The sequence below is a fragment of the Streptomyces sp. NPDC002054 genome (assembly GCF_040296685.1).
Lineage (GTDB): Bacteria > Actinomycetota > Actinomycetes > Streptomycetales > Streptomycetaceae > Streptomyces.
The window spans coordinates 340,589-396,449 of sequence record NZ_JBEOXT010000001.1; the positions used below are offsets into that span (position 1 = coordinate 340,589).

52 protein-coding genes and 1 pseudogene (2 of these 53 cut by a window edge) are annotated in these 55,861 nt (G+C 72.9%); 30 read left to right on the forward strand and 23 right to left on the reverse strand.

The window, feature by feature from the left end; all coding sequences use genetic code 11:
* Positions 1–661, forward strand: the end of a protein-coding gene (locus ABT123_RS01485; protein ID WP_351308016.1) for a CHAT domain-containing protein. Its footprint begins 2,699 nt before the window's first position; the window shows 661 of its 3,360 coding nt (coding positions 2,700–3,360); its start codon lies beyond the left edge, outside the window; the stop codon is at positions 659–661.
* A 10-nt stretch (positions 662–671) separates the two neighbouring features.
* On the opposite strand, the gene ABT123_RS01490 is transcribed toward ABT123_RS01485, so the two are convergent.
* Positions 672–2,231: a serine/threonine-protein kinase gene (locus tag ABT123_RS01490; protein WP_351308019.1), complete on the reverse strand. Its 1,560-nt coding sequence runs from the start codon at positions 2,229–2,231 to the stop codon at positions 672–674.
* Positions 2,232–2,377: 146 nt separating this feature from the next.
* Between ABT123_RS01490 and ABT123_RS01495 the strand changes: the two genes are divergently transcribed.
* Positions 2,378–4,273, forward strand: a complete 1,896-nt coding sequence (locus ABT123_RS01495; RefSeq protein ID WP_351308022.1) for a helix-turn-helix domain-containing protein — start codon at positions 2,378–2,380, stop codon at positions 4,271–4,273.
* A gap of 227 nt (positions 4,274–4,500) precedes the next feature.
* On the opposite strand, the gene ABT123_RS01500 is transcribed toward ABT123_RS01495, so the two are convergent.
* Together ABT123_RS01500 and ABT123_RS01505 are read right to left on the reverse strand one after the other, a co-directional pair.
* The gene (locus ABT123_RS01500) at positions 4,501–7,518 is read right to left on the reverse strand and encodes a protein kinase domain-containing protein (protein WP_351308025.1); all 3,018 of its coding nucleotides are present in this window, start codon (positions 7,516–7,518) and stop codon (positions 4,501–4,503) included.
* A gap of 102 nt (positions 7,519–7,620) precedes the next feature.
* The gene (locus ABT123_RS01505; protein WP_351308028.1) at positions 7,621–8,784 is read right to left on the reverse strand and encodes a YncE family protein; all 1,164 of its coding nucleotides are present in this window, start codon (positions 8,782–8,784) and stop codon (positions 7,621–7,623) included.
* A gap of 276 nt (positions 8,785–9,060) precedes the next feature.
* On the opposite strand from ABT123_RS01505, the gene ABT123_RS01510 reads away from it, so the two are divergent.
* Entirely contained in the window at positions 9,061–9,996 is a 936-nt protein-coding gene (locus tag ABT123_RS01510) for a TauD/TfdA dioxygenase family protein (RefSeq protein ID WP_351308031.1), read from the forward strand.
* 26 nt (positions 9,997–10,022) lie between these two features.
* On the opposite strand, the gene ABT123_RS01515 is transcribed toward ABT123_RS01510, so the two are convergent.
* Positions 10,023–11,468, reverse strand: coding sequence for a virginiamycin B lyase family protein (locus ABT123_RS01515; RefSeq protein WP_351308034.1), 1,446 nt, complete (start codon positions 11,466–11,468; stop codon positions 10,023–10,025).
* A gap of 297 nt (positions 11,469–11,765) precedes the next feature.
* Between ABT123_RS01515 and ABT123_RS01520 the strand changes: the two genes are divergently transcribed.
* Together ABT123_RS01520 and ABT123_RS01525 are read left to right on the forward strand one after the other, a co-directional pair.
* Positions 11,766–12,725, forward strand: a complete 960-nt coding sequence (locus ABT123_RS01520; RefSeq protein ID WP_351308037.1) for a hypothetical protein — start codon at positions 11,766–11,768, stop codon at positions 12,723–12,725.
* Positions 12,726–12,755: 30 nt separating this feature from the next.
* A complete protein-coding gene (locus tag ABT123_RS01525; protein WP_351308040.1) occupies positions 12,756–13,127 on the forward strand; it encodes a hypothetical protein in 372 nt (123 codons plus the stop codon).
* 75 nt (positions 13,128–13,202) lie between these two features.
* Here the strand turns inward: ABT123_RS01525 and ABT123_RS01530 are convergent, their stop codons facing one another.
* From ABT123_RS01530 to ABT123_RS01550, 5 genes are all read right to left on the reverse strand, one after another.
* The gene (locus ABT123_RS01530) at positions 13,203–14,096 is read right to left on the reverse strand and encodes a 2-oxoglutarate and iron-dependent oxygenase domain-containing protein (RefSeq protein WP_351308043.1); all 894 of its coding nucleotides are present in this window, start codon (positions 14,094–14,096) and stop codon (positions 13,203–13,205) included.
* 88 nt (positions 14,097–14,184) lie between these two features.
* A complete protein-coding gene (locus tag ABT123_RS01535) occupies positions 14,185–15,132 on the reverse strand; it encodes a hypothetical protein (protein ID WP_351308046.1) in 948 nt (315 codons plus the stop codon).
* Positions 15,132–15,674, reverse strand: coding sequence for a SigE family RNA polymerase sigma factor (locus ABT123_RS01540; RefSeq protein WP_351308049.1), 543 nt, complete (start codon positions 15,672–15,674; stop codon positions 15,132–15,134). Before ABT123_RS01540 ends, ABT123_RS01535 begins: the two co-directional genes overlap by 1 nt.
* 141 nt (positions 15,675–15,815) lie before the next feature.
* Positions 15,816–16,736, reverse strand: a complete 921-nt coding sequence (locus ABT123_RS01545) for a glycoside hydrolase family 19 protein (RefSeq protein WP_351308052.1) — start codon at positions 16,734–16,736, stop codon at positions 15,816–15,818.
* Positions 16,737–16,874: 138 nt separating this feature from the next.
* Positions 16,875–17,537 carry an HAD family hydrolase gene (locus tag ABT123_RS01550; protein ID WP_351308055.1) on the reverse strand — a complete coding sequence of 221 codons (663 nt, stop codon included), beginning with the start codon at positions 17,535–17,537 and terminating at the stop codon, positions 16,875–16,877.
* Positions 17,538–17,925: 388 nt separating this feature from the next.
* On the opposite strand from ABT123_RS01550, the gene ABT123_RS01555 reads away from it, so the two are divergent.
* Together ABT123_RS01555 and ABT123_RS01560 are read left to right on the forward strand one after the other, a co-directional pair.
* Positions 17,926–19,083 carry a carboxylate-amine ligase gene (locus tag ABT123_RS01555; protein WP_351308057.1) on the forward strand — a complete coding sequence of 386 codons (1,158 nt, stop codon included), beginning with the start codon at positions 17,926–17,928 and terminating at the stop codon, positions 19,081–19,083.
* A 69-nt stretch (positions 19,084–19,152) separates the two neighbouring features.
* Positions 19,153–19,833 carry a pyridoxine/pyridoxamine 5'-phosphate oxidase gene (locus tag ABT123_RS01560; RefSeq protein ID WP_502970816.1) on the forward strand — a complete coding sequence of 227 codons (681 nt, stop codon included), beginning with the start codon at positions 19,153–19,155 and terminating at the stop codon, positions 19,831–19,833.
* A gap of 16 nt (positions 19,834–19,849) precedes the next feature.
* On the opposite strand, the gene ABT123_RS01565 is transcribed toward ABT123_RS01560, so the two are convergent.
* Positions 19,850–20,566: a hypothetical protein gene (locus ABT123_RS01565; RefSeq protein WP_351308062.1), complete on the reverse strand. Its 717-nt coding sequence runs from the start codon at positions 20,564–20,566 to the stop codon at positions 19,850–19,852.
* A gap of 235 nt (positions 20,567–20,801) precedes the next feature.
* On the opposite strand from ABT123_RS01565, the gene ABT123_RS01570 reads away from it, so the two are divergent.
* Complete coding sequence (locus ABT123_RS01570; RefSeq protein ID WP_502970824.1) at positions 20,802–24,089, forward strand: amidohydrolase family protein; 3,288 nt, start codon at positions 20,802–20,804, stop codon at positions 24,087–24,089.
* 1 nt (position 24,090) lies between these two features.
* Here ABT123_RS01570 and ABT123_RS01575 read toward each other — a convergent pair whose 3' ends face one another.
* Positions 24,091–24,987 (reverse strand): D-hexose-6-phosphate mutarotase, encoded by an 897-nt coding sequence (locus tag ABT123_RS01575; protein ID WP_351308067.1) that lies wholly within the window; start codon positions 24,985–24,987, stop codon positions 24,091–24,093.
* A 133-nt stretch (positions 24,988–25,120) separates the two neighbouring features.
* On the opposite strand from ABT123_RS01575, the gene ABT123_RS01580 reads away from it, so the two are divergent.
* Complete coding sequence (locus ABT123_RS01580; RefSeq protein WP_351308070.1) at positions 25,121–25,630, forward strand: mycothiol transferase; 510 nt, start codon at positions 25,121–25,123, stop codon at positions 25,628–25,630.
* A 32-nt stretch (positions 25,631–25,662) separates the two neighbouring features.
* On the opposite strand, the gene ABT123_RS01585 is transcribed toward ABT123_RS01580, so the two are convergent.
* Together ABT123_RS01585 and ABT123_RS01590 are read right to left on the reverse strand one after the other, a co-directional pair.
* Entirely contained in the window at positions 25,663–26,514 is an 852-nt protein-coding gene (locus tag ABT123_RS01585) for an arylamine N-acetyltransferase family protein (protein ID WP_351308073.1), read from the reverse strand.
* Between the two features lie 80 nt (positions 26,515–26,594).
* Entirely contained in the window at positions 26,595–27,629 is a 1,035-nt protein-coding gene (locus ABT123_RS01590) for an aldo/keto reductase (RefSeq protein ID WP_351308076.1), read from the reverse strand.
* A 100-nt stretch (positions 27,630–27,729) separates the two neighbouring features.
* Between ABT123_RS01590 and ABT123_RS01595 the strand changes: the two genes are divergently transcribed.
* The 4 genes from ABT123_RS01595 to ABT123_RS01610 all read left to right on the forward strand — a co-directional run bounded on the left by ABT123_RS01595 (position 27,730) and on the right by ABT123_RS01610 (position 30,233).
* Positions 27,730–28,368 (forward strand): TetR/AcrR family transcriptional regulator, encoded by a 639-nt coding sequence (locus ABT123_RS01595; RefSeq protein ID WP_351308079.1) that lies wholly within the window; start codon positions 27,730–27,732, stop codon positions 28,366–28,368.
* Between the two features lie 95 nt (positions 28,369–28,463).
* Positions 28,464–29,165, forward strand: a complete 702-nt coding sequence (locus ABT123_RS01600; protein ID WP_502970817.1) for a LamG domain-containing protein — start codon at positions 28,464–28,466, stop codon at positions 29,163–29,165.
* 10 nt (positions 29,166–29,175) lie between these two features.
* Positions 29,176–29,709: a GNAT family N-acetyltransferase gene (locus ABT123_RS01605; protein WP_351308082.1), complete on the forward strand. Its 534-nt coding sequence runs from the start codon at positions 29,176–29,178 to the stop codon at positions 29,707–29,709.
* Positions 29,710–29,963: 254 nt separating this feature from the next.
* Positions 29,964–30,233, forward strand: coding sequence for a DUF6225 family protein (locus ABT123_RS01610; protein ID WP_351308084.1), 270 nt, complete (start codon positions 29,964–29,966; stop codon positions 30,231–30,233).
* A 14-nt stretch (positions 30,234–30,247) separates the two neighbouring features.
* Here the strand turns inward: ABT123_RS01610 and ABT123_RS01615 are convergent, their stop codons facing one another.
* A complete protein-coding gene (locus ABT123_RS01615) occupies positions 30,248–31,573 on the reverse strand; it encodes a PQQ-binding-like beta-propeller repeat protein (RefSeq protein ID WP_351308087.1) in 1,326 nt (441 codons plus the stop codon).
* A 203-nt stretch (positions 31,574–31,776) separates the two neighbouring features.
* On the opposite strand from ABT123_RS01615, the gene ABT123_RS01620 reads away from it, so the two are divergent.
* The 4 genes from ABT123_RS01620 (at position 31,777) to ABT123_RS01635 (ending at position 34,296) form a co-directional block, all read left to right on the forward strand.
* Complete coding sequence (locus ABT123_RS01620) at positions 31,777–32,196, forward strand: DUF3052 domain-containing protein (protein ID WP_351308089.1); 420 nt, start codon at positions 31,777–31,779, stop codon at positions 32,194–32,196.
* A 164-nt stretch (positions 32,197–32,360) separates the two neighbouring features.
* A complete protein-coding gene (locus ABT123_RS01625; RefSeq protein ID WP_351308092.1) occupies positions 32,361–33,275 on the forward strand; it encodes a SigB/SigF/SigG family RNA polymerase sigma factor in 915 nt (304 codons plus the stop codon).
* A 21-nt stretch (positions 33,276–33,296) separates the two neighbouring features.
* Complete coding sequence (locus ABT123_RS01630) at positions 33,297–33,782, forward strand: ATP-binding protein (protein ID WP_351308095.1); 486 nt, start codon at positions 33,297–33,299, stop codon at positions 33,780–33,782.
* A gap of 139 nt (positions 33,783–33,921) precedes the next feature.
* Positions 33,922–34,296 (forward strand): hypothetical protein, encoded by a 375-nt coding sequence (locus ABT123_RS01635; protein WP_351308098.1) that lies wholly within the window; start codon positions 33,922–33,924, stop codon positions 34,294–34,296.
* A 70-nt stretch (positions 34,297–34,366) separates the two neighbouring features.
* Here ABT123_RS01635 and ABT123_RS01640 read toward each other — a convergent pair whose 3' ends face one another.
* From ABT123_RS01640 to ABT123_RS01650, 3 genes are all read right to left on the reverse strand, one after another.
* Entirely contained in the window at positions 34,367–34,642 is a 276-nt protein-coding gene (locus tag ABT123_RS01640) for an isoamylase early set domain-containing protein (RefSeq protein WP_351308099.1), read from the reverse strand.
* 192 nt (positions 34,643–34,834) lie between these two features.
* Positions 34,835–36,733: a serine/threonine-protein kinase gene (locus ABT123_RS01645; protein ID WP_351308102.1), complete on the reverse strand. Its 1,899-nt coding sequence runs from the start codon at positions 36,731–36,733 to the stop codon at positions 34,835–34,837.
* A gap of 74 nt (positions 36,734–36,807) precedes the next feature.
* The gene (locus ABT123_RS01650; protein WP_351308106.1) at positions 36,808–37,638 is read right to left on the reverse strand and encodes a dienelactone hydrolase family protein; all 831 of its coding nucleotides are present in this window, start codon (positions 37,636–37,638) and stop codon (positions 36,808–36,810) included.
* 289 nt (positions 37,639–37,927) lie between these two features.
* On the opposite strand from ABT123_RS01650, the gene ABT123_RS01655 reads away from it, so the two are divergent.
* The 4 genes from ABT123_RS01655 to ABT123_RS01670 all read left to right on the forward strand — a co-directional run bounded on the left by ABT123_RS01655 (position 37,928) and on the right by ABT123_RS01670 (position 41,364).
* Complete coding sequence (locus ABT123_RS01655) at positions 37,928–39,265, forward strand: serine hydrolase domain-containing protein (RefSeq protein WP_351308109.1); 1,338 nt, start codon at positions 37,928–37,930, stop codon at positions 39,263–39,265.
* 246 nt (positions 39,266–39,511) lie between these two features.
* Complete coding sequence (locus tag ABT123_RS01660; RefSeq protein WP_351308112.1) at positions 39,512–39,691, forward strand: hypothetical protein; 180 nt, start codon at positions 39,512–39,514, stop codon at positions 39,689–39,691.
* 78 nt (positions 39,692–39,769) lie between these two features.
* Positions 39,770–40,873, forward strand: a complete 1,104-nt coding sequence (locus tag ABT123_RS01665; protein ID WP_351308114.1) for a PP2C family protein-serine/threonine phosphatase — start codon at positions 39,770–39,772, stop codon at positions 40,871–40,873.
* A 56-nt stretch (positions 40,874–40,929) separates the two neighbouring features.
* A complete protein-coding gene (locus tag ABT123_RS01670; RefSeq protein ID WP_351308116.1) occupies positions 40,930–41,364 on the forward strand; it encodes a pyridoxamine 5'-phosphate oxidase family protein in 435 nt (144 codons plus the stop codon).
* 6 nt (positions 41,365–41,370) lie between these two features.
* On the opposite strand, the gene ABT123_RS01675 is transcribed toward ABT123_RS01670, so the two are convergent.
* The 3 genes from ABT123_RS01675 to ABT123_RS01685 form a co-directional block, all read right to left on the reverse strand.
* Positions 41,371–41,961 carry an isochorismatase family protein gene (locus ABT123_RS01675; RefSeq protein WP_502970825.1) on the reverse strand — a complete coding sequence of 197 codons (591 nt, stop codon included), beginning with the start codon at positions 41,959–41,961 and terminating at the stop codon, positions 41,371–41,373.
* A 69-nt stretch (positions 41,962–42,030) separates the two neighbouring features.
* Positions 42,031–43,020, reverse strand: a complete 990-nt coding sequence (locus ABT123_RS01680) for a GlxA family transcriptional regulator (protein WP_351308122.1) — start codon at positions 43,018–43,020, stop codon at positions 42,031–42,033.
* Between the two features lie 41 nt (positions 43,021–43,061).
* Entirely contained in the window at positions 43,062–43,457 is a 396-nt protein-coding gene (locus tag ABT123_RS01685) for a hypothetical protein (protein ID WP_351308125.1), read from the reverse strand.
* A 73-nt stretch (positions 43,458–43,530) separates the two neighbouring features.
* Here ABT123_RS01685 and ABT123_RS01690 point away from each other — a divergent pair, with 73 nt between their 5' ends.
* Both ABT123_RS01690 and ABT123_RS01695 read left to right on the forward strand, forming a co-directional pair.
* The gene (locus ABT123_RS01690) at positions 43,531–43,944 is read left to right on the forward strand and encodes a cytidine deaminase family protein (protein ID WP_351308128.1); all 414 of its coding nucleotides are present in this window, start codon (positions 43,531–43,533) and stop codon (positions 43,942–43,944) included.
* An 82-nt stretch (positions 43,945–44,026) separates the two neighbouring features.
* Positions 44,027–44,167: pseudogene (locus ABT123_RS01695) on the forward strand (transposase); the annotation flags it as partial.
* 187 nt (positions 44,168–44,354) lie between these two features.
* Here the strand turns inward: ABT123_RS01695 and ABT123_RS01700 are convergent.
* On the reverse strand, positions 44,355–46,625 hold the full coding sequence (locus ABT123_RS01700) for an MMPL family transporter (RefSeq protein WP_351308131.1): 2,271 nt from the start codon (positions 46,623–46,625) through the stop codon (positions 44,355–44,357).
* Between the two features lie 175 nt (positions 46,626–46,800).
* Between ABT123_RS01700 and ABT123_RS01705 the strand changes: the two genes are divergently transcribed.
* Entirely contained in the window at positions 46,801–47,973 is a 1,173-nt protein-coding gene (locus ABT123_RS01705) for a sensor histidine kinase (protein ID WP_351308134.1), read from the forward strand.
* Entirely contained in the window at positions 47,948–48,610 is a 663-nt protein-coding gene (locus ABT123_RS01710) for a response regulator (RefSeq protein WP_190104669.1), read from the forward strand. Before ABT123_RS01705 ends, ABT123_RS01710 begins: the two co-directional genes overlap by 26 nt.
* 55 nt (positions 48,611–48,665) lie before the next feature.
* On the opposite strand, the gene ABT123_RS01715 is transcribed toward ABT123_RS01710, so the two are convergent.
* Positions 48,666–49,199: a MarR family winged helix-turn-helix transcriptional regulator gene (locus ABT123_RS01715; protein ID WP_351308137.1), complete on the reverse strand. Its 534-nt coding sequence runs from the start codon at positions 49,197–49,199 to the stop codon at positions 48,666–48,668.
* 215 nt (positions 49,200–49,414) lie between these two features.
* On the opposite strand from ABT123_RS01715, the gene ABT123_RS01720 reads away from it, so the two are divergent.
* The 4 genes from ABT123_RS01720 to ABT123_RS01735 all read left to right on the forward strand — a co-directional run bounded on the left by ABT123_RS01720 (position 49,415) and on the right by ABT123_RS01735 (position 53,854).
* Positions 49,415–50,485 carry an alkene reductase gene (locus ABT123_RS01720; RefSeq protein WP_351308140.1) on the forward strand — a complete coding sequence of 357 codons (1,071 nt, stop codon included), beginning with the start codon at positions 49,415–49,417 and terminating at the stop codon, positions 50,483–50,485.
* Between the two features lie 14 nt (positions 50,486–50,499).
* The gene (locus ABT123_RS01725; RefSeq protein ID WP_351308143.1) at positions 50,500–51,405 is read left to right on the forward strand and encodes an NADP-dependent oxidoreductase; all 906 of its coding nucleotides are present in this window, start codon (positions 50,500–50,502) and stop codon (positions 51,403–51,405) included.
* A 121-nt stretch (positions 51,406–51,526) separates the two neighbouring features.
* Complete coding sequence (locus ABT123_RS01730; protein ID WP_351308145.1) at positions 51,527–52,321, forward strand: alpha/beta fold hydrolase; 795 nt, start codon at positions 51,527–51,529, stop codon at positions 52,319–52,321.
* Positions 52,322–52,537: 216 nt separating this feature from the next.
* Positions 52,538–53,854 carry a phytase gene (locus ABT123_RS01735; RefSeq protein WP_351308148.1) on the forward strand — a complete coding sequence of 439 codons (1,317 nt, stop codon included), beginning with the start codon at positions 52,538–52,540 and terminating at the stop codon, positions 53,852–53,854.
* A 7-nt stretch (positions 53,855–53,861) separates the two neighbouring features.
* Here the strand turns inward: ABT123_RS01735 and ABT123_RS01740 are convergent, their stop codons facing one another.
* A complete protein-coding gene (locus ABT123_RS01740) occupies positions 53,862–55,229 on the reverse strand; it encodes a M64 family metallopeptidase (protein WP_351308151.1) in 1,368 nt (455 codons plus the stop codon).
* Positions 55,230–55,378: 149 nt separating this feature from the next.
* Between ABT123_RS01740 and ABT123_RS01745 the strand changes: the two genes are divergently transcribed.
* Positions 55,379–55,861 carry the start of a helix-turn-helix domain-containing protein gene (locus tag ABT123_RS01745; RefSeq protein WP_351308154.1) on the forward strand. The gene runs 846 nt beyond the window's last position, so the window shows 483 of its 1,329 coding nt (coding positions 1–483); its start codon is at positions 55,379–55,381; its stop codon lies off the right edge, out of view.

The following is a 55,861-nucleotide window of genomic DNA, read 5'->3' on the forward strand; positions in this document are numbered from 1 at the left end:
CACCGACCCCGACGGCTCGCTCCCCGGCAGCCGCAGCGAACTCGCCGAGATCCGTACGCTGTTCGAGCCGCCCGGCGAGGCCGACTGCGCGGTGGGGTCCGAAGCAACCGTGGGCTGGCTGCTCGACCACCTCGCACAGGCCTCGTACCTCCACATCAGCTGCCACGGCAGCGGTGGATTCGACAGCCGGGGCGGCTCATTGGCACTCGCCGACGGCCGCCTGGACATGGACACCCTGGTCCGCCATCAACTCCCCGCCTGCCGGATCGCGGTGGCCAGCGCCTGCCAATCGGGCCACTACGCGATGGTCGAGACCCCCGACGAGTTCCGCGGACTTCCGGCCGGCTTCCTCCAGGCCGGGGCGGCCTGCGCGGTGACCAGCCTGTGGCAGGTGGACGACATGGTGACCGCGCTGCTGATGACACGCTTCTACGAGCTGCTCTCCCCGGGCGACCGGGTAGGTGGCGTGCCGCCGGTGCCGGCCCTGCGCCGGTCGCGCAGGTGGCTGCGCCGCCTCACCCGGGAAGAGCTCGCGCAGTACACCGCCGCTCACCGGCACCTGGAAGTCCTGACCCAGCGTTACACCGCTCGCGCGGCGACGGACGAGCGGCCCTTCGCCTCGCCTGTCCATTGGGCCGCGTTCAGCGCATGGGGGGTGTAACGGCCCCCGGTCAGCTCCGCCGCGTCGGCCCGTTCGAGTCGAGGGTGAAACGGCTGACGGGGGAGAGGGGTGATCGCGGGGCCCTGATCTGCATGACCGTGTAACGCCCTCCGGTCAGACCCGTGAGGGTCACCGTGGCCGGGGAGCGGACCTCGGTGCCGTTCGCGCAGTTGGGCTGGCAGACCACCTCGTACAGTTGCCCGCTGGCGTGGGCGGTGGACAGTCCCCAGTCCGACCATGTCAGGCCCTTGAGCGTGGCCTTCCCGTCTCCACAGGCGAGCAGCAGCGAGGCGGGCTCGGCCAGGTGCTCCCCGAAGCAGCTGGCAATCGCGGCCGGCCGCCTGCTCGGCCGGGTATTGGCCGTCGTCGGCGCCTTTGCGCTCGGCTCCGGGACGGTGGAGGGCTCGGGAGCGAACGTGGTCGGGGCGGGGGTCGGTTGCCGGGGCGCCGAGGTGGTCGGATCGTCGCTCGGAAGCCGGGACGCCGTGACGGTCGGCCGGGGTTCGGCAATGGTCCCCGGGCCGGGGCCGGGGCCCGGGTCGGAACCGGTGCCGTACCCGGGTACCAGGGCGATGGCGACGGAGGCGACCGCGATGCCGGCTGCGATGCCCACGGCGATGGCGAACCCACGCCGGTTCGGTGCGGGCGGGGACACCGGCTTGGCAGGCCGCTTCCGGAGCTCGTCCTGGAGCCGCCCGATCTCCGCCTGCTGCTTCTCGATCAACTCGTACACCGCGGACGGCCAGGGGCGCTCCGAGGGCGTGATCCGGCCGATGGCTTCCAGCAGTTGGGCCGCGCTCGGCCGGTCGGCGGGGTCCTTGGCCAGACAGCCGGCGACGATCGGGCGGATCCTCACCGGCACCCCGCTCAGATCCGGGTCGGTGTGGACGATGTTGTACAAGGTCTGCGGCATGGCGGGGCCGATGAACGGGCACGCGCCGGTGCACGCCATGACCAGCACCGTCCCGAGGGAGAAGATGTCGCTGGCCGAGTCCAACGGCACTCCCCGGGCCTGCTCCGGGGACATGAAACCGGGTGAGCCGACCAACCAGCCCGTGTGGGTCAGCTCGCTGCCGCCTTCGCTGTCGGCCGCCCGGGCGATGCCGAAGTCGATCACTCGGGGCCCGTCCTCGGCGAGGAGCACATTGGACGGTTTCAGATCCCGGTGCACCAGGCCGGCCCGGTGGATGTCGACCAGGGCGGCGGCCAGTCCCGCGGCCATGCGCAGTATCGCCTCCTCCGGCAGTGCGCCCACGGCCGCCACAGCTTGCTGCAGCGACGGTCCGGGAACGAACTCCGAGGTCAGCCATGGTTCGGGCGCGTCCGCGTCCGCGTCGATGATCGTGGACGTGTACGCCCCGGAGACCTTGCGGGAGGCTTCCACCTCACGCCGGAACCGGGCCCGGAAACCGTCGTCCTCCACGAACTGGGTACGCACCTGCTTGACCGCGACCAGCTTCCCGTCCGGGGCGCTGCTCAGCAGGACCCGGCCCATCCCGCCCCGGCCGAGCTCCGCGATCGTCCGGTACTTGCCGACTGCCACCGGATCGGTGACCGCTAATCGTTTCACTGTGTCCCCCCGCATCGGAACCGTCGAGGACCGAGTCTCGGCGCCCCGGGCGCCCCGGACAAGACGTCGGCACCGCCCGCCCGCCCCGCGGCTTCCGGCCGAACGCGTTGGCGACCGCTGCTGCCGCCCGGAGCGGCCCCCGCCGTATGCTCCCCTCCGTGACAGCCCCCGGCAGCCCCCACCCCGTGCCCGAGCCCGACCCCCGCGCCCGGCCCGGCCTGCGGCAGCTGCTCGACCTGCTGGCCCAGGGCGCCTCCGCCGAGGCACTCGCCCGCCCCGCCGCCGAAGCCAAGGCCGCCGGAGCCGACCCCGAGGAACTGGCCGCCCTCGCCGAGGCCACCGAGGTGGCCCTGCGGATCCGCCGCACCCTCAGCCAGCACCGCCGCCGCGAGGCCCAGCTCACCGCCCTCTTCGACACCGCCAGCGACCTGGCCGCACTCCGCGACCTGGACGCCGTACTCCGCGCCATCGTCCACCGGGCCAAACTCCTCCTCGGCACCGACGTCACCTACCTCTCCCTCAACGACGACGAGGCCGGCGACACCTATATGCGGGTCACCGACGGCGCGGTGGCCCCCGCCTTCCAGCAGGTCCGCCTCGGCATGGGCGAAGGACTCGGCGGCCTCGTCGCCCAGACCGCCCGCCCCTACGCCACCGGCGACTACCAGGCCGACACCCGCTTCCACCACACCACCACCATCGACGGCGCCGTCCGCGACGAAGGACTGCGGGCCATCCTGGGCGTGCCCCTGCGCGTGGGCACCCAGGTCATCGGCGTCCTGTACGCCGCCGACCGCACCCCGCGCGCCTTCATCCCCGACGAGGTCGCCCTGCTCTCCTCGCTCGCCGACCACGCCGCCATCGCCATCGACGGCGCCCGGCTGCTGGAGGAGACGCGGGCGCAGAGCGAGGCCATGCGCCGCGCCGAACAGGCCCACGACCAGCTCACCGACCTCGTGCTGCGCGGCGGCGACGCCACCGGCGTGGCCGCGCAGATCGCCGACATCCTGGACGCCGGCATCCTCATCCACGACGCCGACGGCGCCGAACTCGCCCGTACGGGCACCGACCCCACCGAACCACTGCCCCCGCCCGCCCGGGCCGTGGCCGCCTCCCGGGCCAGCGGCCGGGCCGTCCGGCTCGACGGCACCTGGGTGTGCGCCGTGCTGGCCGGGCCCGAACTCCTCGGCAGCATCGCCCTCACCGGCCGCCCCGACCTCGCCGATGCGGACCGGCTGCTGTTCGAACGCGCCGGCGTGGTCACCGCCCTGCTTCTGCTGCTGCGCCGCTCGGTGGCCGAAACCGAGGACCGGATACGCGGCGAACTCCTCAACGACCTGCTGTCCACCACCGGCGACCCCGGCAGCCTGGCGGCCCGCGCCCACCGGCTGGGCATAGGCCTGGACCACCCACACGGCGTGTTCGTCACCCACGGCGAGACCGCCCCCCGGCACCGGCTGCTGGCCGCGGCAACCCGCAGCGCCCACGCCCACGACGGCCTGGCCGGAACCCACCGGGAACAGGTGGTCCTCCTCGTCCCCACCGGCGAACCCGGCGCCACCGCCCGGGCCCTAGCCGAGGAACTCGGCCAGGCTCTGGCCGCCCCGGTCACCGTCGGCGCGGCCGGCCCCACCACCGGCCCGGCGGGCCTGCCCGCAGCCCATGCCGAGGCACAGCGCTGCGTGGCCGCGCTGCGCGCCCTCGGCCAGACCGGCCGCGGCGGCGCCCTCGCCGACCTCGGCTTCGTCGGCCTGCTGCTCGGCGACCCGGCGGGCGTGTCCGGGTACGTACGGAACACCCTCGGCCCGCTGCTCGGCTATGACGCCGAGCGCGGCACCGACCTGACCGGCACCCTGGACGCATACTTCGAGCAGAGCGGCAGCCTCACCCGGACCAAGGACGTCCTGCACGTGCACGTGAACACGGTGGTCCAGCGCCTCGACCGGATCGGCCGGCTGCTGGGCGCCGACTGGAACGCCCCCGCCCGGGCGCTGGAACTCCAACTGGCGCTACGGCTGCACCGGCTGGCCCGGACCGGCTGAGACCGCTTAGGCCCTGTCCGGGCGATCTCCGCGGGCCCGCGCCGCTCCCCCAGCTACCGCTGGGAGGTGCCCCCAGGCACGGCACCTCGTCCCCCAGCTACCGCTGGGAGGTGCCCCCAGCGTTGTCGCATCGCGCAAGTACGTCCAGTACGAGTCGCGAAGCTCCGCCTTGCGATGTACCGCACCAGACGACGCGGGCTCATCCACGGAGATCGCCCGGACAGGACCTAACGCCAGGCGGGATGCCCCTCGGAGCCGCCGCCGACCCTCCGCTCGCCCGATCCGTCCGCGCGGACGGCCCAGATCGCCGGCTCCTCGTACGGGCCCCGGACGAAGGCCAGCCAATTGCCGTCCGGAGACCAGCTCGGATCCATCTCGTGGCGGTCGGTGACCACCAGGCCCCGGTCGTTCTTGCCGTCGGCGCCCACGAGGCGGATGTCGCCCTGGGTGGCCTTGCCGTAGGTTCCGGCGGTGTACGCGAAGGTGCGGCCGTCCGGGGACCAGACGGGGTCGAGCGCGGGGTGGGGCAGCCGGGTCACCTGCTCGGGAGCGGATCCCGGAGCCTCCGGATCGACCAGGTGGATCTGCCAGTTGTCCCGTCCGGCCTGGAGGGACACGGCGATCCGCTTGCCGTCCGGTGACCACGCCGGATCCTCGACCGGGGTGGTGCCGGTGGTGAGCTGCCGGGCTGAACCGGTGGCGAGCGTGATCACGAACAGCTGTTGTACGCCGCCCTTTTCGCGCAGCACGGCCAGCCGCTTGCCGTTCGGGGACCAGGACACCCGTCCGCCGGCGATGGCCGCGATCCGGTACTCCTCGGAGCCGTCGGCCTTCGCGGCCCAAACGGAAGCGCCCTGGGGCGTGACCCGGGTGAAGGCGAACGACCGGCGGTCGGGGGCCCACTGGGGCAGCATGTCGCAGCTGCTCCCGCTGACCAACGGCTTGGACGCGGCCGTGCTGCCGCCCTTCCCGCCCTCGCGGCGGGCGATCCGGCCGTGGCAGTTCTGCGGCCAGCCCTTGGCGGTGTCCGTGCGGACCAGCATCGCGGCGGTGGGGTACGGCGCGGGGCCGGCGGGCGGCGCGGAGGAGGCCGGGGGAGTGGCCGGCCCGCCGGCGCCGTTCGAGTTGTCCTCGGCGCCGCCGTCCCACGGCTGCCACCGCAACACCCCGATGGCGCTCAGCGCCAGCAGCCCAACCGCCACCCCGACCACCGCCGCCCGGCGCCGCCGCTTCGGCGGGCGCTGCGGCGGCACGGCCCCACCCGCACCAGGAGCAATCCACGCCCCGTAGCCGTCCGCGGCCACACCGGCCCCCGGCCCGGCGCCCTGGCCCACCGCTCCGGCTGCGCCGGCTGCCCCGGCTGGGCCGGGCCCCGGCCCGAGGCCCGCACCGCCGCCCGGCCCCGCGCCCGCGGCGCCGGGGCCCGGCCGTGCGCCCGGAGCCGCGCCCGTACGGGCCGATCCGGCCGATCCGGCCGTGCCGGGACCGGGCGGGAAGCCCGCACCGCCGCCCGGATCCGCAGCCGGACCGTGCCCGGAGCCCGCATCGGCACCCGCGCCCTGCACCGGGCCGACGGTGCCATGGCCCGGCCGTGTGTCTGCACCGCTGCCCGCAGCCGCGCCCGCACTCGCCACCGGCCCGGCCGGGCCGGCGGCCTCGGCCGGAGCCGCGGTGGCGCCCGGCCCCGCGCCCCCAGTTGCACCCGGGCTCGCGCCCGGCAGTGCGCCCGGAGCCGCGCCTGCGGCGGCAGCGCCCGCGCTCGCCGCCTGCCCGGCCGGGCCGGTGGCCTCGGCCGGAGCCGCCGCCGCAGCCGCGGTGGCGCCCGGCCCCGCTCCCGCAGCGCTGGGGCCCGGCTGTGCGCCCGCACCGGCGCCCGGAGCCGCGCCCGCGGCGGCAGCACCCGCGCCCGCGCTCGCCGCCGCACCGGCCGGGCCGGCGGCTTCGGCCGTAGCCGCGGTAGCGCCCGGGCTCGCGCCCGCAGCGCCGGGGCCCGGCCGTGCACCCGCGCCGGCGCCGGGAGCCGCGCTTGCGGCGGCAGCAGCCGTGTCCGCGCTCGCCGTCGGACCGGCCGGGCCGCTGCCCTCGGCGGGAGCCGCAGCCGCGGTGGCGCCCGGGCTCGTGCCCGCAGTTGCACCCGGGCTCGCGCCCGCAGCGCCGGGGCCCGGCTGTGCGCCCGCACCGCCGCCCGGAGCCGCAGCCGCACCCGGCACGGCGCCCGGGCTCGTGCCCGCAGCGGTGGCTCCCCGGACCCGGGCGGGTGGCCCGGTGGCGGTCACCGTGTCCGCAGCCCCGGGCCCGGCGCTGCCCCCGCCGGCCACAGGCATGGCGTCCGGTGCGGTCAGCGGGTGGTGCTCCGGCGCAGCTGCGCCGACCGCGTCGGCCGGGTCCTGCCGTGGCAGGAGTCGGGTCGCTTCGTCCGGGAGCCAGCCCTCGCCCGCCGGGTGGCGGACCGTCAGGCGGTCGAGGAAGGCCCCCGGGGTGGGCCGTCCCGCCGGGTTCTTGGACAGGCAGGCCGCGATGAGCTCGAGCAGTTCATCGGGGACCGCCCCGAGGTCCGGCTCCTCGTGCACCACCTTGTAGTGCCGCGCAGCCGCCGGCCCGTCGCCGAACGGCGAGCCGCCCGCCGCCTGGGTCAGCACCACCCCCAGCGCGAACATGTCCACCGCGGGAGTCACCGTGCCGCCGGTCAACTGCTCGGGTGCGAGGAACCCCGGCGTGCCCACCTGCAGTCCGGTCTGGGTCAGCGCGGTCCCGTCCAGCGCCCGCGCGATGCCGAAGTCGATGACCCGCGGCCCGTCCTCCGCGACGATGATGTTCGCGGGCTTCAGATCGCGGTGGATGACCCCCGCCCGGTGGATCGCCTCCAGCGCCTCCGCGAGCCCGGCCGCCAGCACCGTCAGCGTGTCCACGGGCAGCGCCCCGACCCGGCCGATCACCGCCGCCAGCGTGGGCCCGGGCACGAAGGCCGTCACCAGCCAGGCCGGGTCCGCCTCGGGGTCGGCGTCGACCACCGGAGCGGTGTGGAAGCCGCCCACCCGCCGCGCCGCCGCCACCTCGTCGGCGAACCGCCGCCGGAACCCGGGTTCGGTGCTGAGTTCGGGGCGTACCACCTTGACGGCCACCGCCCGTCCGGACTGGGAACGGCCCAGGTAGACCACGCCCATGCCCCCCTGGCCGAGCCGTCCCGTCAGCCGGTACCGGCCCTCGCCGACCGAAGTGGGATCGCCCGGTTCGAGCGGCTTCATATGCACCCCCGTTTCGCACCACGTGCGGTGCCAGCATCTCCCTACCGGCCAGCGCGCCCGCACGTCAAGCGCGGCTGCCCAGCTGCGCGGCTGCCCGGCTCCTCAGAGCACCGCGATGCCCAGCGGCCGGGCGCCCGCGCCGAGTCGGCGCATCGCCCCGGATGCCAGATCGACCACCGTGATGCCGTCCCAGAAACCGTCCCGGGTGTACCCGCCCGTGACATACGCCGTGCGGCCGTCCCGGGAGACGGCCACGTCCTCGTGCGGCCCCCGGAGCGGCAGCACCCGCTCGGTGCCGTCCGGCGCGCGGACGGTCAGTGACGGGCCGCGGCCGTCGCCGTCCACCGCCCCGGTGCCGACCACCAGCAGCCGCCCGTCCGGGGTCAGGGCCGCGCCGTGCTGGTGGGTGTCCGCCGTCATCGCCTCCACGCTGGTCCGGCCGGACCGCGGGTCCACCACCGCGAGCCGTTCGCCCTCGAAGGGCAGCAGAAGCATCCCGTCGGCCGGGCGTACGACGGCATAGTGCGGCTTCAGCCAGGAACCGAGGCCGCCCTCGGTGCCGTACGGGGCCACCTCGATCCGCCGCGGACGCAGGGTGCCGGCCGGTACGACGGTCACGTCGAAGGAATCGTGACCGGTGACGTATACCTCCGAGCCGTCGCGCGAGACATCCACGTCGAACGGGCGCCGGCCGACCGGCACAGTGGCGGTGACCTCCCACGTGCCGGTGTCCACGACCTCCAGCACCCCGTTGCCGCCGGGCACGTTCACCCCGACGTACGCCCGCTTCCCGTCGGGGGACAGGGCGATGCCCATGCCGCCGCCCCGGTACTCGCCGCGGTCCACCGGACCGCTGCCGGTCCGGTACGGGATCCGGGCCAGCCGGACCCGGGTCCGCGTGTCCACCACGGCGATGCCCTCCGCGGTGGCCACCCACGCCCGGCCGTCGCCGCCGACGGCGAGCGCGTACGGCGCCGTGCCCACCTGTACGGAGGCCAGCGCGCCGCGCGCCGGATGGACGAAGGTCACGGTGTCGGCACCGAAGTCCGCGACGAGCAGCGTGCCTTCGGGGGTCACGGCCGACGCGGGCAGCGGCGAAGCCGGCGCCGGCGCGGTGGCCGTCGGCCGGTCGGCCGCGGCGTCCCCCGCGGCGCCGCCGCCGCCGCTGCCCTCGGCGCCGCCGGGCCCGCTGCACCCCGCGAGCAGTAGCACGGCGAGCAGCGCGGCGGGCAGCGCACGCGGGAAGGATCGGTCGTGCGGTGCCATGGAACATCCCTCTGCCGTCGCCGGTCCGGGCGGCGCACCTCCGCTCCGCCCGCTTCCTCGGCCCAGCATCCCCCGAGACCTCCGCCACCCCGGTCGCCCCGCGGACCGACCCCCGGGTCATCCGATCGGCCGACCCGACCCCGAGGTCCGGATGCTAGACGTATTGACCCAAGCGGAATCGGTCATCGAGGCAGCGTATTTCAGGCCATTCGATCACCGGGTGAGCAGCCTGGAGCACACTGAACCCCTGGCGGAGCCACGACCAACGGAGCATGCATGAAACTCGAGGTACACCCGGTCGCCGGGCATATCGGAGCCGAGATCACCGGCGTCGACCTGGCCCACGACCTGGGCGAGGACGCGGTGGTCGCGGAGATCCGGGCGGCGGTGCAGCGCTGGAAGGTGGTCTTCTTCCGCGACCAGCGCCTCGACCACGCCGCGCACATCGCCTGCGCCCGCCGCTTCGGCACCCCTATCACGCTCGGATCCCGCGGCAGCGCCTCACCCGAGGACCACCCCCAGGTCGAAACCACCGCCGACCGGCTGGAACTGGGCGGTCGCTACGGCATGGACCACGCCGAATGGCTGGAGCGGCGCCGCCATTCGCTGCTGCGCGGCTGGCACTGCGACCACGGAGCCCGGATCGATCCGCCGGCCGCGACCATCCTGCGCGCCGAAACCGTGCCGGCGTACGGCGGGGACACGACCTGGTCCAATCTGGCGGCTGCCTACGCCGGACTGTCCGCCCCGGTCCGCGCCTTCGTGGACGGCCTGCGTGCCGAGCACCGGCTCGGCGTCGGCTATCAGCCGCGGGCCGGCGAGGACGCGTACGCCCGTCACCTGCTGGAGCATCAGACCGCCTCGGTGCACCCGCTGGTGCGGGTGCACCCGGAGACGGGCGAACGGCTGCTGTCCGTCAACGGCTACTACATCGAGCGGATCACGGAGCTGTCGCGGACGGAGAGCGGCCCGCTGCTGCAGATGCTGCTGGAGCAGGCGACCCGCCCCGAGTACACGGTGCGGTTCCGCTGGGAGCCGGGCAGCGTGGCCTTCTGGGACAACCGCGCCACCATCCATCTCGCGCCGGGCGACACGGCCCACCTCCGTCAGCCCCGGATCATGCACCGGGTGATGCTCGCCGGAGAGATCCCGGTCGGCGTGGACGGCCGGCCCTCGGAGCCCGTGACCGGGCCTGCCCCGGGGCACTGGTAGGCCCGGGGGCAGGAGGGAAGCGGCCGTCAGAAGGCGGTCACCCGGGTGGTGGCGACGGAGGTGTTGTTGCCGGGGGCCGGGTCGAAGGTCGAGGACGCCACCTTCGCGGTCGCCGTGTTCCGCCCCGGCACGGTGGCCCGGACGGTGACCTGGAAGGTCCGTTGCTGTCCGGCCGCCAGCGTGCCGAGGTTCCAGGTCAGGCGGGTCGGATCGGTCCGGTTGGCCCGTGGCGAGGACCCGGTGACGGGCAGGGTGACGGGCTTGTTCAGGGTGAGGACCACGTTCGAGGCGGCGGACAGCCCGTGGTTGGCGACCGTGAGGGTGTACGTGTACGGGCGGCCCGAGCGCCCCGTGTCCGGGGCGGCGAGGGAGACCGCCACGTCCGCGGCGGCCCCGCCGACCTCCACCCGGCCGATGACGTTGGCGCCGTTGTCGGTGTACCACATGTTCCCGTCGGGGCCCGCGGCGATGTGGAACGGGATGTCCGACGTGCTGGGGGTCGGCACCGGGTAGTCGGTGATCACACCCGCGGGAGTGATCCGTCCGATCTTGTTGATGTTGGACTCGGTGAACCACAGGTTGCCGTCCGGTCCGGCCGCGATGCCGATCGGTCCGCTGTTGGTGGCGGCCAGCGGGAAGTGTTCGATCACCCCGGAGGAGGGGGTGATCCGGCCGATCGCGTTGAAGCCCGGCTCCGAGAACCACACTTTCCCGTCCGGACCCGTGGTGATGCTGTCCGGAGCACTGTCCGGGTTCGGCAGCGTGAACTCCCTGATGTTTCCGGACGGGGTGATCCGCCCGATCCGGTTGGCGAAGAGCTCGGTGAACCACAGGTTGCCGTCGGGGCCGGCCGTGATCCGGTACGGGACGCTGTCCTCCTGGGGCAGCGTGAAGTCGGTGACGACCCCGGCCGGGGTGATCCGCCCCACCCGGTTGGCCCCGAGCTCGGCGAACCAGAGATTGCCGTCAGGTCCCGCCGTGATGCCCCACGGGAAGCTGTCCGCCTGGGGGAGCGGGAACTCCACGACCGTACCCGTCGGGGTGATCCGGCCGATCCGGTTGGTGTTGGGCGAGGTGAACCACAGGTTCCCGTCCGATCCCGTCACGATGTCGAACGGGAAGCTGCCCGGGGTCAGCACCGGGAACTCCGCGTCGACGACACCCGCCGGGGTGATCCGCCCGATCTTGTCGGAGCCGTTCTCGGTGAACCACACCTTGCCGTCCGGGCCCGCGGTGATTCCGGCCGGGAAGCCGATCGGGTTGGGCACGTTGAACTCGGTGATGTCGCCGACGGCCGCGGCCACCGCCTTGGCGGCAGGCTCCGGCTTCGGCGTTGCAAGGGCCGGGGCGGTGAGCCCGCACAGGCCGAGCAGACTGCCGACGAGCAGCAGGGCGGCCGACCGGCGGCCTCGGCGGCGCCGATGCCGGTGCCGGCGCTGCGGGGCCGGCGGTGGCGGGGCGGTTTCGGGCATGACAGCAGGAACCTTTCGGCCGGGGGAGTCAGCGGCCCGTCGGCGGCTCCCCGGCCGGCTGCCGGGCCCCTTTCGGTGCCGTACGCGGCTCAGCGTAGGAGCGCCGATCATGACCGGCGAGCGGACTGTGGGCCGTCTGATGGGCAGTCAAACGGGTACTCCCCGCGTCATCCTGCGGCACCGCCCGCCACTCTCCCGGGCGAGGAACCAACGTTTCCGCACGGGTGTCCCGTGTCCCGCCCGACGATCTCGGGGCAGCCTGTGGGCGTCCCGGCCGGGTTCCGAAGGGGAGGGAACATGCCACCACCACCGACTCGACGAGGGCGACCCGCCGGCCTGTCCGTGCTGGTCACCCTCCTGATGGCCGTGCTGCTCACGGCCACCGGCTGCACTGCCGATACGGCCGGCACCGCTGATTCCGCCCGTACGGCCGACCCGGTCGGGCCCGCCCTGACCCCCGCCGAGCTGCGCACCCTGGAGCGCGCCGAACAGGTACTCATCGGCCGCTGTCTGCGCGCGCAGCAGTTCGCCTACGTGGAGCCGGAGCCCGAGGCCGGTGCCGAGACCGACGCCCGCAGGTTCCCGTACGTCGTGGACGACATCGCGTGGGCCCGGTCGCACGGCTACGGCCTGGAACAGGACCGCAGGATCGCCGCCCGGAAGGAAGCCGACCCCAACGCCCGCTACTTTCGCAGCCTGTCCCCCGAGCGCCGGAAAGCCGCACTCGCCGCCCTGAACGGCCCGCGCCCCGTCGGCCTGTCGGTCGGCATGCCGGGCGGCGGAGTCGCGTCCGCCAGCGACAGCGGCTGCACCGCGGGCGCCCAGCGCAGCCTCTACGGCGACCTGCGGAGCTGGTTCGCCGCCCGCCTCGTCGTGGCCAACCTGGCACCGCTGTACGTACCGAAGGTGCGGGAGGACCGGCGGTTCCGGCAGGCCGAGGCCGCCTGGGCCCGCTGCATGGCCGGGCAGGGCCATCGGCTGGCCGGCCCGCACGAGTCCCGGCAGGCCCTGTCCGGTCTGGTCCGGGGCCTGCCACCCGCCCGGGCCAGGGTGGCGGAGATCCGCCTGGCGGTCGCCGAGGCCGAATGCGCCCGCGACTCGGGCCTGGCGAAGACCGCGGCGGCCCTCGACGCGCAGTACGGAGCCGAGGTGCGCCTCCGCTACGGCGAACAGATCACCACCCGGCTGCGACTGCAGCGCTCTGCCCTCCCCAGGGCCCACCGGATCCTCGCCGGGGCAGTCCTGCCCTCGGCGTGACATGAAAGGAATCACCACACTATGTTCCGAATGAAGAAGACCCTTGCCGCGGCGACGCTCGCCGTCTCCGCCGTACTCGCCGCCACCCTGCCGGCCGCCGTCGCGGTCGCCGCCGACGGCAACCTCTACGTGTGGGAGCACACCGGCGCCGGTGGCGCCGGCTGCACATGGGGCGGGGACGATAGCGACTACCGTTACAACACCGGCTGCGGCGACATGAACGACAAGGTGTCCTCCGCCAAGAACGACGGCTACTCGGGCGGTTTCGAGGACGTCCTCTTCTACGAGAACATCAGCCGTCGCGGCTCCTTTGTCTGCCTGCCCAACGGCGTCTACTGGAGCAGCATGCCGTCCGGCTGGAACGACCGTGCCTCCTCGCACAGTTGGGCCGACGCCTGCTGACAGCGGCACCACCACCAGCGGGCAGGCCCGGCCTGCCCGCTTCCCCTCTTCTCCGGCTGTCCGCGCATCGGGCGGTCACCTCAGCAGGCCGATCCGGCCCTCCGCGGTGATCCTGCGCGTGGTGGCCCGATCCGGATAGCACCGCATGAACATCTGCGTGAAGTGCCGCCCGTAATGCAGCTCCCCGTCTTCCCTGCCCTGTCCGTCTGCCGGAACCAGCGGCCGGATCCTGGCGTCGAAGTGCGGTTCGTGGAAGTACGCCAGGGTGAACCGCTCCCGGTCCGCGAGCCGGACCTTGTGCGGGGTGGACAGGATCACCCCGCCGGTCAGGAACTGCAGGATGTCGCCCGGAAACACCGTCAGCACTCCCGGGACGGGAGTCACGTACCGCCAGCCCGGTACCTCCTCGGCCAGGCCCGCCGAGCTCTCGCCCGCCCGCCAGTTCCGCGGACGCTGCTCCCCGGGCAGCGGCGGCCGTACGTACAACCCGCCCACCTCGTCCTGCGCGGCGATCACCAGCAGTCCGTAGTCGGTGTGCTCGCCGAGCCCGCCGACCCCGCCCAGGTACGCCTCCATAGCCGCCCGGAACGCCTCGCAGGGCCAGGGCACCGGCCCGTGGCAGGGCAGCCCGCCGCGCACCCGGGGATGGGAGGGCGCGAAATCGCGGGTGATGGTGAAGATCTCCGGGTGGTCCCGCAAACCCGCCGTCAGCTCCTCCCCGGAGGCGATGTACCCGCTGTACGACAGGTCGTTGACGCAGGCCGCCTTCTCGGCGGGCGGCAGCCGGAAGAACTCCCGCGCCGCCCCCATCGCCGCCGCGGTCCGCTCCTCCAGCCCCGCATCCCGCACCACCTGGAAGATCCCGTCCTCCTGCCAGGCGCGGATCATCCGCTGCCCCAGCCTCCGGTCCGCGGCCGACCCCGCCACCCGCTCCGGCACCCGGAACGTCGAGAACGCAGCCATCGCCATCCCCATCCCCTCTTCCGCACGGCCTCCTTACCGACTGCACGGCTCGCGCGCGGGACGGTTCGACAGAGGGGATCAGGCGATCAGGGAATCAGGGGATCAGCTTGTCGTAGCTCTTGTCCCGGTCCGAGTCGTAGATCTCCTTGCCCTGGGCGTCGAACCCCTTGATCCGCGGGGATGCGGTCACCCTGCGCTCCAGGATCCCGGTGGCGGCGAACCAGCCGTGGTCCAGGGCCGCCTCGACGGTGGTGCCGCCGTAGGTGACGGTCACCTTCGCGACCCGGGCGTCGACGGTGCCGATGCTGCCCCAGCGGTAGGGCAGTTTCCAGGGGCCTTCGGAGCTCAGCCGCTGCAGGAACAGCTTCCCGCCGTTCATATCGGGAACCACGGCCCCGCTGTCGGGCTGCCGGTCCCCGCCGATGGAGGAGTTGATCCCGACCGTCCCGTCCTTCTTGACGGTGCAGATCAGCCGGGTTTCCTTCGGAGCGTCCTTGACCGCGACGAAGTACCGCCCGTCACCCGGGGTGTTGTCGTTGCCGGTGGCCCGGTGCGCGAGGATGATCCGGTAGTCCTCCGGCTTGCCGAGGTCCGGGGCACTGCTGCCCATCGGGTTGCTCCGGTTGTAGGCCAGGCACTTCTCCAGTCCCTCGGCCGCGTCTTTCATGGTGATCCCGTCGGCCAGCTGGCCGGGGGTCGCGGGCCCGGCGGGGCCGGTCGGCGGGAGCGGGGCGGGGGAGTTGACCGGCACGGTGGGCCGGTCCCCGCCGTTGGGTCGGGTCGGGCCCGCCACCGAGGAGCCCTCCGCCGCGTCGCCGCTGCCGGAGAACGCGAACGCCCCGGCCGGTACGACGACCAGCACGGCCAGCGCCGCGCCCGCGACCGCCAGCCGGCGGCGCCGCTCCAGCCGTGCCTGCTTCACGATCGCCGGGTACGGAGCGCCTCCGGGCCGTACCGCGTGTGCGTCCTCGGCCATCAGGGCCCGCAGGCCCGCCTCGAAGTCGTATGCGTGGTCGTGGTCGTGTTCGTTGTATCCCGTCATCAGGCTGCTCCCTGCCGTGTCGTCGTCGTACGGACCGGTCCCTCCGCCACCTGCGCCAGCCCGGGATGGGCGCGCAGTTTCGCTAGTGCCTTGGAGGCCTGGCTCTTGACCGTGCCCGGGGAACACCCCAGGGCGTCGGCGACCTCGGCCTCCGAGAGGTCCTCCCAGTACCGCAGGACCACCACGGCCCGCTGCCTGGCCGGCAGCCCGGCCAGCGCGGTCATCAGCGCGTTCCGTTCGTCGGCCCAGGCAACGCCGGAGTCGGGTACGGACGTGTCCGGCGGGGTGGCCGTCAGCCGCTCGGGGACCCGCCGCTTGCGGAACCGGTCGCTATTGCAGGTGACCAGCATCCGGCGGACGTACGCCTCCGGGTTGTCGCTGCGCGACACCCGGCGCCATGACCGATAGGCCTTCGCCAGTGCGGTCTGGGTCAGGTCCTCCGCATCGTGCGGATTGCCCGTCAGCAGGTACGCCGTACGTACCAGATGAGTCCATCGTGCGCTGACGAAGGACTGGAATTGAGCTTCTTGCTCGGCTTGCATCACACACCCCCTCGCCCCCTTGACCACCACATTCTCGGATTCGGTTGCCCGGGTCCGGAAAACCGGAGGGGCCGGTGCACACCGACGGGGGTGTGCACCGGCCCCGGGGCGCGGCGGTGATGCGGTGAGGCGGTGACGTGGTCAGCAGGTCAGGTTGTTGCCCGGTGTGACCCCCAGCAGCTGGGTGAACTGCTGGTACTTGGTGACCCGGCTCTGCACCTGGGCGGGGTTGCCGCCATTGCACTCCAGGGCGCCGTTGATGGAACGGATGGTCTCGCCGAAGCCGGCGCCGTTGACCATGGCCGCGTGCGCGGTCATGGTGCCCGGCCCGTTCTGGGTGTTCCAGTACCACAGGGCCGTCTTCATGGCGATGGCCGGATCCTGCTCCACCAGGTACGGGTTGCCGAGCAGGTTGATGCCGAGTGCGTCCCCGGCCGCCTTGTAGTTGAAGTTCCAGCTGAGCTGGATGGGGCCGCGGCCGTAGTACGCGGCCTGGCCGGCCGGGCAGCCGTAGGGCTGGGTGGCATCGCAGTAGTGGGGGTAGTTGGCGGTGTTCTGCTCGACGATGTGGACCAGGCCGCCCGTCTCGTGGGAGACGTTGGCGAGGAAGGCCGCGGCCTCCCGGCGCTTGGTGGTGTCGTCGCCGGTCTTGGCGAAGCCGGGGTAGGCCGAGAGCGCCGAGACCAGGCCGTTGTAGGTGTAGAAGGGGTTCCGGTTCGGGAACATCTGGTTGAACTGGGCCTCGCTGACCACGAATCCGGACGGGTTCCCGTTGCCGGGGTCCGGGTCCGTCCCGCCGCCGCTGCCGCAGCTGCCCTGGTCGGCCCAGACACCCCACTCGCCGGTGGTCCCCGGGGTCTCGCCCTGGGTCCACCACTTGGCCTGCCAGTTGTGGCCGTTGTGCGAGGCGGTCATGCCGCCGGTGTACACGGAGGTCGAGGACCAGGCGGCCGTACAGGCTGCGGCTGCGGCGGAGTTCGCCGGGAGGACGACGGACAGGCCGGCGACCGCTGCGCCGGTGGCGGCCAGGGCGAGGGCGCGGCGGCGTAGTGCGCGTATCACGTAACTGCTCCTTGGGTGGGGGGAGTTGCCGTGGGGGGCGGCAACTTCCCCCACTCAAGCGAGAATGGTCTGGACCTGTCAAGGTCCAGACCATTCTTGGTTCATCTATCGGCTAAGGCTGTTTGCTACGGCTGTTTGCTACGACGCGCCGAACGGGCTCCCGTGGAGACGGCGGAGCAGCTCGGCCGGGTCCCGGTACACCGCCCCGGCTCCGGCCGCTTCGAGGTCGGCCCGTGGGATGCCGCCGCTGAGCAGGCCCACGCAGGCGACCCCGGCTCGGGTGCCCGCCTTCATGTCCCACACCGTGTCCCCGACGAACACGGCCCCGTCCGAAGGCGCATCGGCCAGCTCGAGGGCGTGCAGCACCGGCTCCGGCGCCGGTTTCCCCTCGCTCACGTCGTCGGCGCTCGCCGTCGCGGTGATGGCCTCGTCGGCGCCTATGGCCTTCCGCAGGGCCGTCAGCTCCGCCTCACCCGCGGAGGTGACGAGCACGACCCGCCAGCCCCGCCGGTCCAGTTCGCGGAGCAGTGCGCCGGCCGAGTCCAGGGCCGGCAGCCGGTCGAAGAAGGTGCCGTAGAGGACGTCGTGCGCGACGCTCAGCCGGTCGTCGCCGTCGCTGTCCCGGTCGTCGCCGAGCAGATGGGCGAGCAGGTCCTCCGCGGGCAGGCCGATCGCCCGGTGGATGTCGTGCATCGCGACCTCGTGTCCGGCCTGACGGAACGCTTCCCACCAGCACGTGACGTGGAGGTGATTGGTGTCGGTGAGGGTCCCGTCGACATCGAAGAGCGCGGCCCGGTTCATGTCCGCCTCCCGCCTGGTCCCGGCGCCCGGGCCACTGCTGCGCACCCCGGGCCGAGCCCCGCGGCGCGCCTACCCGTTCCCCTCCGCCGCACACCCCGCGCTGTCGTCGGATCCTCCGAAGCAACGGCTGGGACGGGTGAGGCGTCCAGGGCGGGGTATCCGCCTCGTGCCCCCCGACGCGCGCTCCGGCCGGGCCGTTCCGGCCGGGGGCGCCGGATCCCGGCGACCGTGTTCCTCGACGACCGTGTTGCCGCGCACCTCCGCGCGGCCTGGCAGCAGGGCCCGCACCGCCCTGCGCATCCCCCTGAGTCCTGCTGACCCGCACGCGGCCCGTACGCGAGTCTCCCCCGAGCCTCGCCCGAGCCTCATGCGACCGAGAGGAACCCGGATGGCCCTGACCGTTCCCCTGCGGGGAGCCGTGGAGCAGGCCCTCACCCGGCCCGCCACCCCACAGCTCACCATGGGTGTGGAGGAAGAATTCCTGTTGGTGGACCGCCGTAGCCGCGCTCCGGCCGGCCGTGCACCCCGCGTCATCGACGCCGCCCAGCCGCTGCTCGGCATGCAGGTGCAGAAGGAGTTCTTCACCGTCCAGGTGGAGGCCTGCACCGCCCCGACCGCCAGCCTCGCCGCGATGCGGGAGGAGCTGGCCCGCAACCGGGCCGTGCTCCGCGCCGCCGCGGCCGGCGAGGACTGTCTCCTCGTCGCCTCCGGAACGGCCGTGATCCCGCCGGAACGCCCGCTGACCGTGACCGAGGACGCCCGCTACCAGCGCATGAGCACCCGCTACGCCCCCCTCCTCGGCGCCCGCGACCGGGTGGTGTGCGGCTGCCACATCCACATCGGCGTCACCGGCCGCGCCCAGGCCCTGGCCCTCGCCAACCACCTGCAGCCCTGGCTGCCCGTCCTCCAGTCCATCGCCGCCAACTCGCCGTACAGCCACGGCAGGGACACCGGGTACGCGAGCCGGCGCGCCGTCGACCACACCCGCTGGCCCACCGTGCGGCCGGCCCCCATCCTGGACGAGGCCTCCTACGAACGCCTCGCGAGGGCCCTCCTCCGGTCCGGAGCGCTGCTCGACCGGGCGATGATCTACTGGTACGCCCGGCCCTCCGAGCACGTGCCCACGGTGGAGATCCGGGTCGCCGACACCAACGCCGACATCGATGTGATCGTATTGCTGGCCGCCCTCGTCCGGGGCCTCGCCACGGCCCTGCTCCCGGAGACCGACCGGGGCTGCCCGCCACCGGCTCCCCCGTACGGGCTGCTGTGGGCGGCCCACCGGCAGGCGGCCCGCCACGGACTGGAAGGCGCCGGCCTGGACCTGGCCACCGGCCTGCACGTGCCCGCCTGGCACCTGGTCGACCGGCTCCTCGCCCGGGCGGCACCCGGCCTGGAGGCGGCCGGCGACCTGACCCGCGTCGCCGGGCTTCTCGACCGGCTCCGCACCACCGGCACCGGCGCGGCCCGCCAGCGCGAGGCGTTCCTGCGCCACGGCCGGCTGTACGCCGTGGTGGACGGCCTCGCGAGGACCACGGCGGCTGCCTGACGCCGGGCCGGCCGCCGACCGGAGCGGGGCACGCACCACCCCGGTGCCCCGCCCGGCCCATGGTGTTCCATGACCCCCATGAGCACCGATGGCATCCGCGACTTCCACGAGACCCTGCACTCCCTGCGCGTGTGGGACACCGAGCTTCCCGCCTTCGACGCCACAGCGGCCCCCGCCGAGCCGCTGCCGCTGTTCCGGGAGTGGTTCGTCCACGCCGCCCGGGCCGGACAGACCGAGCCGCACACCATGGGCCTGGCCACCGCGGATGCCGAGGGGCGGCCCGACGTACGCATCCTGATGCTGCACGACGCCGACGAGCGCGGCTGGCACTTCGCCTCGCACTCCACCAGCACCAAGGGGCGCCAGCTCGCGGACCGGCCCGATGCCGCGCTCCTCTTCTACTGGCCCACCGTCGGCCGGCAGGTCCGCATCCGGGGGCAGGTGTCCGCCGCCGGCCCCGAGGAGAGCCGGGCCGACCTGGCCGTCCGCACCCGGGGGGCGCTCGCGGCAGCCCTCACCGGTCGTCAGAGCGAGGTGCTGGGCTCCACCGAGGAGCTGGAGCGGGCCTCGGCCGCCGCGTGGGAGCGGGCCGGGGCGGAGCCGGACGCCCCGGCGCCCACCTGGACGCGGTACGTCCTCCGGGCCGCCGAGGCGGAGTTCTTCCAGGGCGCCGCCACCCGCCGCCACATCCGCCTCCGCTACCGCCGCACCCCCGCCGGCACCTGGACCCGCGAGCTGCTGTGGCCGTGACCCGTCCGGAGAGCGGCTAGCCCCGCGTGGTGGTCGCCGGCAGGGAGAGGGAGCCGACGCGGCTGTCGGTGTCGGTGTCGACCAGGGTCACCATCAGCGGAGTACTGCCCGTGGCGCCGGCCTTGAGCGCGCGCAGCCGGAACCGTTCGGTGCGTACGGCGTCCCGGGCGAGCGGGGTGCCGCCCTGGAGCAGCGTGGCCGGCAGGGCGTCGTTGGCGATGCGGAGGGGGGCCGCACGCCAGGCACCGGTGGCGGGGTCCCGGCGCTCCAGGACGAACGCATCACCCGAGGCGGGCACGTCGCCCTCCCGGTGCAGCAGGATCTCCATCTGGAAGGCGAGCACCAGGTGCCCGTACGCCCGGGTGTTGCCGTTGCGCAGCGTGATGCCGAACTCCTGGGCGGCGCCGCCGCGGACCAGGGAGAGCCGGCCGCCCGGAGCCGAAACCGACAGGGCGAGCCGGGTCGCGGGCGCGGGCACCGCCGTGGGCGTCGGCCGGCTCGCGGACGGGGCCGCCGGCTTCGGCTGCGCTGCCGCGGGCGACGGCGGCGGCGCGGACGAGGGCACCGCCGTGGGGGTGGCCGAGGGCGTGGCCGCGGGGGAGCCCGACAGCGCGGCGGCGGAGGGGGCGGACGAGCTCGGGGAGCCGCCCGACTGCGGGGCACAGCCGGCGAGCGCGGCGGCGGCCAGGAGGGCTGCGAGGGCGGGGATGGCGGGAACTCGTCTGGCGGGCATGGCGCAGAACCGTACTCGCAGCAGGGCCGCAGGACAGGCCCGGAACGATAACGCTTCGGCCCCGATGCCGTACGCGGCGGAGCCCGGTCGCGCGGTGGCCCCGCGTACGGGCCCGGCCCGGTTCCCGCAGCCCCGGCAGGCGCCGCGGCGGGCTCCGTCCGTGACCGCGGCCGTGACCGACGCATGGCGTGATCGTTTGGGTGGCTGGCGGGAGATCGTCCACACACGAAAGCGAGTGGTCGGGGTGCGGGTTGCGCGCAGGACGGTTCTGCAGGCGGCTTCGGCCGGTGCCCTGACGGCCCTGCTCGGCCGTCCCCCGGCGGCGGCCGACGCACCCGGCTCGCCCGGCTCGACCGCCCCGGCGGCGGCCGACGGGCGGCCCGGGCCGCAGCCCGGCGAAGACCTGGTCAGGCTGCGCTTCACCCGGGCCACCAATGGCACCGCGACCGCCACCGCCACCGGGGAGCGGTTCGTCGCCGAGGTCCAGAACGTCCTCTGGTCGCTGCCCCCGGACGGTTCGCCCGCCACCCCGCTCACCCCGCCTGACCTGGAGCCCGGCCGCCCGGTGTTCTCCCCGGACGGCAGCCGGATCGCGATGTCCGCCTACCGCGGCGGTGCCTTCCACATCTGGGTCATGGACGCGGACGGCTCCGGTCTGCGCAGGCTCACCGACGGCCCCTTCGACCACCGCGCCCCCGCCTGGTCGCCCGACGGCCGCCGGCTCGCCTTCTGCTCCGAACGCGGCGGCGACCCGGTGGCGGGCAGCCCATACCGGATCTGGACCGTCCCCCTCAACGGCGGGCCCCCGCGCCGGCTGACCGGCCTGCCCGGCCAGGACGGCCCCGGCCAGGGCGGCGAGTGGGAGGACTACGACCCGGTCTGGTTCCCGGACGGTTCCCGGGTGATGTTCGTCCGCGCCATCTTCACCCCGGGCCCGGACACCCTCACCGCCCGCACCCTGGCCTCCGTCCCCGCCGACGCCACCGGGCCCGCACGCACCGTACGCACCGAACACACCGTCACCGACGGCCGGCTGCTGTCCCCGGCGCTCTCCCCGGCCGGCCGCACCGCCTGGCTGTCCGCCGCCCCCGGTCCCCGCAAGGCCGAGACCCTGAGCCTGTTCGTCGACGGCCGCCCGGTCGCCCTCGGCGGGGACCTCGCGCCCGCACCCCCGCGCTGGATCGGCGACGACCGTCTGCTGATCACCCTGGACGGCCGGTTCACGGTGATCCACCCGCACCGGGACACCACCGGCCGCGAGATCCCCCTCGACGCCACCCTGACCGTGCCCCGCCCCCGCTACCGGGCCAAGGAGTACGTCCTCGAAGCGGAACAGAGCCGCCCCGTCCGCGGCATCCACCAGCCCGCCCTCTCGCCCGACGGCCGCGGCATCGCCTTCGCCGCGCTCAACGCCCTCTGGATCGTCCCCGTCACCGGGGGAGCGCCCCGGAAGATCGTCCAGGCGCCGGCCACGGCCTACCTCCAGGGACCGGTGTGGACCCCGGACGGCCGGGCCCTCCTCTACACCGACGACCGCGACGGGCTGAACACCGTACGCCGCAAGGACATCGCGGGCACCGGCACCGGCAGCGGCATCATCACCGGCAGCGGCCGGGAGACCGCCCTCGCCCCGGGCGGTCGCGTCTACGGGGTCCTCTCACCCGATGGCACCCGCCTCGCCGCCCTCGACCTCGCCGGCCGGCTGATGGTCCGCGACCTCGCCACCGATACGGAGACACCCCTGGTCGCGGCCCTAGGCGGCGGCGGCCTGCCCGGCCCGCCCAGCTGGTCCCCCGACGGCCGCCACCTCGCTCTCTGCGACCGCAACCGGTTCAGCCGCCGCTTCCGCGAAGGCCACAACCTCATCCGGATCGTCGACACCGCCACCGGCACCGCCCGCCTCCACGCCCTGGCCCCGCACACCTCCCTCTCCGACCGCTACGCCTCCGGCCCCGTCTGGTCCCCCGACGGCCGCTTCCTCGCCTGCATCGCCGAATCGGCCCTCTGGCTGCTCCCGGTCACCCCCGACGGCACGCCGGCCGGCCCGGCCCGCCGCCTCACCGACGAGCCCGCCGACCACCCCTCCTGGTCCGGCGATTCGCGCACCCTCCTCTACCAGTCCTGCGCCCGGCTGCGCCTGCTCACCCTCGACCCCTCCGGGACACCGGCCGCAGCCCCCCGCACCGTCCCGGTCTCGCTGACCTACCGCCGCCCCGCGCCCGTCGACACGGTTGTGCACGCCGGACTGCTGTGGGACGCCACCGGCTCCCCGCCCCGCGCCGATGTCGACATCCTGATCAGCGGCGGCCGGATCACCGCCGTGGAATCCCACCGCCCGCGCCGCCGCACCGCCCGTACCGTCGACGCCTCCACCGGCACGGTCCTGCCCGGCCTGTGGGACTCCCACATCCACCCGTACGCGAACACCTACGGAGCCCGCCAGGGCGCCCTGCACCTCGCGTACGGCGTCACCACCGCGGTCTCCCTCGGCGGTTCCGCCTACGAACAGGCCCGGCTGCGCGAGGACATCCGCTCCGGCCGGCTCACCGGCCCCCGCCTGCTGGCCGGCGGCGAGCTCCTCGACGGCTCCCGCGTCGCCTACAGCATGGGACGCGCCCACCGCACCCGGGAGGGCTTCGCCCGCTCGCTGGCCCGGGCCGCCGCACTGGACTGGGACTTCGTCAAGACGTACGTCCGCGCCCCCTACGCAGACATGGCCGAGGCCGCCCGCTTCGCCCACGACCGGCTGGGCGTCCCGGCCGGCTCTCACCTGTGCTCCCACGGCATCCAGGCAGGCCAGGACCTGACCACCCACCTGGTGGCCACCGAGCGCGCCGAGTCCGGCCACGGAGCCACCCCGCTCGGCCACACGTACCAGGACACCGTCGAGGTGTACACGCGCGGCCGGTTCGACCTGATCGCCACCCCCTTCACGGCCCTGCCGCTGATCGGCGCCGATCCGGCAGCCGCCGCCGACCCCCGGGTCACGGCCCTGATGCCGCCCTGGGACGTGGCGGCCGTACGGACCGCGGCCGGCCGCCCGCCGACCCCCGAACAGGAAGCCGCCCTCGAACGGGAGGTCGCCGTCTACCGGCGCGTCCTCGCCGACGGCGGACGCCTCGCGCTCGGCACCGACGCCCCGATCACCCCGGCCGGCCTCCACCTCCACCTGTCCCTGCGCGCCCTGCACCGGTACGGGATGACACCGGCCGAGGCCCTCACCACCGCCACCCGGACCCCGGCCCGCGTCTTCGGCGTGGCGGACCGGCTCGGCACGGTCGAGCCGGGCAGGATCGCCGACCTCACCCTCGTCGACGGCGACCCCTTCACCGATTTCGCCGACCTGATCCGGGTACGGGCGGCCATCCGCGGCGGAGTCCTGACCGAACGCCCCGCCCTGGAACGCGCCTACGCCGCACCCCCCGCGCCCCCCGAACCCCCCGCATCCGACGACGGCTGGGGCCGGGTCCTGCACCAAATGCTCCGCGAAGGCTGCTGCACCGCCCACCCGGACGGTCTCTGAGCTACTGCGTGCGGCCCAGGCTCAGGACCGTCTCCAGCCGCGCAGGCCGGTCCGCGGTGGCGACCAGCGGTTCCGCGATCCGGGCCGTCTCCACACAGAGGAACTCCCGGTACCCGCTGTCCGGAACGTCCGCCATGGACCGGGACAGTTCCGGACCGGGGTTCCACACCACCACATCGCTGTGGTGCCCGTGCCGCATCTCGACGGTCCGCCCGAACGCGCGGTCCGTGATCCGGCTGACCTCGTCCGCCTGCGGATAGATCCGCTCGGTGTGCCCGGTGGGCGTGAACGCGCCCTCCTCACGGCCCTGTCCGGCCTCCGTCCCGTCGTGCAGCCGGTCCGTGTACGCCCCGCCCAGGCCGGAGACCTCGGCCGCACCGAGCGCGCCGATCCGGAGATAGGTGTGCAGGGCCGCGGTGGTCCGGTGGTTCCCGTACGCCTCCAGTTCGACCGAGCACTGCCGGCCGCCCAGCCGGATGCGCGAGATCAGGGTGAACTCGTGCGGCCAGTATCCGCGGGTCCGCTCGTCGGCGCGGAGCGTCAGGACCAGCCCGACCCCCTCCGCGTCCTCCTCGTGGCCGGTGAGCTCCCAGGGAAGGATCCGGGCGAACCCGTGGGCGGGCTCGCCGACCGTCCCGAACCACGGCCAGCAGACGGGCACCCCACCGCGGATCGCCGTCCCCGGCTTGTAGCGCGCCTCATCGCTGAGCCACAGTACGGGCTGTTCGCCGGCCGGCTGCCACTCCAGGAGCTGCCCGCCCTGGAGGCTGACGGCGCCCCGCACCGCGGGGTGCTCGACGACGAGGACGGTGAGGCCGCCCAGCAGGCGCGTACTGACCGACGCACTCAGCTGTTCGACGACGGGCAGCTCGAGGAGGTTCCTGTGCTGGCTGTTCACGGTGTTCACGCTGTTCCATATCGGTGAAGTGGAGCGGACGGAGGCCACCGGTCCGGGGTGCCGGTGCCCCGCCGTCCGGCGCCCGGGACATCATGGGCCCGAGGGTACGCGCGGACGGAACGGGGAACGCGGAATGAAGGCGACCGAGGTACTGGCCGACGCGTTCGGGCGCATCCGGGAGGCGGTCCACGACGTGGTCGAGAACCTGTCCGCCGAGGAACTCCACGCCCGCGTCGGCCCGGAGGCCAATTCGATCGCCTGGCTGGTGTGGCACCTGACCCGGATCCAGGACGACCACATCGCCGATGCCGCCGGCGAGGAGCAGCTGTGGCAGGCCGCGGGCTGGCGGGAACGCTTCGGCCTGCCCTTCCCCGCGGCTGCCACGGGGTACGGACACACCCCGCAGGAGGTCGCCGAAGTCCGGGTGGACGACGGCGACCTCCTGCTGGGCTACCTGGACGCGGTGCACGACCGTACGACGGCCTTCGTCCGCGGGCTCGCCGCCGCGGACCTGGACCGGGTGGTCGACGAGCGCTGGGACCCCCCGGTCACCCTGGGGGTCCGGCTGGTCAGCGTGCTGGCCGACGACCTGCAGCACGCCGGGCAGGCGGCCTTCGTCCGGGGCGTGCTCCGGAACGGCTGAAGCAGGCGCACCGCTGGGCGCGCGGTCACGCGTCAGTCGGAGTCTGTTCCGCTCGGCAGCCGCGCGATCAGCTCGGCGTCCAGCTCGATGCCGAACTCCTCCCTCAGCACCCGCTGGAGGTCCGCCACTTCGATCTTCTGCTCGCTGCGGGTGCCGTCCGGCAGGACCTGGATCCAGGTCAGCCCGTCGATCAGCTGGTGCCGGGCGGCACTGAAGTGCTGGGCGAACAGGCGCTTGACGAAGGGGGAGCGCGGGTGCGAGCCCACGAAGTGGCTGCCGACCACGTAGTCGATGGGGTACTGCGGAATCAGGGTGAACGTGTGCCGGTCGAGCCAGCCGTCCGCCCCGTACTGGTACAGCCACCACTCGTCGACACCGAGGACGCCCTCCCGCCGCTCCATCCGGAACCGCCACCCCTCGAACTCCGCCTCGGCGCCGTCGGCGAGCTCGATCGGCCCCAGCGGACCACCGCCGAAGCCGACGTCGCACAGCCAGGTCCGCTCGTCGTCGGACGGCGCCACGGCCAGCAGTGCATGAGTGGCCGGCAGGATCTTGTCATTGCCGAGGGTGACCCGCCCGATCAGCGCGGTGAACTTGAAGCCCAGCCTCTCCAGGGCCGCGGCGAACAGGGTGACATGCTCGTAGCAGTACCCCCCTCGCGGCGCCCGCACCAGCTTGTCCTGGACGGACTCGAGGTCCAGGGGGAGCGGGATCCCGAGGACGGCACTGACGTTCTCGAACGGAATCGAGGTCACGTGCGCCCGGTGCAGGGCCCGCAGCACCTCCAGCGTCGGCACCCGCTCCCCGGTGTACCCCAGGCGTTTCACGTAGGCATCGAGGTCCAGCGAATCGCCGTTCCAGTGTCCCCCGTGGTCAGTCTGCATCTGCCTTATCCCTCACTGTGATGGTTCGTCACCTTCCGTCGACGATAAGTGACCGCGCCCCGGAGCGGGTGTTGTATTGATCACGTCAGCGGCGGGTTGAGGCGGGCGAAGCCCTCCTGGCGCTCGTACGGAAAGTACGGGTACGGGGCCGGGCGGTGGCTCGCGGCGTCGAGCCGGGCGACCTGCTCGGCGGTCAGCGACCATCCGATGGCGCCGATGTTCTGGCGCAGCTGCTCCTCGTTGCGCGCGCCGATGATCACGGAGGACACCGTCGGCCGCTGCAACAGCCAGTTGAGGGCGACCTGCGGGACGGTCCGGCCCGTCTCCTCGGCCATCTCGACGAGCGCGTCGACCACGTCGTAGAGGTACCCGTCCTCCACCGGCGGCCCGTAGTCCGCGGTCTGGTGCAGCCGGCTCCCGGGCGGCAGCGGGCGGTCGCGGCGGACCTTGCCGGTCAGCCGCCCCCAGCCGAGGGGGCTCCAGACCAGGGCGCCGACGCCCTGGTCGTGCCCGAGCGGCATCAGCTCCCACTCGTAGTCCCGCCCGATGAGGGAGTAGTACACCTGGTGGGCCACATAGCGCGGGTAACCGTGCCGGTCGGCTGCGGAGAGGGACTTCATCAGCTGCCAGCCGGCGAAGTTGGAGACCCCGACGTGGCGGATCTTGCCGTCCCGTACGAGCCGGTCGAGGGCGGCCAGCACCTCCTCGACCGGGGTGGCCGCGTCGAAGGCGTGCAGCTGGAAGAGGTCGATGCGGTCGGTGCCGAGCCGGCGCAGGGCGTCCTCGGTCGCCCGGACCAGCCGGGCCCCGGAGGTGCCCGCGTCGTCCGGCCCGTCGCCCATCGGCAGCCCGGCCTTGGTCGACAGCAGCACCCGGTCGCGCCGCCCCTTCACCGCCTCGCCGAGAACGGTCTCGGAGGCGCCCGCGGAGTACACGTCGGCGGTGTCGAACAGGGTGATGCCGGCATCCAGGCTGATGTCCACCAGCCGGCGGGCCTCCTTGGTGTCGGTGTCGCCCCAGGCGCCGAAGAGCGGTCCACTGCCGCCGAAGGTGCCGGCCCCGAAGCTGAGGGCGGGAACCATGAGACCGGACGTGCCGAGCTGCCTGTACTCCATGACGAACCTCCGAAAGCGTGATCTGTTAACGGAACTTTCGACCCCTTAAGCTGCCCCCAAGGTAGCAGCGATGCGCGATTAATGGAACTGGAGACCCGTTATGGCGGCTGGAGAGGCAGAACCCGGGACCGTACGGCCCGGCGGACGGACGGCGCGGGTCCGGGCGGCGGTCCTGGAGGCGGCCGGCGACCTGCTCGCCGAATCCGGCTTCGACCGGCTCGACCTCGCCGAGGTCGCCCGCCGCGCCGACGTGGGCAAGACGACCGTCTACCGCCGCTGGGGGACACCGGCCGGCCTGGTCGCCGACCTGCTGGCGGACATGGCCGAACAATCCCTGCCGCGCGCCGAGACGGGCTCCCTCGACGGGGACCTCCGGGCCAACGCCGACCTGGTGTGTCGCACCCTCGCGGACCCCCGTCAAGGCGCGCTGTTCGCGGCGGTGATCGCCGCGGCCACGGCCGACCCCGGAACGGCCGAGGCCCTGCACCGCTTCTACGCGATCCGCGTTGCGGAGTGGGCGCCCTGCGTCCGGCAGGCCGTGGACCGGGGTGAACTCCCGGCGGACACCGACCCGGAGGAGGTGATCCGCGCGGTCTCCGCCCCCCTCTACTACCGGCTGCTGACCACCGCTGCGCCACTGGACGAGGCCGCCGCGGCGCAGGCGGCGCGGGCGACCGCGGCAGCCGCCCGCGCCGGCGCATTCACCCGCGCCCCCCTCGGAATTGATTGCTCCATGTGACGATTTGACAACATTCAGTCACTGTCAGGGGCGAGCGGCACATGCGCTGGGCAGAACCGGATGGGGGAGACACCCCTGGTGGAGGGAGGGCTCACGTGCTCACCGACGTACTCGCCTGGATCACCCGCCGGCCGAAAGCCGCAACCGCGCCCGTGGCGTTCACCGCAGACTTCGGCTCGACCACCCAGTGGGTGGCCGGCCGGTCCTGGGCCTATCCGAACGGCGGCCCCGTCAACCCCGGAGACAACAAACTCGACCACCTCGTGGCGGACCCCGCGTACAGCCGCAGCGGCGTCTTCCGCGCCACCCGCCGTACCGACGGCAACTGGAACGCCGGCCTCCTCACCACCGAGGGCAGCGACGAGGGATTCATGATGCAGGCCGGCGACCTGCTGGAGACCCGGGTGCGGCTGCCCGTGGAGATGGGTGCCTGGCCCGCCATCTGGACCTGGCGCGACGGCGACCAGGAGATCGACGTCTTCGAATACCACCCGGACAACCCCGACCTGCTGGAACTCTCCAACCACGTCCGCGGCGGATCCCACTACTACCGCAACGCCGCCACCATCCGGCCCGGCGGCTGGGTGGACCTGGCGGTGGAGTGCGGCTCCCGCTCGGTGGTGTGGTGGGTGAACGGCACGAAGGTCTTCACGGACCGGCGCGGGGTCGGCCGGCGCTGGCGGGCCGCCCTCATCGTCAACCTCTCGGTCTGCGCCGGCCGCTACCACCCGGCCCCGCCCCCGGAGATCACGAAGATGTCCTACGAGGTGGCCTACCTGAGGGTGCGCCGGCCCTGACAATGGCGGCATGCGCATTCGAGCCGTACGCGGGGACGAGCTGGCCGTGCTCCAGGACATCGAGCGGGCGGCCGGGCGGTGCTTCCGGGACATCGGCATGCCCGAGATCGCCGACGACGAGCCGCTCCCGCTCGAGGAACTCGCCCGCTACCGGCGGGCCGGACTGGCCTGGGTCGCCACCGACGCCGAGGCCGAGGCCGACGCTGAGGCCGACGTCCCGGTCGCGTACCTGATCGCCGACCGCGTCGACGGCAACCTCCACGTCGAACAGGTCTCGGTCCACCCGGACCGGGCACGCCGCGGCATCGGCCGGTCCCTGCTGGACCACCTGGCGGCCCGGGCCGGGACCGAGCGGGTGCCCGCCCTGACCCTGACCACCTTCACCGCGGTCCCGTGGAACGCCCCCTACTACGCGCGCCTCGGCTTCCGCCCCCTGGACGACGGCACCCTCACCCCCGACCTGCGGAGGATCCGCGAGCAGGAAGCGGCCCACGGCCTGGACCGATGGCCGCGGACCTGCATGCGCCGGGACCTCGGCCGGTAGCGGAGCTTGGGCCCTCCCGGTGGGGAGGCCGGGAGGGAGCGTGGATACGGCAGACCCCGCCCGGCAGGGGGTGCTCGGGCGGGGCCGTGGGGCTTCGCCGCGGGGGTCGGAGAAGCCCGCCGTGCGCGCACAGCATTGCACTGGTTTCAGCCACGCAACAAGGTTCTGGCTGGAATCGGTTGGTCGTGCGTTCGGGAAGCGGCTATCCGGCGCGGCGCACCCGGTGAGCAGGCCCGGGGCTCTACTGTCGGCGCATGGCAGACACGTTCGACCACGATCCCCAGGTGTGGACCGCCGCCAGGCTCCGCGCCGCCCTCGCCGACCTGCCGGACGAGACGCCGATCCATGTCGGCGTCGCGGACGGCCCCGGTGACTTCGAGGGCTACGGCGAGTACGTCCTGGTGGACGCCGAGCCGATCGAAACGGACCTCGACGACGAGGCCCCCGGCGACACCGGCCCGCACATCCAGTTCACCCTCTTCGCCGACGCCAAGGCCGGCGTGTACCACCTCGACACGGACTGACAGCGCCGCCCGGGTCAGCTCTTCCGGGGGTGGACGACCAGGCCGCCGCCCGCCTGCAGCGGTACCTCGAAGACCCCGATGCCCGCGAAGTCGGCGGTCGGAGTGATCGCTCCGCTCTCCAGGGGCTGGGGGGTGCCCGTGCTCAGCGACAGCTGGACGGGCGCCTCCGCGCCGGAGGCGGTGCCGTTCCGGGTGACCGAGACGCCGTACGCCGTCCCCTCGTCGGTGACCGTACGGAAGGTGAGCGGCTTGGCGGTGTCACTCTCCACGAAGCAGTGGCCCTTCTTCCCCTCGAGGTCGAAGGCGAGGTGCTTGGAGACCAGGAAGCGGCCGTTCGGCGACACCGCGGAGTCCGGGTCCGTGCCCGATGGTATGAACGGCTTTTCACACGTCACCGATGCCTGTACCTGGCCGCTCTCGGCGTCCAGCACGGCCCACAGGTTGCGCATGGGGTTGCCCTTCTCGTCCCAGCGCGCCAGCAGGCGCCCGCCGGCCACCGGCCAGACCGATCCGCCGCTCGGCTCGGCCCCGGCCGGTGCGATGGTCGTGGCGTCCCACCCGGCCGGGGACCAGAACCTGGCCGTGGAGTTGGTGCTGTTGGTCAACACCGGGCCCTTGGCCGTCACGGCCTTGACCTGATCGCCCCGGCAGGCGGAGGAGCAGCCCGCGGGCGGCGTGAGCGACTTGGGCTCGATGGTCTGCAGTGCCCCGGTGGCGGGATCGACGGCCGTGACCCGCGAGGTCGTCGAGTCCAGCAGCAGCCTGGTGCCCCCGTCCAGCACCTCATGCCGCCCGCCATCGGGCATCGGGACGTCGAGATGCCGCGGCGCCACCTCGCTGCCGGAGCCGTCGGCCGCGAAGATGTCGATGGAGTACACCTTCTGGGCCTTCGTCAGTGCATCGCCGGCCGATTCGCCCGTCGACCACACCACGAGGTGTTCCGCGCCGCCGGAGCCGGTCACGAAGAGCTGAGGGGCCGGGGACTGCTGGAGTTTCTTGAACGGCCTGCTCTCCCACCGGACCCGCCCCGTGGCGGCCTCGTACGCGGTCACCCGGTACGTCCCCTCCTTGCCGGTCAGCGCCATCACCAGCCCGGCCTTGGGCAGCACGCCGAACTGCGGAGCCTGCTCCGCCTTCAGCTGCCAGCCCTTGGAGGCGTCGTACGCCGCCGGCACCTTCAGCCCGGCCTGGGGCGGCGCGGCCTGCTCAGCCCCGGTCGCGGTCGGCCCGCCGGCGGCGGTGGGCGTCGCCTTCTGCGCCGCATCGGGCGTCCCGCCGCCCGAACACGCCGCGAGCGTACCGGCCGCCACGAGTGCGATCGCCCCCCTGATGATCTTCACGTACGGATTCCTTCCAAGTTGATCAAGCCGAATTCGAACGTCGTACGATACAACGCTGCGGCGCTGAACCGTTTCTGACGTGCAGTCGGAATCCGGGCTCGAACGAAGCCGATGCCCGAAGCAGCCTCACGGACACGGTGCGTATCTGATTGGCTACGGGCCACGGGTGCGGCTGGCGTGCCCGAGGACGTAAGGGAGCGGCAATGAGCACAGCGCAGGACAAGCAGACCAACCCGGCCGCCCGGCTGGGCTTCCAGCCCGGCCAGGTCGTCCAGGAGCTGGGCTACGACGACGACACGGACCAGGCTCTGCGCGAGGAGATCGAGGCCCTGATCGGTCAGGACCTGGTCGACGAGGAGTACGACGACGTGGTCGACGCCGTGATCGTCTGGTTCCGGGACGAGGACGGTGACCTCGCCGACATCCTGGTCGACGCCACGACCCTGATCGAGGACGGCGCTCTGATCTGGCTCTTCACGCCGAAGAGCGGGCGTGATGGGTATGCCGAGCCTTCGGACATCCAGGAGGCTGCCGTGACCGCCGGACTCCAGCAGGTCGGCTCCGCCGGGGTCGGCCAGGACTGGAACGGCCTCCGTCTGGCCACCCCGAAGGCCAAGAGGTAGCCGAAGAAGCAGAAGACTCCGAGCCCCCGCTCCCCGGCCGGACGCCTTCGGCCCGGCGGAGCGGGGCACACCTTCCGTCGCCCCGTCGCCGCCGAAACGTGTAGCGGTCCGGAACGGGGGCAGGCGCGACGTCAGTCATCTGCCGTCGGGAGGAAAGGTTTCCCATGTCTCGCCGCTCCGCCGCAGTCGCCGACCTCGTCCACCGGATCGACACGGAGAAGACCGTGTCGGCTGTGGGCCCGGCCGGTGAGCCGTCCGGGGCGCTGCCGCACATCACCGATGCCCGAGAGGTGGCCCCCGCCGACGCGCGGGTGCTCTCCCGGCTCTTCCTGGTGCGGCTGCGCTCTCTGGAAGAGGGGACACGCGAGTACCAGTACGCCCGCAACACGCTGATCGAGATGAACGTCTCCCTGGTGCGCTTCGCCGCCAAGCGCTTCCAGGCCCGCGCCGGCGGAGGCAGGACCGAGACGGACGACATCGTCCAGGTCGGCATCATCGGTCTCATCAAGGCGATCGACCGGTTCGACCCCGACCGCGAGGTCGAGTTCGCCACCCTCGCCCTCCCCTTCATCACCGGCGAGATAAAGCGGTACTTCCGCGACACCACGTGGGCGGTGCACGTGCCGCGGCGCCTGCAGGAGCTCCGGACCGACCTGGCCAAGAGCCAGGAGGTCCTGACGGACGTGCTGGGCCGGGCGCCGACCGTGGCGGAGCTCGCCGCGGACCTCGAACTCGACGAGGAGCAGGTCATCGAGGGTCTGGTCGCCGCCAACGGCTACACCAGCGACTCCCTGGACGCCGCCACGGACTCCGAGGACTCCTCGTCCGCCGCCCGCAGGACGCGATCCCTGGCCGACACCATGGGCGAGGTCGACCCGGCCATCGAACTCTTCGAGGAGTTCCACACCCTCGCCCCGCTGCTGGCCCGGCTCGGCGGACGGGACCGCCGCATTCTGCGGATGCGGTTCGGGGAGGAGAAGACCCAGGCGGAGATCGGCGCCGTACTCGGCATCTCCCAGATGCAGGTCTCCCGCCTCCTCGCCCGGACCCTGGCCCGGCTGCGGGCCGGGATGCTGTGAGTCTGAGTCGAACGCAGGGCCATGAGACCGGACACCGGTGATCGCACACCGTCCCGCCGTTCCGCCGTCGGTCAACGCCAACGCCGACGTCGCCGGCTTGCCCTGCGCGGCAGCCGCCGGCAGGTCGCCGGCAGCCGTGAGTTCGCCCGCCAGGCCCTGCGGGACTGGGGCTGGGACGGGAACGAGGCGGGTGAGGACGCCCTCGTCCTCGTCTCCGAGCTGGTGACCAACGCGTGCCTGTATGCGGGCGGCTGTCACGAGGTGGTCCTCACCTCCGGAGACGCCTTCCGGGTCGAGGTGTTCGACGGGGACACCACGCTGCCCCGTCCGCCGGCCGTCACGCGACGCGGCACCCCCGGCGGACACGGCCTGCACATCGTGCAGCGGCTCGCCGACCGCTGGGGAACCGCCGCCCACGGCGGCGGCAAGGTCGTCTGGGCCGAAATCGACGCCACCCGCCTCACGGCCGGCCCCGCCCGGGCTGCCGGCGCTGCCCCGCACGGGTAGCCGCGGCAACCGGGGGAGAGTGCAGGCCCGGCGTCATCCGGTTGGGCCCGCCGCGGCATGGGCTGCGGCGACACGCGGACGGAGCTCCGTACGATGGCGCCCGGCCGCGTGCCCACAAACGGTGGAAGGAACCCAGCAGATGACCGTCGAGGAAAGCGCCCACCAGGTCAGCGTCCATCTCTCGGACTGCGCACACGAGACCGCCGACACCGTCCTCGACGTGCTGCGCGCGGCCTTCTCCGAGGTCGTGGCCGCCGAGCGGACCGGACAGGGAAGCACGGCTGCGACCCCGGCCACGGTGTGGTCGATGGCCGTGGACGCCAGGTCCCGCAGGGAGGAACACGGCCCGGCCCCGGCTCACCTGGGCTCCCCGGTGACGGCGGAGCTCTACGGTTCCGCAGACCCCATCCGCCTGGTCCGCCAGGAGCTCCAGAAGGCCTTCGTCGTGGAGCACCTGGGCACGGTTCCCGGCGAACACGAGATGGAATCCCGACTCCGCCTGACGAACCGATAACGCCCGGTCGGACATCCGGCGGCACGGAGCGGCGCCCGGGAGCCGGGCGCCGACCGTCGCCGTACGTCCGTCAGGTGTGGAGTCGGCTGTTGGCGCCGTCCAGGTCGACGACGCTGTCGTCGTTGAACCAGTGGTCGTCGGCGGCGAGGTAGCGGAAGGAATGGCTGCTCGCGCTCGGCAGTTCGACCGTCACCGCACGCATGCCGTCCTTGCGCGGACGCAGGGTGTGGGTGCCGGGCTGCCAGCCGTTGAAGTCGCCCACGACACTCACGGGTCCGGGCGGTGTGTCGGCAGGCAGGACGAAGGTGACTTCGGTGCGGTTCTTGCGCAGCTTGCGTTCCAGCATGGGCAGGCTCCTGAGGGGGCTGGACGGGAGTTGGCCGGAAGCCATCCTCGGCCCGTCCGGACCGCCGCGCACTCCGGCGGATCCGTCCGACGCGGGAACACCACCCTCCTGCCACGTGCAGTACTCAAGATGGTGCAGTGTGCGTGCCTTTGTTCGACGGCGGCCTCCCGGTCCCACCGGGCCGGGGACCGGCTACGAACGGCGCTTCCAGAGCGTCACTTCGGCGCGGTAGGTCGGGACGGTGTACAGCTTGTTGGTGGACGGTTCGATGGCGACGATCTTGACCAGGGCGAGGTTGCCTTTCGAGGTCACGGTGCACAGCAGGTCGCCCTTGACGATCGCTCTGTCCGCGCCGGAGAGGTCCCCCTCCCGCAGCCGGTCCGGGATCGGGTCGGTCGCCGCGCCGGTTGCGCACTGCTCGGAGGTGGTACCCCGGCTCTTGCCGAACGGCGTGCGGAACTCGACGTCCTCGTAGCCCATCTGCAGTTCGCGGTCGCCGCTGTTGATCTCTCCGAACGGGGCCACCCTGGGGAAGTCGAGGTCCACGTCGTTGATCTTGCCGAACTCCCTGGTGGCCAGGAGCTTCAGCGGCTTGTCCTGGTACACCACGGTGTAGGCGTCGCCGGAGGCGGAGCCCTGGGGCGCGGGTGTCGCGCCCTCTCCCGGCGTCGCCGAGGGGGTGGTGCTCTTCGGCTGGTCCGCCGCCTTGCTCTTGTCCGGGGCTGCGGCCTGCCCCGTGGCCTTGCTCTTCCCGCCGCTGCCTCCGCCGCTGTCCTCACCGCGCGTGAAGTACCAGGTGCCGCCGACGGCCAGAGCGACCGCCAGCACCCCCGCCCCGAGCACCAACGGCACGCGGCTGCGGCCGGCGGACGCCGGAGCCGCCGGAGCTGCCGGAACGGCGGTGGCAGCGTGGCCAACGGCGGCGGACGGGGGGCCGTAGGCGGAGGGCCGGGGGTCGTGCGCCGGCCCCTGGGTCGGCGCGTACGCCGGGTGGACCGGCCCGGAAGCCTGCGTGGGCGAGTACGCCGGCGGGACCGGACCGGGAGCCTGGGTCGGCGAGTACGCCGGCGGGACCGGACCGGGAGCCTGGGTCGGCGTGTACGCGGGCCGGGGCGGGTTCTGCTGCGGCGGCGGGGCGGCCTGCGGCGGCGGGGCCTGTGCCGCCGTCTCGCGCCGCGCGATCTCCGCGCCGAGCGGTACGGGGAGCCAGTTCGCGAAGTCGCGCAGGTCCCGCCCCGCCTCCGCCCGGCACCACTCGGCGAGCTCGGCCGGCCGGGGCCGCCCGGCGGGATCGGCGGCCAGGCAGCGCTCCAGCATCGGCCGCAGCGCGTCCGGATAGCCGCTGAGGTCCGGCGCCTGCTGCGGGGTGTTGGCTATCAAGGCGGCGATCGAGATTCCCGAGCCGTCGCCGTACGGGTGCCGCCCGGTGGCGACGACGGCGGCGATGAGCCCGAGCGCGAACACATCGGTGGCCGGGGTGACCGCCCGGCCCAGCGCGTGCTCGGGGGACATGTACTGCGGCGTTCCGATGAACCCGCCGCTCCGCGTCAGCTGGGTCGTGTCGGTGGCCCGCGCGATCCCGAAGTCGATCACCCAGGGGCCGCCCGAGCCGAGCAGGATGTTGCTCGGCTTGAGGTCGCGGTGGATGACCGAGGCCGCGTGGACGGACTGCAGCGCCTGGGCGGTGCAGCCGATCAGCTGGAACACGGCGGGCAGCGGCAGCGGGCCGTGGGCGGCGAGCGCGTCGTCGAGCGCCAGCCCGGGCACATAGGCAGTGGCGAGCCAGGGCTGCTCACCGCTCGTGTCGTGGTCGAGCACCGGCACGATGTGATAGCCCTGCACCCGACGGGCCGCCTGTACCTCCTGCTCGAAGCGGGCCCGGAAGTCCTGCTCCTGGGCGAACTCGCGGCGGATGACCTTGAGCGCGACCGGCTGGTTCCCCCGGGTCCGGGAGAGGTAGACGGCCCCCATGCCGCCCTCGCCGATCTTGGCGAGCAGCCGGTAGCCGGCGATCTCCTGTGGATCACCGGGCCCGAGCGGGCGAAGTATGGCGTGGTCGGCGTTCGGCATCCGTTCCCCCTTGACGATCATGAAGGTGCGATCCTAGGGGACGGCCCGTGCCCTGTTGCCCGCGGAGCCCCATGCGACCTTTCTGTGGGGCGAGTTCAGGAACCGGATGTCCCGAGCAGCCGCTTGCGGAACAGGTCCAGGACCTGGTCCAGCGCCGCCCGGGTGGGCTCCCCGGGGGCGTCGACCAGATGCTCGGTCAGCACGGAGTGCGGAGGGAGCACAGCCTCGGGGTTCGCCGTACTGTCGTCCAGCTCGACGGCGACGAAGGCCTCGCCGAGCTCGCGCCGCAGGAAGGCGAACCGGTCCCCGGGCACGAGCCGGTCGCCCTTGAACCGCAGCCCCATGACCTGCAGCCCCTCCCGCTCACAACGCCCCCGTACGAGGTCCAGGTCCCCGGCACCGATGTCGATCGTCCGCGAACGGCCCCCCGACACCGCCACCGGCAGCGACGGCTGGGACAACACCGGGGCCACCACCCGTGCGTCGGTGGCCATGGCCAGGGCGAAGCCCCCGGTCAGACACATGCCGACGGCTCCGACCCCCGGACCGCCGCACCGCTCGTGCTCGTGGGCGGCCAGGGCGCGCAGCCAGGTCACCACCCGGGAACTGCGGCCCGTGGCCAGCAGGGTGAACTCCCGGCTCACACACACCTTCAGGATCGACGAAGCCGCGTACCGCCCGGCACTCAGCGCGCCGTGCGCCTCGGGACGGGGGTCCCGGCCCGGCTCGCCGAACAGCACCGGGAGCACGGCCGTACAGCCGATCCCCGCCACGCGGTCCGCGAACTCCAGCACCTTCGGCGTGATACCCGGGATCTCGGCCATCACGATCACGGCCGGCCCGGCGCCGCGCCGGAGGATGCGGCGTCCGGTCCCCTCGTGCGTGAACGTGCTCTTCTCGTACCCGGCCAGGTCGTGGTCCGCCATGACTCTCCTCAACCCCTCCACGCACAGCATCCCGCCGCCGAGAAAGACCCCGCCGGCCGAGGCGAGTCTGACACGAGCCCAACCGCGCCTGGCACGGGGCCCGTTCGCTGTGTCCGCCCTATGCATGACGAATGTCATGACAGTCAATGACACGTCTGGTACTGGGGTTTGACGTTCCGTACGTCCCGGATCGTCCGTGGAGACGACGATCCGAGGGACGGCGGGCGAAAGGATCGAGGGGTCCACAGCGATCCGACGCCCGATGGGCCACAGCCCCCAGGAGTAACTCGTGCAGCTCGTGCCCTCTACGCACGCCACCACCCGCAACGACGGCCGAAAGCACCGGACGTTGCGGCGGCGCAGGACGGCTCCGGCCGCCGCCGTGGCCGTGTTCGCCCTGCTGGCCGCCGCGGCCCCCGCGGCAACGGCCGCCCCCGGCCCCGCAGTCGGCGACCGGCTCGATCGACAGGCACTCGCGGCCGAGCTCCGCGCCGTTCACGAGGCCGGCGTGTTCGGCGTCTACTCCGCCGTGCGCAACGGCCACTCCCAGTGGAAGGGCGCAGCAGGCCTCGCCGACATCGACACCCACCGGCCCACCCGCCCCGACCTGCGGCACCGCGTCGGCAGCGTCACCAAGTCCTTCACCGCCGTCGCCGTCCTCCAGCAGGTGGCCGACGGCCGCATACGCCTCGACCAGCCGATCGGCGACCATCTGCCCGAGCTCGTACCGGGCGAGCGGGGTCGCAAGGTCACCGTCCGGATGCTGCTGAACCACACCAGCGGCATCGCCGACTACGTGGCCGAGGCCTTCCCCTCCCTCAAGGAGCTCGACCCCCGCAGCCTGGACGAGCACCGCCACCGCACCATCGCCCCCACCGAGCTCGTACGGCTCGGCGTCGGCCTCCCGCAGACCTTCGAACCCGGCACCGACTGGGGATACTCCAACACCAACTACATCCTGCTCGGCGAACTCCTGCGCAAGGTCACCGGCCAGGACCCGGAACGGGTCATCACCCGGGACGTGATCCGCAAGGCCGGGCTGCGCGACACCTGGTTCCCCGGCACGCAGCCGGCCGTCAAGGGCCCCCATGCGCGGATGTACGAAAACCTGCACGGCCTGATCGACCCGCCGCGCGACTACAGCACCTACAACATGACCTGGGCCGGAACCGCCGGAGCGCTGATCTCCACCCAGCAGGACCTGAACACCTTCTACCGCCGCCTGCTCGCCGGCGAACTGCTGCCCGCCGCCCAGCTGCGCGAGATGCTCACGACCTGGCCGGTCAAGGCCCCGGACGGCAGTGTGGGCATGCGCTACGGCCTCGGCATCTACTCCATGGACACGTCCTGCGGCCCGGTCTGGGGCCACGACGGAGGTGTCTTCGGAGCCGGCACCTGGGCGCTGTCCAGCCCCGAGGGGAAGCGGCAGTTCGCCGTGGGCTGGAACCTGACGAAGTATCAGCGCTTCGACGAGGCCGGCAACGGCATCCCCCACCCGGCCGACCAGGCCATGGGGCGGCTCATGGAACGTGCTCTGTGCGGGGGCGCCCCGGCCGCCCCGGCATCCGGCGGAAAGCCGACGGCTCCCAAGGGCGCTCCGCTCCAGCAGGTCCCGCTCAACCGCTGACCAACCGCTGACCGTACAGCCGGAAGAGGCTCAGCCCCCGGGAATGAGCAATCCCGGGGGCTGAGTGCCATGGCCTTCGCTGACCACCCCGTTCAACGACCGACCGGCCGCGCCGTTATGCCCGGCGCACATCGAGTTGCCGGAAAATGGAAACGGAAATCCGTTCCCGCTGGCCGGAAATGCATCTGCGACACGGGTGGACCCGGTGGAGCTGCCCGGGAGCGGCGTCGATGGTCGGATCGGTCCATGAAGGATCCATTCGCCTGCGAAGAGCAGGCTCTGCTCGCACCGTCCGCCCCCGCCGACCGGGCGGCTGCCCGCCGGACGGTCGCCGCCCGTGCGGTCGACCACTCCGAGCTGCTGCTGCTCCTCGACATGCTGGGCCTGCACCCCGATCACGATCGCCCCGACGAGCCGGACCCCTGAACCCCCGGCCGACCGCCGCCGCGGCGGCAGGCTTTGGGCGGCTTGGCGGTGTATGCAGGGGGGATGGATTTCCGTCGGATGCGTGTGGGCCGCCAGCGGTCGGGGGATTTCGGTAACGCGCTGCTGGCGGTTCCGCTCGCTTTGATCGCCTTCGTCACCGTGGTCGACATCCTGGCCCCGCCGGAGGTCCATCTCGGCCCGTTCCTGGTGGCCGCCCCCGCCGTCACCGCATCGTTCGCCGGCCCTCGCGCCACCGCCTTCATCGGCGCGATCGCGGTCCTGGCCCAGGTCGTGGTCTCGGTGGTGCGCACCAGCCTCACCGACCTGAACCACACCTTCCAGATCACCGCGCTCATTCTGATCTCCGTGATCGTCACCTTCTTCGCGTATCTCCGCGAAGTACACGAGAGGGAGCTGGTGCAGTTGCGCACGGTCGCGGAGACCGCCCAGCAGGTGGTGCTGCGTCCGCTCCCCGAGCGGCTCGGTCCCCTGCGGATCGCCTGTCTGTACCTAGCCGCCGAGGCGGAGGCGCAGATCGGCGGTGACCTGTACGCCGCCGCCCGTACGGCCCGCGGGACCCGGCTGATCATCGGTGACGTACGGGGGAAGGGCATGGACGCCGTCGGCGATGCCGCCCTCGTGCTCGGCGCCTTCCGCGCGGCTGCCCACCAGGAGGGCGACCTGTCGGGTCTCGTGGCCTATCTGGAGCGCGCGGCCACACCGGACTGGGACCACACCGACGTCCTGAGCACCGGTACGACGATCCCGGGGGAGAGCTTCGTGACCGCGGCCGTACTCGACGTCCCCGACGACGAGCCGTCCCTGCAACTGGTCAGCTGCGGCCACCCGCCGCCGCTGCTCCTGCGGGGCAGCCGGGTCCTGACCCTGGCCGTGGCCCATCCGGCGCCGCCCCTGGGCCTGGCCGGCCTCGTGGAGTCGCAGGTCACGGCCGAGGACTTCACCTTCGAGCCCGGTGACCTCGTACTCCTCTGCACCGACGGCGTCCTCGAGGCACGCGACGAGGCCGGCCGGTTCTACCCGCTGGTCGATCGCCTCGCCGACTGGGCCGGCGCCGGCCCGCAGGACCTGCTGGACCGGCTGCGCAGCGATCTGTTCGCCCATGCGGCGGGCGGATTCCTCGGGGACGACGCCGCCATGGTGGCGATCCAGCGTCTGCCCTGAGCCCTGAGAACACACCGCACACCACCCCCCACCCTGAGGAAATTGGAGACGTCATCATGGCCCTGTCGATCGAGGAGCGCGAGGCCTTCCTCGCCGAACCCCACATCGGATCCCTGGCCGTCGCCCGCCCGGAAAAGGACCGGGCCCCGCTGGTCGTGCCGATCTGGTACGTCTACCAGCCCGGCGGCGACCTGTGGGTGGTGACCGGTGTGGATTCCGTCAAGGCGCGGCTGATGGCCGAGGCCGGACACTTCTCCCTGCTGGCCGAACGCGTCACTCCGACCGTCCGCTACGTCTCCGTCGAGGGACGGATCGTCTCCACCACACCCACCACCGACGACGAGATGAGAACAGTCGCGGCACACTATCTGCCCCCGGGATCCGTCGAGGCCTACCTGGAGCTCTCGGCGAACGAACTCGGCCCCCAGCAGACCGTCCGGATGCGCCCGGAACACTGGCTCTCCGCCGACCTGGGCATGGGCGGCGGCTGACCGGGGTCAGCCGGTGAGGTGTCCGACCGTGGGGGCCACGGTGCCGAAGAGGTCGGCGATGGTGGTGAGGGCTGCGGTCTGGAGGGTGGCGGCCGGTACGGTGCTGCCGTCGGGGGCGGTCAGGGAGCGGGTGGCGGTCGCTTCGGCGACGACGGTGGGCCGGTAGCCCAGGTTGAAGGCCTCCTGGGCGGTGAAGGTGATGCACATGTGGGTCATAAACCCGGCCAGCACCAGATCGGGTCCGGCGCCCAGGCCGCGCAGGGTCTTCTCCAGGTCGGTGGCGTGGAAGGCGTTGGGGAACTGCTTGACGACGACCGGCTCGCCGGCGACCGGCGCCACCTCGGGGCTGATGGCCCCGATCTCCGCGCGGATGTCGTACGGGGTTCCCTCGCCTCCGTCGTTGACGACGTGGACGACCGGTGTGCCGGCCGAGCGGGCGGCGGCGAGCAGCCGGGCCCCGGCGGCCAGGGCGGGCTCGGCGCCGTCGAGGGTCATGACGCCGCTGCGGTAGGTGTTCTGGAAATCGATCATGATCAGGGTGGCGTCGGCGAGGCGGGGCAGCGTGTTGTCCAGGCCGGCGAGGTCGCGCAGGGTCATGGAGGTATTCACGAAGGAACGTTCCTTTCGACGTGGAATCGGGTGGAATCGGGTGGAATTGGGGTGGAATCAGGGTCGGGAAGTGGTGCGGAAGCGGCGTCGGTAGGAGGCCGGGGTGGTGTTGATCTGTTTCCGGAAGGCGCGGTGCAGTGTTTCCACCGAACCCATCCCGGTGGCTGCCGCGATCTGCTCCAGCGACCGGTCGGTGGTCTCCAGCAGGCGGCGGGCCGCCTCGACCCGGGCCGCCTCCACATAGGCGGCCGGACTGGTGCCGGTCTCCTGCCGGAACACCCGGGCGAAATGGCGCTCGCTCAGGCACAGGCGACCGGCCAGCACGGGCGCGGACAGATCCTCGTCGAGGTGCTCCGTGATGAACACGCGCAGCTGGTCGATGTCCCGGCGGGCCGCCGCGGGCCGGCTCAGCGGCACGCTGAACTGGCTCTGGCCGCCCTGCCGCCGGAGATAGACCACCAGCTGCCGGGCCACGCTCAGCGCCAGCTCCTCGCCGTGGTCCTCGGCCACCAGCGCGAGCGCCAGGTCCAGACAGGTGCTGATGCCCGCGCCGGTCCACACCCGTCCGGAACGGACGAAGATCGGGTCGGCGTCGACCCTCACCCGGGGGTGATCGGCCGCGAGTTGTGCCGCGGTCGACCAGTGCGTGGTCGCCCGCCGCCCGTCGAGCAGCCCGGCCGCCGCGAGCAGGTGCGCGCCCACGCACACCGAGGCGATCCGCCGCGCGTGCGGCGCGGTCTCCCGCACCCACTCCACCACGGCTTCGTCGACCCGGGCCACCGGGCCGTCCGGGTGCAGGTCCACCGCGCCGGGCACCAGCAGGGTGTCCACGGCGGCGCCCACGTCGTCGAAGGCCAGGTCGGCCAGGAGCCGTACGCCGGCCGAGGTGACGACCGGCCCGGCCTCGGGCCCGGCCAGCCGGACCTCGTAGCCCGCCCGGCCCCCGGTCTCCCGGTTGGCCAGGGCGAACACCTCGGCAGGGCCGGTGACATCGAGCAGGTCGACATCCGCGAAGACCGCGATGACGACACGGTGGGGAGTGGGCATGCACCCATCGTCACCGCAGCACCTGATGGCTGCAATGACAGCTATCTGTCACATCCGGCCACCGGTGACCGGCCACCGGCGGACACCACGCGATTCGCCGCGCGCAGCGCGACCTCCGGGGGCGCGAGACGGCGGCCCGGCCAGAGCAGATCGACGGAGGCGACACCCGCCAAGAACGCAGCCGCCTCACAGGTCTCCATGGGTTCCAGGGAGTTGGCGATCTCCCGGGCGGTAAGCGGCGTGACACCTCTCAGGAACCGCTCCCAGGCGGCGTCGCCGAAGACCGCGCCGACGAGCAGCGCCCGGATCCCGTCCGCCAGTTCGGGCAGGTCGGCCTCGGACTCGCTGAAACGCCCGGAGACCACGTACACGCGCATCGGGGTGGACAGCTCTGCCATGCACAGCTCCAGTTCGCGCAACAGCTCGGCGGTGTCCATGGACCCATATTCGCTTGCGCGGCCCTCGTCGCCCGGGCCAACGTCGCCTGACACCTCAAGAAGGCGGAGAGAGATGACCACCCAGAACCACCACGTCGACCACGAACTCATCCAGGCCGCGGCCCATGTCGCTCGTACGCGCTGCCAGGGCGACAACCACACCATGGCAGCCGCGGCCCGCGCCCGGGACGGCCGGATCATCACCGCGGTGAATGCCTACCACTTCACCGGAGGCCCCTGCGCCGAGCTGGTCCTCATCGGCACGGCAGCCGCCCAGGGCGCCTACGAGCTGGACACGATCGTCGCCGTGGGCGACCGCGACCGGGGGGTTGTTCCTCCGTGCGGCCGGTGCCGGCAGGTCCTTCTCGACTACTTCCCCGCCCTCAAGGTCATCGTCGGCGAAGGCGACCGCATCCGAACCGTCCTGATCACCGACCTGCTGCCCGAGAGCTACGTCTGGGCCGACCACCAGCTCGACGCCGAGTAAGGCTTCTAGGGCGCGTATCGAGTCGTGATCAATTTGCGGGATGTGCTTTCGTGGCACGGTCCGGTCCGATAGACGGTCTTACGTGACGCGAGTGCAACTGACCGATCCGGATTGGGAGTTCATCGAGCCGTACCTGCCGATTGGCGAGTACGGCCCGTACCCCGAGCGACTGCGGCAGCAGTTCGAGGGCGTGATCTGGCGGTTCAAGACGGGCGGGCAGTGGCCATGAGCGACACCATCCAAGCCGTCGCCGGACTGCTCTCACACCAGCAGACCGCCACCTGCGGGCCCGGTCAGCCATAGTGACCACCGGGCCGACCTGCACCTTTCGGCGTCGCACCGCCAACCATGCACGAGCTCGTTAGGTGACGCGCTGAGGTGCCGGACGCCAAGGGCGGGCAGGAGTTGAGTCAACGGTCAGCCAGCCGTGGACGCGGGGCCTCACCCGTGGATTCCGCCTCGGTGTCGTCGGTGCCGACCGGGCCGCGGGGAAGCATCCAGTCCAGCCACTTCGGCAGCCACCAGTTGGTCCGGCCGAGGAGTGTCATGGTCGCCGGTACCAGCACCATGCGTACGACCGTGGCGTCGATGAAGATCGCGGTGGCCAGGCCGAGCCCGAACATTTTGGTGGAGGGGTCCTCGGCGACGGCGAAGGACAGGAAGACCGCCACCATGATGAGGGCGGCCGAGGTGATGATCCGGGCGGTGCGCGAGATGCCCTCGACGATCGCCGTGCCGTTGTCGCCGGTGCGCAGGTACTCCTCGCGTACGCGGGAGAGGAGGAACACCTCGTAGTCCATCGACAGGCCGAACAGGATGGCGAAGAGGAACATCGGGATGAACGACACGATCGGAACCGTCGCTTCCAGCCCGATGAGTGCGCCTCCCCAGCCCCACTGGAAGACCGCGACCATGATGCCGTAGGCCGCGCCGATGCTCAGCAGGTTCAGCAGTACCGCCTTGAGCGGTACGAGTATCGAGCGGAAGACCAGCATCAGCAGCAGGAACGACATCGCCAGCACGGCGGCGACGAACACCGGCAGGCGTTGGCTGGTGCGTTGGCCCACGTCGGACAGGCTTGCGGCGGCCCCGCCGACGTGCGCCCTGGCCGGGCCGTGCCCGATCGCCGTGGGCAGCACGTCGGTGCGCAGCCGGGCGATGGTGTCGGCCGTGGCCTTGTCCTGAGGGCTGGTGGTCGGGAACACCACGAGGGTCGCGATGCCGGTGGCCCGGTCGATGTGCGTCGGCGCGACGGATGCGATGCCCGGATCCGCCGCGACCGCCCCGACGAGTCGGTCCAGCACTCCCGGATCACCGGTGGGGTCCGCGGCGATGACGAGGGGACCGTTGGTGCCCGGGCCGAACCCCTCGGCGACGAGGTCGTAGGCCCGGCGCTCGGTACGGCTGTGGGGCAGTGAGCCGTCGTCGGGCAGGCCGACGCGCAGGCCGAGCACGGGCAGCGTCGCGGTCAGCAGCAGCCCCGCCGCGGCGACCGCGTACAGCACCGGGTGCCGGCTGACGTGCCCGATCCAGCGACGCCACCCGGCGGCGGGAGCGGCGCCTGCCGCCGGGTCCCGCCGCCGTGCGAGTCGGCCCGGCTTCCCGGTCTGCAGAGCCCGGCCGATCCGGCCGGCCCGGGCCAGGCGTGGGCCGGCGGCGCCGAGGAAGGCCGGCAGAAGCGTCACCGACGCGACCACCATGGTCAGAACGACGATCGAGACGGCGAGCCCGCCCACCGTCATGAACGGCACGTTCGCGACCGCCAGGCCGAGGATCGACACGACGACGACGCCGCCGGCGAAGACCACCGGCCGCCCCGCCGTGGCCACCGCTCGCCCCGCCGCCTCGCGGGGATCGAGCCCGCACGCGAGGTACTCCCGGTGCCTGGCGAGCACGAACAGCGCGTAGTCGATGCCCACTCCGAGCCCGACCATGCTGCCCAGGACCGGTGCGAAGGTGGGGACCTCTGTCACCCCCGCCAGTACCGTCATCGTGGCGACCCCGACGGTCAGCCCGAAGACCGCCATGCCGATCGGCAGCGCGGCGGCGACGAGCGAACCGAACGCCAGGAACAGGATCGCGGCCGCGGCGAGGAGGCCGATCAGCTCGCTCGCGCCGCCGTCGGGTTCGGAGAAGGCGTAGAAGAGGTTCCCGCCCATCTCGATGCGCAGCGGCAGCTCGGCGCGCAGCCGGTCGCCGAGATCGACGAGAGCGTCGAGGTCTTCGGCCGACAGCCGGCTCTGGTCGGGGTACTGCACCCGGACGACCGCGATCCGCCCGTCGGCCGAAACGAGGCCGCCGCGCACGGCGGTGTCCCCGTCCGCGTCGAGCGCCCCCGCCGGGTCGCTCGTGCCGAGCACGTGCGGCAGCCGCTGCACCTCGGCCCGCAGCCGCGTGAGAGCGGTGCGCGCGCCGTCGTCGTCGAAGAACGTCGCACCGCCGTCGAGGGGGGTGACGACCACTTGGGCGGTCATCCCCTCCTGGCCGGTGCCGGCCCGCTCGATCAGTTCCGCGGCCCGCCCGGAGTCCAGTCCCGGAGCGGTCATCGAGTCCGCGGTCCGCCCGCCGAAGGCGACGGCGGCGAGGACGGCGAGCGTGGCGGCGATCAGCCATGCCGCGATCACCCGCCAGGGACGGCGGGCGGCGCCCCCGCCCAGGCGCAACAGGGCTTTCGAGAGCATCGGGTCCTCCAACCACCTCGTCGGCCGTCCTTGTACGGCCGCCGATGCCGAGGTTCGTCGCCACGGCGCTCCGCGGCATCGGCTCGCGGGCCGCGGATCCGTCGGCCCCAGGGCGGAGTGACGACCCGTCCTTTCGGCCGATGCGCGGCACGCCGCGGTCCCTAGGCTGAGAACCGTGCTCCGAGACGACCTGCGAACCCTGTGGACCGAACCCCGGCCGCCCGACGCGCCCGCCCGGGTGTGGCGGGACTGGGCGCTGCTCGCCGCGGGCCTTGCCGGTGTGGCGCTGGAGGCCACCCTGCGCGAGACCATGGTGTGGCGGCCGGTGGCGGTGGTGTTCGCCGTATGGCTGTGCCTGCTGCCCCTGTGGCGCCGGACCCGCCCGCTGGCGATGGTCGAGCTGGCGTTCGGCTCGGTGATCCTGCTTCAGGTGGCCTCGCTCGTTGCCACACCGCGCGAGCCCGTCGGCCTGTACACCGGCGCGGTCGTGCTCGTGCTGGTGTACGCGCTGCCCCGGTGGGGATCGGGACGCGAGATCGTGCTGGGCGCCGCGGTGATCCTCGCGACCGGCGCGCTGTGTTCCGTCACGGACGAGACCCCGGTCGTCGAGAACCTCGTGGGCTTCGTCTTCCTGCTGCTGCCCGGCGTGCTCGGGGCTGCCGTGCGGTTCCGGGTGACCGCTCGCGAGCGGCAGTTGGAGCAGGTGCGCTCCCGCGAGCGCGAGCAGCTCGCCCGGGAACTGCACGACACGGTGGCCCACCACGTGTCGGCCATGGTGATCATCGCCCAGGCGGGCCGGGTGCTCGCGGGCACCGACCCGTCCGCCGCCGTCGAGGCGCTGGAGGGGGTCGAGGAGGAAGGGGCACGCACGCTGGAGGAAATGCGCGCCATGGTCGCCGCGCTGCGCGACCGCGGGGTCGGCGCCGAGCTGGCGCCCCCTGCCGGAGTCGCGGATCTGGAGCGCCTGGTGCGCACCCCGGGTGGTCGCCTCAGGGTCGACCTGGGGCTCGACGGCGAACTGGACGCGCTGCCCCCGGCCGTGGACGCGGCCGTCTACCGGATCGTGCAGGAGTCGGTGACCAACGCGCTGCGCCATGCGGTCGACGCGACCGAGCTCGTCGTCCGGGTCGCCGCGGAACGGCACACGGTACGGGTGAGCGTGCGCGACAACGGCCGGCGCACCGGCCGGGGTCGCGACGGATACGGACTTACCGGACTGCGCGAGCGCGCGACCCTGCTCGGCGGCACACTACGAGCCGGCCCGGGTACCGACCGGGGCTGGCATGTCGACGCCGAACTGCCGAGAGCGAGGAGCGAGAGCGGTGCCCATTCGCGTCCTCGTCGCTGACGACCAGACGATCATCCGCACCGGGTTGCGGATCATGCTGAACGCCCAGCCCGGCATCGAGGTGGTCGGCGAGGCCGCCGACGGGCGGGAAGCGGTACGTCTGGCCCGCGAACTACGCCCCGATGTCTGCCTGTTCGACATCCGCATGCCCGTACTCGACGGACTCGAGGCCACCCGGCTGGTCGCCGGCCCGGGCGTCGCCGACCCGCTGGCCGTGGTCGTCATCACCACGTTCGACCTCGACGAGTACGTCTACGGCTCACTGCGTGCCGGCGCCCGCGGATTCCTCCTCAAGGACACGGGACCGGACCTTCTGGCGCAGGCCGTACGGTCGGCGTCCGACGGTGAGGCGCTCATCGCGCCCAGCGTCACCGTCCGTCTGCTCCAGGCATTCGCGGACCTGCCCGCCGGCCGGCCCGTGGCCCAGCCGGTCTCACCCGTCACCGCCCGCGAGGAGCAGGTGCTTCTCGCCGTCGCTCGCGGGCTGACCAACACCGAGATCGCCGATGCACTGCACATCAGCCTCAGCACGGTGAAGACGCATCTGGCCAGCCTGATGGCCAAACTCGGCGCCCGCAACCGGGTCGAGATCGCGATGTGGGCCTACGAAACGCGCCGTATCCTCCCCGGAACCTGAGCCGGGTGCCGGGCCATGTCCCATGAGTCCCCGCCCGGACATCAGTGCACGCGCCCTAGTGCTCCGCGTTTGGCTCTGCGGGCTGGGCGGCGGCTCGTACGAGGTTCTGCTCCAAGCGTTCCAAGGTGGCAAGGGCATCGGCACGCTCGTCGTCCGAGAGACCCGCGGTCGAGATGTCCTCGAGCTGGCTCCAGACCCGCTCCACCTCCCGACGCAGGGCGTGGCTGGCCGTTGTGGGTTCGATGAGCGAGGCGCGCTTGTCGGTGGGGGAGGGGCGGCGGCGTACGAAGCCGGCCTGCTCGAGGCGTCGGACGGTGCGGGTCATGGTGGCGGCGTCGGAATCCATCAGGCGCACCAGGTCGATCTGGCGCTGGGGGCCGAGTTCCCAGAGGTGCATCATGACCAGCTCCTGGCCCGGGTGCAGGCCGATCCGGCGCAGTAGCTGTCCCGCGAACATGCGGTGCAGCCGGGCCAGCCGGAAGATCGCGTGACTGATCGGTCCGCTGCCGGCCGCGGCGGGGACCGGAACGGTGGCTTCCTGTTCCGTCACTCCGGAACCCTGCCCGGTCTCAGGTGTGGACTCGGCCATCTCTTCCTCACTCTCCTGCTTGAGCAGGGTAACTCTACCTCCCGCTGAGGTTCCCGCAGTCGCCTTCGCTTGTCGAGCGGCACATATTCCCAGGTAGGTGGGTTGTTACTTAGTTCACTTTCGATCCCCGGAGGCGGCCCTGAGGTGATTACTGTTCGGACAAGTGATTTACTTGTTCGGACAGGCAATCGGCACGCACCCCGAGGGAACGACCCATGACCACTGCTTTCGACCCGATCGACCTGGGCGGCAAGCGCCTCACAAACCGCGTCGTGATGGCGCCGATGACCCGCAGCCGCGCCTATGGGCTCGGCGCGGAGCCGACGGAGCTGATGGCGACGTACTACGCGCAGCGAGCCGGCGCCGGGCTGATCGTCACCGAGGGCGTCCAGCCCTCGCCCGTCGGCCAGGGCTACCCCGACACCCCCGGCCTGCACACGCCCGGCCAGGTGCAGGCGTGGCGGACGGTGACCGACGCCGTACACGGCGCGGGCGGGGTGATCTTCGCGCAGCTGATGCACACCGGGCGGATCGGTCACCCCAGCCTGCTGCCCGACGGCCTGACGCCGGTGGGGCCCTCGGCGGTCGCCGCCCAGGGCCGGGTTTACACCCACCAGGGGCCGCAGGACTTCATCACGCCGAAGGAGCTGAGCGAGGCGGAGATCCGGCAGACCGTCGCCGACTTCGCGACCGCCGCGCACAACGCCATCGAGGCCGGTTTCGACGGTGTGGAGATCCACGGCGCCAACGGCTATCTGATCCACCAGTTCCTCGCGGACAACACCAACCACCGCACCGACGCCTGGGGTGGCTCTACCGAGGGGCGGATCCGCTTCGCCGTCGAGGTCGTCACGGCCGTGGCCGAGGCGATCGGCGGTCGGCGGGTCGGTCTGCGGATCTCGCCCGGGAACCGGTACAACGACATCGTCGAGGACAACCCGGGCGAGGTCTACGGGGCGCTGCTGGACCGGCTCGCCGGTCTGGATCTTGCCTATCTGCACCTGATGGAGGGCCCTGACTCCACGCTGACCTCGCAGCTGCGCAAGGAATGGCCCGGCACGTTCGTCCTCAACCCGTTCACCTACCCCGACGTCACCGGCCTCGACGCGCTCAAGCTGATCGAGGACGGCAGCGCGGACATGGTGGCCTACGGGGCGCTGTTCCTCGCCAACCCCGATCTGCCTAAGCGTCTTGCCGTCGGCGGTCCTTTTAACGCCCCGGACCAGTCCACCTTCTACGGCGGCGACCACCGCGGCTACACCGACTACCCCACCCTCACCGATTGACCCGGGAGTTTCCGATGTCCAAAGCGATCACCTTCTCTGAGTACGGCACGCCCGAGGTACTGCGGCTGTCGGAGGTCACCCCGCCGGAGCCCGGCCCGGGCCAGGTCCGGATCCGGGTGCGAGCCGCCTCCGTGAATCCACTCGACATGAAGATCCGCTCCGGCCTGATGGCCGGCGCCGTCCCGGCGCGCTTCCCCGTGATCCCCGGCCTGGACGCGGCCGGTGTCGTCGATGTGGTCGGCGAGGGAGCCGACGCGGCCGTGGGCGACGAGGTCCTGGGCGCCACCGTCGGCGGCAGCTACAGCGAGTACGCGACGCTGGAGCAGCCGGTGGCCAAGCCTGCGGCGCTGTCGTGGGAGGTCGCCGCATCGCTGGTGACGGTCGGCCGGACCGCGTTCCGTGTCCTCGCCCAGCTGGGCGTGCGCGAGGGGCAGACCCTGCTCGTTCACGGTGCCGGCGGCAGCGTGGGCGTCATCGCCGTGCAGCTGGCCGTCGCCCGCGGCATCACCGTCATCGCCACGGTCGGCGAGCACGACATCGAGCGGGTCACCGCGCTCGGAGCCGTCGCCGTCCGCTACGGCGACGGTTGGGTGCAGCGGGCGAAGACCGCGGCACCCCAGGGAGTCGACTGCGTCTTCGACGCCTCCGGCGCCGGCGTCCTCGCCGACTCCGTCGCCCTGACCGGCGACAGCGCACACGTCATCACCATCGCCGACATGTCCGCCGCGCAGCACGGCGTCCGCTTCAGCGCGGGCGGCGCCGACCAGGCCGAGGAAGCTCTGCCGCAGCTGGTGCAGTTGGCCGCCGCCGGCATGCTCACCGTGCCCATCTGGCGGACCTACCCGCTCGAGCAGGCCGCCATTGCGCACGCTGACCTGGAAGCCCACCGCAACCGTGGCAAGGCCGTCCTGCTGCCCTGACGTCCCGGGCTGTCGGCACCAATATGCCGCCGACCGGCTGCGCGGATTGCCCGATGCCGGGCTCGTCACCCACGACCAGCACCGCACCACCTGTTACCCACACCCGCAGATTGGAATAGCCATGTCCGCACGCACCCTGCCGGATGCCACCTTCGCCCGCACCGTTCTGGGCTCCGGCCCCGGCCTCGCACTCGCCCACGGCGCCGGCAGCAGCGTGGCCGGCACCTACGGTCCGATCCTGGAAGGCCTGGCAGCCGGCCACACCGTCGTCGGCATCGACTACCCCGGCAGCGGCGACACCCCCCGCTCCACCACTCCGCTGGAGCTGGACGACCTGGCCGACCAGCTCGTCGCCGCCGCCGTCGCCGAAGGCCTGGACACCTTCGCCCTGTCCGGCTACTCCCTCGGCGGCCCCGTCGCCATCCGCGCGGCAGCCCGCCACCCCGAGCGCGTCACGGCCCTCGTGCTGACCGCCACCTTCCCCCACCCGGACAACCGCCTCGCTCTCGCCGTGTCCGTCTGGCGCCAGCTGGCCGAGTCGGGCAACCGCGAACTGCTGGCCGAGTACCTGACGATGATGGCCCTGGGCGCCGACGCACTGGAGGCCATGCCGGCCGAGCAACTCCAGCAGGCCCTCGCCTTCACCGCAGCCAGCATCGCCGACGGGACCCCTGAGCACGCCGAGATGGCCCCCCGGGTCGACGTCCGCGACGACCTGCCGCACATCAAGGTGCCCACCCTGGTCATCTCCACCACCCAGGACGGGTTCACCTCCACCCGCCTGCACCACCAGCTCGCCGACACCATCCCCGGCGCCCAGCTCGTGGAGATCCAGACCGGCCACCTGCCCATGGTGGAACGTCCTGAGGAATGGCAGAAGCTCATCACCACCTTCCTCGCCCAGCACAGCGCCTGATTGACCCGCCAACTCCCGGGCGGCGCCTGCGTCGGTGGCACGCGTACGACCGCATCGCGGTCAGCGAGATGCCGGCGCAGGCGGCCGGCCCGGGCTTCGCGGATCATGTGGTGTTCATGCCAAGTTTCGCTGTGCTACGGCTGCGGGCCGGGATGGCGGTTGGGAAGCGGGCCGATGCTGGGCCCGATGCGATTCCCGATATGAAGGAGCCACTTCGTGCCCCTCTCCCGTATCCGACGGTCGTGTGTGATCGGCGTCGTCGCCCTCGCGGCCCTCGCCGCCACGGTGCCGGCCCAGGCCCAGGCCGCCCAGTCCCACGCGCCCCGCGCCGCCGCGCTGCCGACCGTGACGCCCCGGGCCGAGACCGCCGCCCTGTACGACGACGAGGACGGTGGCAACGCGGACGCCGACGACCCGGCGATCTGGCGCAACGCGGCCGACCCCGGTCGCAGCCTCGTCGTGGCGACGGCGAAGGAGGGCGGCCTGCGGGTCTACGATCTCGATGCCCGGCAGATCCAGGCCCTGCCCGCCCCGGCCGGCCCGGCGCCCGGCGACGCACCCGGCCGCTTCAACAACGTGGACCTCGTCCACGGGCTGCGGCTCGGCACCGGCCGCGCCGACCTGGCGGTGACCACCGACCGCGGAAACGACCGGCTGCGCTTCTACCGCATCGACCGCGACCGGCCCGGCGGCCCGCTCACCGACGTCACCGACCCGGCGGCCCGGCCCGTCTTCTCCGCCGACCAGGCCGAGATCAACGACCAGCGGACCGCCTATGGCCTCGCCACCTGGACCGACCGCGCCACCGGCCGGGCCTACGCCGTCGTCAGCCGGCGCGAGACCACCAGCGTCGCTCTGCTCGAACTCCTCCCCACGAGCTCCGGCACCGTCGGCTACCGCACGATCCGCACCCTGGACCTTCCCTCCGTCTTCCGTCTGCCCAACGGCGCTTCCTGGTCGCCGTGCCTGGAACCCGGTGAACTGCCGCAGGTCGAGGGAATGGTGGTCGACCCGGCGGACGGCACGCTGTACGCCGGCCAGGAGGACATCGGCATCTGGCGGCTGCGGGCCGACCTCACGGGCACCCCGCAACTGGTTGACAGGGTCCGCGAGTACGGCAGGCCCGGCACCTACGACGAGGAGACCGAGGAGTGCACGCCGGGGGCCGACCCCGGGTTCGGCGGTCGCCGGCTCGCCGCCGACGTCGAAGGGCTCACCTTGGTCACCCAGCCCGACGGCGACGGATACCTGCTCGCCTCGAGCCAGGGCGACAACACCTTCGCGGCCTACGACCGCGAGACCGACGAAGGCAACGAGTACGAAGGCGGCTTCCGGATCACCGCCTCCGCCACCCTCGACGGCTCCGAGGAGTGCGACGGCGCGGCAGCCCTCAACGCACCCCTGGGGAACAGGTATCCGCGGGGCCTCCTCGTCGTCCAGGACGGCCACGAGACCCCCCAGAGCTCGGAGCGCGCCGCCACCGGCTTCAAATTCGTCGACCTCGGCAAGGTCCTGGACGCACTGGACGACTAAGCGGTCGCTAGAGGCGGACCTGCCATTCGATCGTGGCGCCCAGGGTGCGGGCGATCTCCGGGTCCCGCACCGACGGCGTACGGTCCTCGACCCGTACCGACAGCCGGTGGGACCGCAGGTCGATGAGGTGCAGGCCCAGGTCGGCGACCCGCACCCGGGTCCGGCCCGCGAACGGCCGCAGCTCCCGGCCGTCCAGGTACCAGCGTACGGTGAACCGCTGCGCGGCCGTCCCCGTCAGCCGGGGCAGGGCGACCGCAGCCGCCTGATGGCCGCGCAGCGTACGCCCGGTGGGCGTGAGCGCGGTGGCCGGACGCGCGTGCCGGTAGAAGCCGGCGATCATGGCCTCGACGCCGGGCAGGTTGAACGGCCGCTCCAGCACCCGCATCAGGGAGCCCTCCGTGGGCCGGTACAGCCCTGAGACGAAGTACCCGCCGCCTTCGTACGCGCCGACCGTGCCCCCGTCGGGAGAGGTTTCGCCCAGCCAGCGGTGCCACTTCTCCCCACGCGCGGCCATCGTGGCGGCGTCCAGGACGGACACGTTCGGCTCGGTCGGTTCGCTTCCGGTGTACCGCTCGTAGTCCGGCAGGCCGGGGTAGAAGTATTCGTCCGCCAGCCGGCCCAGGGAGTGGCCCGTCTCGTGGACGGCGACCTGCCCCGACTTCGCGTTGCCCGCCGAGGCCGTTGCGATGCCGTCGTAACCGAGGCTGTCGCTGGCCTCGTTGTAGCCGGCCCCGCCGTATTTGGCACTGTTCGCAAGGACCAGCACCAGGTCGGCGTCCGGCACGCGCGCCACGTACCCGTCGACCTTCTCCTGGTCGATGCAGAGCAGCCGCTCGATGTCCCCGCACCAGAAGTACGACCCCAGCGCGGTGTCCCGTACGGTGCCCCGGTCCGGGTCGCCGGTCACCCCGGACTCCCGGGAGACCGCATCGACCGTCCACACGTTGAACAGGCCCTGGTACGTCGTGTACGGCTCCACGGCCGCCACCTCCGCCCACTTCGACCGCGCATCGGTGTGGAACCGCGCCAGCTCCTCCGCCGTGTAGCCGTCGCCGACCACGACCACATCGAGCCGGTCGGCGGAAGGGCCGTTGTCGATCATCTTGGCGACCCCGCCGTCCGCCTCCCGTCCCGCGGCGGACAGGCGTCCGGCGGGCACGCCCCGGCCCGCGGCGGGCACCAGGGTGTGTCCCGATCCGGCGGTCACACCCTCCTCGGGGCCGGGTATCTCCACCTCCACCAGAGCGGGCGGCGGCGGGCCGGCCGACGCGGTACCGGGCACGGCGGCGAGCGCGGCGAGTGCGACGAGCGCGGTGACGGTGGCGGCGGCCACCCGCGCTGCCGGCAGGGAACTGCGGCGCAGGGTCGTACGCATGGGATCCTCCCCGGACACGGAATTAACCAGCGGCTTAAGCGAACTGAACCAGCCGCTTAAACTAGGGGGATGCCGGGGGACCGCGCAATGATCGCGTGCCAGCGAATGCTGGTGAATACTGGGGGAGTTGAACGAACAGGGGGTTCCCCGTGGATGAACCGGCCGAGATCGGCCGTCGGGTGCAACAGCTCCGCACCAGCGGCGGCATGACGCAGCGGCAGCTCGCCGAGCCCGCCTACAGCGCGGCCTACATCTCCACCCTCGAGTCCGGCCGGGTACGCCCCTCCGAGACGGCCCTGCGCTTCCTCGCCACCCGCCTCGGCACCACGTACGAGGAGCTCGCCACCGGCCGCCCCGCCCACCTGGCCACCGAACTCAGGCTCGCCCTGACCGACGCGCAGCGGACGCTGGCCACCGGCGCGGCCGACGAGGCCGCCGAGCACTACCGGCGCCTGCTCGCCGAGGCGGAGCGCCTCGACCTGCTCGCCGAGCGGGCCGAGGCGCTGCTGGGCCTCGGCGACTGCGCCCTGGAGTCCGGCGAACTCACGGCAGCGCGCGGCCACTTCGCCGCGGCCGAAACGCTGCTGGCCGGCGAACCGCTGCCGCGCCGGGCCCGCGCCATCCGCGGTCGC

Excerpts from the sequence above, each read along its gene's own strand:
- ABT123_RS01625 (WP_351308092.1), top strand. The coding sequence starts at position 32,361 with ATGTCTCGCCGCTCCGCCGCAGTCGCCGACCTCGTCCACCGGATCGAC.
- ABT123_RS01590 (WP_351308076.1), bottom strand. The coding sequence starts at position 27,629 with ATGGAGTACAGGCAGCTCGGCACGTCCGGTCTCATGGTTCCCGCCCTC.
- ABT123_RS01595 (WP_351308079.1), top strand. The coding sequence starts at position 27,730 with ATGGCGGCTGGAGAGGCAGAACCCGGGACCGTACGGCCCGGCGGACGG.
- ABT123_RS01585 (WP_351308073.1), bottom strand. The coding sequence starts at position 26,514 with ATGCAGACTGACCACGGGGGACACTGGAACGGCGATTCGCTGGACCTC.
- ABT123_RS01725 (WP_351308143.1), top strand. The coding sequence starts at position 50,500 with ATGTCCAAAGCGATCACCTTCTCTGAGTACGGCACGCCCGAGGTACTG.
- ABT123_RS01550 (WP_351308055.1), bottom strand. The coding sequence starts at position 17,537 with ATGAACCGGGCCGCGCTCTTCGATGTCGACGGGACCCTCACCGACACC.
- ABT123_RS01565 (WP_351308062.1), bottom strand. The coding sequence starts at position 20,566 with ATGCCCGCCAGACGAGTTCCCGCCATCCCCGCCCTCGCAGCCCTCCTG.
- ABT123_RS01640 (WP_351308099.1), bottom strand. The coding sequence starts at position 34,642 with ATGCTGGAACGCAAGCTGCGCAAGAACCGCACCGAAGTCACCTTCGTC.
- ABT123_RS01560 (WP_502970816.1), top strand. The coding sequence starts at position 19,153 with ATGACCCCCATGAGCACCGATGGCATCCGCGACTTCCACGAGACCCTG.
- ABT123_RS01635 (WP_351308098.1), top strand. The coding sequence starts at position 33,922 with ATGACCGTCGAGGAAAGCGCCCACCAGGTCAGCGTCCATCTCTCGGAC.
- ABT123_RS01620 (WP_351308089.1), top strand. The coding sequence starts at position 31,777 with ATGAGCACAGCGCAGGACAAGCAGACCAACCCGGCCGCCCGGCTGGGC.
- ABT123_RS01555 (WP_351308057.1), top strand. The coding sequence starts at position 17,926 with ATGGCCCTGACCGTTCCCCTGCGGGGAGCCGTGGAGCAGGCCCTCACC.
- ABT123_RS01665 (WP_351308114.1), top strand. The coding sequence starts at position 39,770 with ATGCGTGTGGGCCGCCAGCGGTCGGGGGATTTCGGTAACGCGCTGCTG.
- ABT123_RS01700 (WP_351308131.1), bottom strand. The coding sequence starts at position 46,625 with ATGCTCTCGAAAGCCCTGTTGCGCCTGGGCGGGGGCGCCGCCCGCCGT.
- ABT123_RS01540 (WP_351308049.1), bottom strand. The coding sequence starts at position 15,674 with ATGCAAGCCGAGCAAGAAGCTCAATTCCAGTCCTTCGTCAGCGCACGA.
- ABT123_RS01660 (WP_351308112.1), top strand. The coding sequence starts at position 39,512 with ATGAAGGATCCATTCGCCTGCGAAGAGCAGGCTCTGCTCGCACCGTCC.
- ABT123_RS01520 (WP_351308037.1), top strand. The coding sequence starts at position 11,766 with ATGCCACCACCACCGACTCGACGAGGGCGACCCGCCGGCCTGTCCGTG.
- ABT123_RS01740 (WP_351308151.1), bottom strand. The coding sequence starts at position 55,229 with ATGCGTACGACCCTGCGCCGCAGTTCCCTGCCGGCAGCGCGGGTGGCC.
- ABT123_RS01610 (WP_351308084.1), top strand. The coding sequence starts at position 29,964 with ATGGCAGACACGTTCGACCACGATCCCCAGGTGTGGACCGCCGCCAGG.
- ABT123_RS01535 (WP_351308046.1), bottom strand. The coding sequence starts at position 15,132 with ATGACGGGATACAACGAACACGACCACGACCACGCATACGACTTCGAG.
- ABT123_RS01510 (WP_351308031.1), top strand. The coding sequence starts at position 9,061 with ATGAAACTCGAGGTACACCCGGTCGCCGGGCATATCGGAGCCGAGATC.
- ABT123_RS01505 (WP_351308028.1), bottom strand. The coding sequence starts at position 8,784 with ATGGCACCGCACGACCGATCCTTCCCGCGTGCGCTGCCCGCCGCGCTG.
- ABT123_RS01500 (WP_351308025.1), bottom strand. The coding sequence starts at position 7,518 with ATGAAGCCGCTCGAACCGGGCGATCCCACTTCGGTCGGCGAGGGCCGG.
- ABT123_RS01690 (WP_351308128.1), top strand. The coding sequence starts at position 43,531 with ATGACCACCCAGAACCACCACGTCGACCACGAACTCATCCAGGCCGCG.
- ABT123_RS01630 (WP_351308095.1), top strand. The coding sequence starts at position 33,297 with ATGAGACCGGACACCGGTGATCGCACACCGTCCCGCCGTTCCGCCGTC.
- ABT123_RS01685 (WP_351308125.1), bottom strand. The coding sequence starts at position 43,457 with ATGGACACCGCCGAGCTGTTGCGCGAACTGGAGCTGTGCATGGCAGAG.
- ABT123_RS01495 (WP_351308022.1), top strand. The coding sequence starts at position 2,378 with ATGCTCCCCTCCGTGACAGCCCCCGGCAGCCCCCACCCCGTGCCCGAG.
- ABT123_RS01720 (WP_351308140.1), top strand. The coding sequence starts at position 49,415 with ATGACCACTGCTTTCGACCCGATCGACCTGGGCGGCAAGCGCCTCACA.
- ABT123_RS01530 (WP_351308043.1), bottom strand. The coding sequence starts at position 14,096 with ATGGCGATGGCTGCGTTCTCGACGTTCCGGGTGCCGGAGCGGGTGGCG.
- ABT123_RS01605 (WP_351308082.1), top strand. The coding sequence starts at position 29,176 with ATGCGCATTCGAGCCGTACGCGGGGACGAGCTGGCCGTGCTCCAGGAC.
- ABT123_RS01675 (WP_502970825.1), bottom strand. The coding sequence starts at position 41,961 with ATGACCCTGCGCGACCTCGCCGGCCTGGACAACACGCTGCCCCGCCTC.
- ABT123_RS01580 (WP_351308070.1), top strand. The coding sequence starts at position 25,121 with ATGAAGGCGACCGAGGTACTGGCCGACGCGTTCGGGCGCATCCGGGAG.
- ABT123_RS01645 (WP_351308102.1), bottom strand. The coding sequence starts at position 36,733 with ATGATCGTCAAGGGGGAACGGATGCCGAACGCCGACCACGCCATACTT.
- ABT123_RS01680 (WP_351308122.1), bottom strand. The coding sequence starts at position 43,020 with ATGCCCACTCCCCACCGTGTCGTCATCGCGGTCTTCGCGGATGTCGAC.
- ABT123_RS01515 (WP_351308034.1), bottom strand. The coding sequence starts at position 11,468 with ATGCCCGAAACCGCCCCGCCACCGCCGGCCCCGCAGCGCCGGCACCGG.
- ABT123_RS01715 (WP_351308137.1), bottom strand. The coding sequence starts at position 49,199 with ATGGCCGAGTCCACACCTGAGACCGGGCAGGGTTCCGGAGTGACGGAA.
- ABT123_RS01730 (WP_351308145.1), top strand. The coding sequence starts at position 51,527 with ATGTCCGCACGCACCCTGCCGGATGCCACCTTCGCCCGCACCGTTCTG.
- ABT123_RS01650 (WP_351308106.1), bottom strand. The coding sequence starts at position 37,638 with ATGGCGGACCACGACCTGGCCGGGTACGAGAAGAGCACGTTCACGCAC.
- ABT123_RS01670 (WP_351308116.1), top strand. The coding sequence starts at position 40,930 with ATGGCCCTGTCGATCGAGGAGCGCGAGGCCTTCCTCGCCGAACCCCAC.
- ABT123_RS01525 (WP_351308040.1), top strand. The coding sequence starts at position 12,756 with ATGAAGAAGACCCTTGCCGCGGCGACGCTCGCCGTCTCCGCCGTACTC.